The sequence below is a fragment of the Pedobacter sp. genome (assembly GCF_045627485.1).
GTDB lineage: Bacteria > Bacteroidota > Bacteroidia > Sphingobacteriales > Sphingobacteriaceae > Pedobacter.
On the sequence record NZ_JAZQNU010000176.1, the window covers coordinates 1 to 49,199 of the forward strand.

The window sequence follows — 49,199 nt, forward strand, 5'->3', positions numbered from 1 at the left end:
TGTGGCTGTGGTAACGACGCTGCACCCTATTTCAGGGTGTTTAATCCAGAACTTCAGGCAAAGAAGTTTGACCCGCAAAACAGGTATATTGATCATTGGGCACCCACTTATAAACAACAGAAGCATGTACAACCAATAGTTGAACATGCTTTTGCAAGAGAAAGGATATTAAAAGTATTTAAAGACGCATTGGACAGCGGCTAAATTAATTTGCTACGTCAAGGATCTCTACTTCAAAATCAAGTACAGTATTCGCCAAGGTGCCCGAGTTTGATCCTCTCTCGCCATAAGCTAAAGCAGATGGGATCAACATTCTTACTTTCCCGCCCTTCTTAAGCAAAGGAAGAACTTCCTGCCAGCCTTTGATGAGGGTGCTAAGTGATGAAACTAATTTACCATCAGTGGACGTATCAAAAGTCACCCCTTCAAGGGTTTTACCCGTGAAGTTATAAGTAAGTGAAGAACGAAGATTGATGGTCTGATCTCCAGCCCCTGGAGCAGAAATTGCATAGTATACGCCAGAAGGATGTTTTACCATACCCGTAATATTTTTGGATGCAATAAATTCCCTGATCAAACGGTCCTCAACTGTTGGCCGCGTTCTCTCCGGCCAAGTGGTCACAACAAGATCGATCACCTCGTTGGGTGGTACGTTTATGTTCGCAAAGCCATTTCTTCCGAAAGCAAGGTAAGATGGCAGGAATATCCTTGCAACGCCACCTGGTTTTAACGCTAACATGGAAGTTCTGATCGCCGGGATATTAACGGTCACCAATTGGCTTGCATACCCTACATAATTTGCTAGGATATTAGTTGCCGGGTCTGTATAATAAACCGTACCATTTGCTAACGACTTCACAGCGACGTGATAAAAAACAGAATCTGTAGTTTTAAAGAATTCACCCGTATCCCCCTGACTTACTACCTGGTAATAAAACCCTGTCGTATCTTTCGTAGCTGTAATGTTATTAGCTTTAATATATTTTTGGATAACGGTATCATCTATAGCTTCTATAGAATCGTATTCCTTTTTACAAGAGCCTAATACCACTATTAAACTCATTAAAGCAAGCGTATAGGCTGCTGTTATTTTTCTAAGCATTAGTACTTATTGTTTTGGTTTATATTTATATACTTTAACGATGTCAACGGTGAAATCCAATGGTGAATTCGGAGGAATAGGACCTACACGTATGTTAGTATACGCCATTGTTGAGGGAATGATCAACCTGATCTGTCCACCCTGTCTGCCCAAAGGAATGCCCTCTTGCCAACCTTTAATTACACTTCCAAGTTCAAATTTGATTGGTGTACCTTCAGAAGCATCAAATACAGTTCCATCCAATAAACGACCCTCATAATTTACTTCTACTGTATCAACTAAGTTGATATCTTCTTTACCTGTACCTGCTTTAATAATCTGGTAAAATAAGCCATTATGTTCTTTAACACCAACTAACTTTTTATCTTCAATGAATTTGCGGATAGTAGTTGTGTCTATACTGTATTGAGCTACGGGATCATATGGTACCACCTCTTTCTGACAAGCGGAAACAGCAATAGATAAGACTGCTATTGCCAATAAAATCTTCTTTTTGAACATAGTCCACAAAAATAGTCTTTTATTAGGGATAGCACAATTTTTAATTATTTTAAAACGTCTCAACAAAAAAGGCGCCCCTAAGTTGAGGACGCCTGTATTATAGGAAATTATGGTAATTAATAACAGTATTTGTTGGCCGCAATCATTTCTTGTGCAACCTTTTGACGCAGATCTTTTACATTATAGGCCTCCATTTTGGTAAACCTGCGTAAACCCACCATCATCATGCGCAGCTCATCACCTTCAGCAAAGGCCCAAAGCGCTTCTTTTCCTGCTTTATGAACACCCTCAACGGCTTCCATAAAATAAATGCGCATCATGTTCAGCTGACCGGCACAAGCCTCTTCACCTTTCATGCTTACCAATTTTTCGGTTCTCAGCATTACCGATTCCGCTACATACACATAACTGGCCATATCAGCAATGTTCATCAAAATTTCCTGCTCTTTTGATAGGCTCATCATCAGTTTTTGAACCGCCGCGCCGGCAACCATTAAGGTCGCTTTCTTCAGGTTGGTAATGATTTTCTTTTCCGCAGCAAATAAAGTATCATCTTCTTCACTGAAATCAGGAATAGACATTAATTCTCCGGCTACGGCCGTTGCTGGTGTCATCAGATCCAACTCACCTTTCATAGCCCGTTTAAGCATCATATCTACCGTCAACAGGCGGTTAATCTCGTTGGTACCCTCAAAAATACGGTTGATCCTGGCATCACGATAAGCACGATCCATTGGCGCATCAGCCGAAAATCCCATACCTCCATAAATCTGCACACCCTCATCAACCACATAATCTAAGGCTTCAGAGCCCCAAACTTTTAATATGGCACATTCAACAGCAAACTGTTCTGTCGATTTCAGCTTGGCTTTGTTCTCTTCCATACCTGCGGCTACAAGACTGTCGAAAGCATCGTCAATATTCTGACCCGCACGGTAGTTAGCCGATTCTACAGCATATACTTTACTTGCCATTTCGGCCAGCTTGTGACGTATGGCACCATATTTAGAAATCGGGCGGTCAAACTGCACCCTTTCGTTGGCATAATTAACCGCGTTGTTAATCACCGCTTTGGAAGCACCAATAGCAGCAGCTGCCAGTTTTATACGGCCTATATTCAAAATATTTACAGCTATCTTAAATCCATTCTCACGGTCAGATAACATGTTTTCAACAGGTACATGGCAGTCGTTAAAGAAAACCTGTCTTGTAGAAGATCCCTTGATACCCATTTTGTGTTCTTCCGGGTTCATGGTGATACCACCGAACTCACGCTCAACAATAAAGGCAGTCAGGTTTTTATCATCATCAATTTTCGCAAAAACAATAAAAATATCAGCAAAACCACCATTGGTGATCCACATTTTCTGTCCGTTAATCACATAGTGTTTACCATCAGCACTTAACTTAGCTTTCGTTTTGCCCGAATTAGCGTCTGATCCTGAATTTGGCTCGGTTAAACAATAAGCAGCCTTCCACTCACCAGTCCCTAGTTTAGGAATGTATTTCGCTTTCTGCGCTTCATTTCCATAATATAGGATTGGCAAAGTTCCAATACCAGTGTGTGCAGATAAAGCAACGGCGAAAGAATGTCCTGCACCAATTACATCAGCCACCAACATGGAGGTGTTAAAGTTTTTACCAAATCCACCATATTCTTCAGGAATAGAAACCCCTAAAATACCCAATTCGCCAGCCTTATCTAGTAAAGAAGGCATCAAACCTTCTTCCATTTTATCAATACGTTCCAGGTTAGGAAAAACCTCTGCCGTTAAAAAGTCACGGCAAGTCTGGGCAATCATCTGTTGCTCCTCATCAAATTCTTCAGGAATAAACACCTCCTGGTAAGTGGTATCTTTAATCAGGAACTCCCCACCTTTAATCGTTTTTTTGTCTGTCGTTTCCATATATTTTTAATTTTATGCGGTAACTTAAAAGCTGCGCAGATTTAAACCTCCTATAACATTTCAAAAATACCCGCGGCACCCTGACCGGTACCTACACACATGGTCACCATGCCGTATTTTTTATCTCTTCTTCTCAGTTCGTTGAAAAGCTGTACCGTCAATTTACCCCCTGTACAACCAAGCGGGTGACCAAGTGCAATACCTCCACCGTTTACGTTCAGGATTTCAGTATTAATACCCAATTCGCGAACTATGGCCAATGACTGAGAAGCAAAAGCTTCATTTAATTCAATCAGATCCATCTGGTCAAGTGTAAGGCCAGCCATTTCCAATGCTTTAGGAATGGCATAAATCGGCCCGATTCCCATAATTCGAGGGGGCACACCAGCCACACCATAACTAACCAGACGGGCAATTGGCTCAACACCCAGTTCTTTCATTCTTTTTTCTGAAACCACAAGTACAAAAGCAGCACCATCAGAAGTCTGAGAAGAGTTACCGGCAGTAACGCAACCGTTGGCAGCGAATACGGGCTTTAACTTGGCCAGCTTTTCAATGGAAGTATCTGCCCTCGGACCTTCGTCGGTATCCACCACATAACTGCGGCTTTGTTTCTTCATATTGGCATCAACATAATTTTCGGTAACCGTAATGGGCACTACCCCGTCCTTAAGGTGGCCATTTTTAATCGCTTCTACAGCTTTGCGGTGCGAATGATAGGCAAACTCATCCTGGTCTTCACGACTCACTTTATACTCTTTAGCCACAGCTTCTGCCGTTAAACCCATACCCCAGTACCAATCTGGGTTGTTTTTAGCTACTTCTGGATTGGGAACTAATTTCCAGCCGCCAAAAGGCATACCCGACATTACCTCTACCCCACCGGCAATAATACAATCGGCCATGCCATTTCTGATTTTAGCTACCGCCGTGGCAATCGTTTCTAAACCCGATGCACAGTAACGGTTTACCGTAACCCCAGGTACTTTGTCTGTATCAAGCCCCATCAGTGAAATCATGCGGCCAATATTTAATCCTTGTTCAGCTTCAGGTGTGGCATTTCCCACAATAACATCGTCAATCTGTTCATGGTCGAGGTTTGGAACTGAAGCCACCAGGTGTTTAATTACTTCAGCGGCTAAATCATCGGCTCTGGTAAAACGGAATACACCACGCGGAGCCTTGCCCACTGCTGTACGATATCCTGCTATTATATATGCTTCCTGCATGTCTATGTCTTTATAATAAATTCTATTTATAATTAGTTTCTTAGCGGTTTTCCCTTGGTCATAATACTCTGTATTCTTTCCAACGTTTTGCGTTCTCCACATAGCGATAAGAACATCTCCCTTTCGAGGTCAAGTAAATACTGCTCGGTAACTTCTGTAGGCGCCGAAAGATCGCCTCCACACAATACATACCCCAGTTTCTCAGAGATCTTTTTATCATGTTCAGAGATATAATGCCCGGAATACATGGAGTTTGCACCCGCGTAAACAATGCCTAAACCTTGTTTACCCAATACCTTGATGTCCTTACGTCGCACAGGCTGTGTATAACCTGCATCAGCCAGTTCAATGGCTTTCGCCTTCGCATCTGCAATTAAACGGCTTCTGTTCATCGTAATTGAATATTTACCATTTTGGAGATAACCCAGCTCTAAAGCTTCAACGGCAGAAGTAGAAACTTTTGCCATACCTATGGTTAAGAATCGGTCTTTCAACACATTTTGCACAATTTGGTCGTCTTTGAATTCATCTGAGGCACGCAGGGCGAATTCTTTAGTTCCACCACCACCTGGGATCAGGCCTACACCAAACTCAACCAGTCCCATATAGGTTTCTGCATTAAGCTGTACGTGATCAGCGTGTAAGCTGAATTCACAACCTCCTCCTAAAGTAAGGTTATGCGGCGCAACCACTACCGGAATAGACGAATAACGAATACGCATAGCCGTGTTCTGGAACATCCGGATGGCCATATTCAGCTCATCCCATTCCTGTTCTACAGCCATCATAAAGATCATCCCTACATTGGCTCCCGCAGAGAAGTTGGCGCCATCGTTACCGATCACCAAACCTTTATATTCTTTTTCAGCCAGGTCTATAGCTTTATTTATCGCTTGCAAGGTGTCGCCACCAATGGTATTCATTTTAGAATGAAACTCCAGGTTGATGATGCCATCACCCAGGTCAATAATTGAAGCTCCTGAATTTTTCCAGATGGTTTTATTAGCGCGAAGGTTATCAAGGATAATGAAATCACCTGTGCCCGGAACCGCTTTATAGGACTGGCTAGGAATATCATAATATTTCTTTACCCCGTCTTCTACTTTATAAAATGAGGTATGACCGGCATCCAGCATTTTTTGTACCCATGCTGCAGGCGTGTGGCCATATGCTGTCATCCCTTCTATTGCCGCTTCAACACCTACCGCATCCCACAACTCGAAAGGTCCAAGGTCCCATCCGAAACCAGCACGCATTGCATCATCAATACGGTACAATTCGTCTGATATTTCAGGAATACGGTCAGACACATATTCGAATAATCCAAAAGAAGACGCACGGAATAATTCGGCCGCTTTGTCTTTACCCTTGGCAAAAATTTTCATTCGTTCCTGCAGGTTCTCTACAGGTTTGGTTAACTCTAAAGTTGCCGATTTTACTTTCTGCTGTGGACGGTATTCCAGCGTCTTTAAATCCAGCGCCAAAATCTCTGTTTTACCTTCTGGAGTTTTGGTCTTTTTATAAAATCCCTGTTTAGTCTTATCGCCCAACCAATTATTCTCAGCCATCTTTTCTACGTAAGCTGGCAATTTAAATAAGGCGTGCGCCTTGTCGTCCGGACAGTTATCGTATAAGCCTTTGGCCACCTTAATCATGGTATCAAGACCTACCACATCTGTGGTGCGAAAAGTTGCAGATTTTGGTCTGCCTAAAGCAGGGCCGGTAAATTTATCTACTTCTTCTACTGTCAGATCCATCTTCTCCACCAGGTGCAACAGCGCCATAATGGAATATACACCTACACGGTTAGCAATAAACGCGGGCGTATCTTTACACAAAACAGTAGTTTTGCCAAGAAACTTATCACCATAATGCATCAGAAAATCTACAATTTCTGGTTTCGTTTCTTTTGTCGGAATGATCTCCAGCAAACGCAGGTAACGTGGCGGATTGAAAAAGTGCGACCCACAGAAGTTCTCCCTGAAATCAGCACTTCTGCCTTCTGCCATTAAATGAATCGGAATACCCGAGGTATTAGAAGTAACCAGTGTACCAGGTTTGCGATAAGCTTCCACCTGGTCAAATACTTTTTTCTTGATGTCTAAATTCTCTACAACAACTTCAATAATCCAGTCGTAGTTAGCGATCTTAGCCATGTCGTCTTCAAAGTTTCCAGTTGTAATTTTCTGTACAACTTTTTTGGAATAAACTGGAGATGGGTTTGACTTAATTGCTGTTTGCAATGCAGTATCTACAATGCTGTTTCTTGGTCCTTCTTTAGGAACAATATCCAACAACAATACCTCTACACCTATATTGGCAAAGTGACAGGCAATACGGGAGCCCATAATGCCTGAGCCTAAAACTGCTACTTTATTAATCTTTTTGTTTATCATCATCTGAAGTTATTGTATATGCTAAAGTGAGTTTATTAACTTTTTGCAGGGCAAACACCAGGCTGTTCCTTTCTGTGGAGCTTAAGTTGGCGTTTAAATATTCATTAAAGGCAATCACAACACCTTTTGCCAATTGTCGCTTCCCAACACCATACTCAGTAAGGAACACTTTCACCGATCGCTTATCCCCCGCAGCAATCTCGCGGTAAATAAGATTTTGTGCTTCCATGTTATTTAACATTCTGGAGAGACTGGTAGATTTTACGCCTAGCAATCCGGCAAGTTTAGAAACTGGCGTCCCTTCCTTATCAATATTAATTAACACGTACCCAATAGCTTGTGTAATGCCAACACCGGAAGCAATCTGGTTATAGGAATTGGCCATGTTTTGCCAAACCACCTTTAATAAGTAATCAATTGTTTCCTGCTGTTTCATTTATTATTATGCTTGCATAACAAAGCTAATTATTATTAACCTTTAAAACAAGTATAATGTTCGCAAAAAAAACACTCCGATTATGACTAAAAAAACAAGTCTTTTAGGGAATCAAATGCCTTGTTTCGGTAATATGACGCGACTTGTTCAACACCGCAAATTTTAACAAAAAAAAGCCGCACCTTTTACGGTGCGGCTTCTTAAAACCCGAAGGTTAATCATTAATATAAGGTAAATTCTACCCTTCTGTTTTTCTGACGACCATCAGCCGTTTTGTTAGAAGCAATTGGTTGGTTTGGACCGTAACCTACAGCTTCGATTCTCGAAGCATTAGCCCCTTGAGAAACTAAGTATGCTTTTACAGCTTCAGCCCTGTCTTTTGACAAACGTAAATTTAATGCCATTGAACCGGTATTATCTGTGTGACCAGCTAATTTCAGGCTAAAGTTTTTCTGTTTTAACAAATCAGCCACCTTATTAAGTGTAGCATATGATCTAGGTCTTATTGTTGATTTTCCTAGGTCAAATTCTAAGTTTCTGATGGCTTCATCAACCACTTTACGATCTGCTTCTGTTACAATAACTTTTGGAGCAGGTACGTTTAACGGACAACCAGAACCATCAACTACGGTTCCTTTAGGGGTATCAGGACATTTATCCAATTTATCAGCAACGCCGTCACCGTCTGTATCGGTTAATAAGTTATCCATATCAGCTCTTAAACGTGCGTTTTCAGCTTTCTGGGCATCAAGATCACCTTTAAGCGCATTGGCAGCAGATTTTGCAGCTACAGCTTCGTCATAAGTTAAAGCCATAGGGTTATGCCACGCCAATTGTTTTTCGCCACTTCCTAGAGAGAACTCTACACCAGCATAAGCGTAATTGTATTTATCATTGTTACTTCCTTTGTAGATACCGTCAAGGTTGTCAGCATCAACAAAATTTACTGTCCATCCTAAATCAAAGTTAATTTTATCTGTAACCCTGAATTTCGCACCAACACCTACCGGAATTACCATTTTAGTGGTTGATCCGTCTTCAAATTCGGATGTTCCGGCAGCAGTAGTAATATCGGTTTTATAACCAGCTATACCAGCACCAGCTGATGCGTACAATTGTACATTATCCTGCTTTCTGAATAAGTTAAGGTTTAACATATTCATTTGTGCGCTTAACGCAGCCGACCAGTTTAATTCAGTTTCGAAGGCCGTTACAGGATCTGTGTTTACATATCCACTTTCATACGGCTCTAAGTTATCACCGCTTAATTTACCCTTAACACCGTCTAACTTAATGGAGAAACCTGGTGTAATCTGTTTCTTAATGTATAATCCATATCCGAAATTACTTTTCCAGTTAGAGAAATCATTCTTCCCGCCTAGTGGTGAAATAGGCGACAAAGCACCAACGTTAACACCTATAGACCAGGTGTTTAACTTAGACGAAGTGGTAGAAACTGGTTCTTGAGCTTGAACGCTATTAGCCATAAATAAAGCGGCAACAGCAGCAGGCAGGCATCTTAATAAATTTTGCTTCATAATATAATTTTTTATACTTGTATCACAGTGTTCACCACATTGCAATATCTGTACCAGAAAAATTACATTACCAGCCAACGGCCTTGTCATCGCCCCTGGGATCGGCCCCAGATTGATAATAACCCCATTTATTTTTTAATATCGCATCTACCCTACCAATTGATCCACGCAGCTTAATAGGGTAACCTTTCGATTCAAGTTTCACACGGGTAACACTATCTAACGCACCTTCCTCAGCCTGAACCACATCGGGCAACCATTGGTGATGAAACTTCTTCGCATTCACCGCAGCCTGCATGCTCATATCGAAATCGATTACGTTTAAAATAGTCTGGAAAACCGAGGTCATAATGGTCGAACCACCGGGGGTACCCACCACCATAAATAAATCGCCATCTTTTTCTAAAATTGTAGGCGTCATAGAACTTAACATCCGTTTATTAGGCACAATTGCATTTGCTTCGCCACCCACTAAACCATACATATTTGGTGCTCCCGGTTTTACAGAAAAATCGTCCATCTCATTGTTCAGCAGAAAACCGGCACCTTTAACAACCACCTGGGCGCCATAAGAGCCGTTTAAGGTTGTCGTAAGCGACACTGAACCCCCTTCGCGATCTACAATAGAGAAGTGCGTAGTCTCTTCATGCTCCACCGGAGGCATGGCGCCGGCACCAATGTCTGCGCTTAAAGTCGCTTTTGCCCAGCTGAAATCGTTCATACGCTTTTCAAGGTAGCTCTTTTCCACGAGGGATTTTTGGGGCACTTTGTAGAAATCAGGATCCCCAAGGTGAGCAGCACGATCTGCATAGGTACGGCGCTCCGCTTCCACCATTACCTGCACTGTCGAATCGGTATTATGCCCCCATTGTTTAAATGGATACCCTTCCACGGAACCCAATAGCTGGAGCAGGGCAATCCCCCCGCTTGATGGCGGCGGCATGGTAATCACTTTATATCCTTTATACTGCCCGACAACGGGTTTACGCCAGATGGCCTGATAATTTTGTAAATCCTCTTTGGTCATGATACCACCAGTACGCTGCATTTCTGCAACGATAGCCTCAGCAACCGGCCCCTGGTAAAAACCATTGCGACCCTTATCGCGAATCAGCATCAAAGTTTTTGCTAATTCGGACTGCACCAGCTTGTCGCCTGCCTTCCATGCACTGTCTTTAACTAAAGCAGTACCCAAAGGGTTTAGCCTGGCAAAATCATCCTTTAATTCGTTTAATTCTCCGGCTTGTTGCGTCGTCACTATAAATCCGTTTTGTGCAAGCCGCACTGCAGGTTCAATTAAATCGGCCCACGCCAGTTTTCCGTATTTCTGGTGAGCTTCATATAAACCGGCAACTGACCCAGGTACTCCGGCAGCCAGTGTACCGTATAAGCTTTTGTCAACAATCGGCTGACCCAGTGAATCAAGGTACATATTTCGAGACGCAGCTGCAGGAGCCTTTTCTCTAAAATCCAGACTATTGACATCACCTTTGGCTGAACGGTAAACCAAAAACCCCCCACCGCCCAGGTTTCCGGCATTTGGGTACACCACGGCCAGCGCAAACTGTACCGCCACGGCCGCATCCACAGCATTACCACCTTTTTTTAAAATATCCACGCCCACTTGCGACGCTTCCTGGCGGGCGGAAACGACCATCCCATTCCGATATTCTTTACTACTTTGCTTACCCAATTGTCCACCGGCACAGCCACCTAACAAAATGGGAATAAATAAAACAAGGGTGAAGGTCAAAGACCTATACCTTAAAATTCTCTGCATCTTTATATAACTTTTCAATAATAGCACTGTTTCTTTCCAAAATCACTTTTCGTTTAAAGCTAAGTTTCGGTGTCAACTCACCCCCATCAACACTCCATTGTTTAGGCAACAAAGCAAAACGTTTCACCTGCTCCCACTTTCCAAAATCTTTACAACTGCTTTCCACAATTTGTTCGAATTTTTCCAACACCTGGGGATGTTTAATCATCTCGGCATCGGTGGTATAAGGAATTCCCTTTTTCTCTGCCCAAGCCCGTAAGGCTACAAAGTTAGGAACGATCAAAGCTGCGGGAAATTTACGGTTTTCTCCCAACACCATCACCTGCTCAATTAAAATAGTTTCCTTAAACTTATTTTCAAGCATTTGCGGCGCTACATATTTACCGCCTGCCGTTTTAAATATCTCCTTTTTCCTGTCGGTTATTTTAAGGAACTTACCTTCCAGAATCTCCCCGATGTCTCCGGTATGGAACCAGCCATCGCTATCGATGGTCTCTGAAGTCAGGTCTTCACGTTTATAATAACCTTTCATGATGGCATGCCCACGGGCTAAAACCTCTCCATCGGGCGCAATTTTAACCTCCACACCATTCAATGCTACACCCACGGTACCAAACTTAGCGTTGCCAAAATGATTTACGGTAATCACCGGCGAAGTTTCTGTTAAACCATAACCTTCGAATACAGGCATACCCGCGGCCCAGAATATTCTGGCCAGCCTTGGGTTAAGTGCTGCGCCACCAGATACAATAACCACAATGTTTCCACCAAGTGCTTCCTGCCATTTTTTAAATACCAGTTTTCTGGCCACCTTCAACTGAAGATTATAAAACCAGCTGCTGTCCATCTCGTATTTTTCTGCCAGGCCTACCGACCAGAAGAACATTGCTCTTTTAATACCGGTAAGGGCCTTACCCTTTTCCATGATCTTTTCATACACCTTTTCCAGTAAACGAGGAACCGTAGTGAAAACATGCGGTTTCACATACTGAATATCGGCCACAATGGTTTCCATGCTTTCTGCATAATAGATCGATATTCCTGAATACAAATAAAGGTAGACGATCATTCGCTCAAATATGTGCGATAGCGGCAGAAAACTCAACCCTTTGGTCATGCCTTTGGGAACGACTACAGCAGAGTTTTTAAAGTTTTGAATAAGGTTATTATGCGTAAGCATTACTCCTTTGGGTGTACCTGTGGTTCCCGAGGTATAAATAAGTGTTAAAATATCTTCACCATTTACTGCTTGCCTATAAGGGGCTAAGTCTATATCCGTACTGGCGGCTCCGGCAGCAGTTAACTCTTTCCAGTTGCTGGCTCCGGGAACTTCGTCAATGGTATATATTGCAACGGGCTTTTCAAGTTGGGCAACAGCAGATTTAACCTTTTCGTACAAACTGGCATCTTCTACAAAAACAAGGTTTACCTCGGCATCCTGCAGAATAAACTTTATATCGGTTACAGGGAGTGTTGGATATAAAGGCACTTGATAGGCGCCGATCTGCATAATGGCAAAGTCGGTCATGTTCCACTCCGGCCTGTTGTGTGACATCACCGCAACTCTTGACCCTTTGCCTATTCCCTTACCGATCATTCCACGACTCAGGTCGTCCACAATATTGATAAATCCCTGTGTACTATTGTGATTCCATTTCCCATGTTTTTTACCATTAATAAACTCGTCTTTTGGGAACTTTATAAGATTATACTGGAGGAGGTCGAATACACGTGTGATCTCAGACATAATATGCGGGTTTAGATTTGGTTTTTACCTTGAATATCAAATCTAACAAATTATCTTTTTTAAAAAAACCAATTTTTATTTTGGTCTGTTTTATCGGTATTTTTTGTGTTTTGCACCTAAAATAAGGTAATATTATGAAGCGAACCGGTGTTCCGGCATGGTATTTGCCATTAGCATTGATTTTAACACACTTTTTAATTAAAATCATGAAAAAAATCTTTACTATTTTAAGTTTAGTATTTATTACAACCCTATGCATGCATTCTACTTCAAATGCACAAGATTATAGAAATGCTATCGGTGGACGTTTCGGAACGGCTAACGGTGTAACTTTTAAAACAACTTTAGGTGGAAACAAGATGCTCGACATCATTGCAAACTTCAGGTCACACAACGACATGGATTATTTCCGTTTAACAGGTTTATACGAAATCTATAACCCAATTGCTGGTGCACCTGGTTTAAACTGGTACTATGGCATTGGTGGTACTATCGGTTCTGTTAGCCACAAACGTTGGGACAACAATGACTTATACTTATCGCTTGATGGTGTTTTAGGTTTGGATTACAAAATCCGTACTGCGCCAATCAACTTCTCGTTAGATTGGAAACCAGCTATTGAGCTTGCTCCGGATACCGAATTTGATGGTGCTGGTCTGGGTTTATCGGTTCGTTTCACATTCTAAATAAAGGATAATTGCTGGATGTTAATTGCCAGACAAGATTTAAAAAATGGTTGCCGGAAAAATCCGGCAATCATTTTTTTTGCCAAAAAACACTGAATAAATATTGCATGATTTTATTGAGCAAGATGTCGTGAATATACGACAGTTGTCTGCCCATCCCTCCATTCAAGTTCAATCCCTGCTAACAACGAAATGAATCGAAGTATTTCGGAAAATCTTACTTTCAACTTATAATTAATACGGACTCAGCCACAACCTTATCGAAGCAAAATGGTGCAATAGCACTATGGGTACGGGCTCAACTGCAAACCTGTCCAGCACAAAAAAAGGGTGTCCAGTAATTGAACACCCTTAAAATTTTAAGTATTTTATGCTACTATATTCCGAACCAGCCTTTACGCACAGCTACCTGTTGAGGTGTGGCGTTAGGGTTGATCTCTGCAACCAATTTAATATTAGGGTTGGCTTTTAGTTTTACTTCGAAGCTTTTAGGTAATCCGTCTCTGATCACGTCTACCTTTATCACATCGCCTACTTTTTTTCCGGTAATCGCTGGCATACGCTCAATTACAGCTTCCACAGGAACACCATCGATGCTAATAACTTCATCGTTTACATTTAATCCTGCTTCCCAGGCTGCTGAGTTGCGAGAAACAGAAGCGATATAAATTTTGCCTTCAATTTTCCTTGAAGCAACACCCAGGTAGGGAATACTCTTACCTTCATTTTCATTCTTTACGTTAATACCAGCGTAACCAAAATATTTCACGTAATCAGTAGAAGCAGTACCGTTTACATATTTCGCCCAGAAATCAGTGAAGCTCACTCCGCTGATTTTCTCAACCATCGCTTTGAATTCTGCATCCGTATAACCTCTTTTCAACTTTTTACATTGCTCATACATCGCTTTCATTACATCGTCAAGACTTTTCTTTCCCTTAGTAGCATTGGCAATTTCCAGGTCCATTAATAAACCAATCACTTCGCCTTTGGCATAATAAGAAACGGTTGAATTGTTGGAGTTTTCATTCGGACGGTAGAATTTAATCCAGGAATCAAAACTTGCGTCGGCAGCAGACTGAACTTTTGCACCTGGGGTGTTTTCCACGTTAGCTACAGCTGTGGCTAAGCCAGACACAAATTCTGCCTCGTTTTTAAAGCCTGCACGCAGCATCAATTTATTTTCGTAATAAGCCGTAAAACCCTCGGAAATCCACAAATTGGTGGTATAATTTTCTTTGTCGTAATCAAAAGGACCTAAAGCTACCGGACGCAATCTTTTTACATTCCATAAGTGGTAGTATTCGTGAGCCACAAGCTCCAAAAAGCCAAGGTAACCACGTTCTGAGGTATACTGATCGCGGGAAGCGCCTAACACGGTAGAGTTCAAATGCTCTAAACCGCCGCCACCTCTTAAAAAGTGGTGTACGATAAAGGTATAGTGTTTATTTGGGTTTTCACCATACATGGCTGTTCCTTGTTCTACAATTTTCGCCATGTCTACTTTTAAACGGGCAGGATCGTAGTTTCCCCCACCTACCATGGCCACTTCATGACGTACGCCGCTTGCTTCAAATTCAAAGACATCTTGGTTACCTACCTCTATAGGGCTATCAAACAACGTATCGAAGTCTGGAGAATAGTAAGTAAATTTCTTACCACTAACCGGTTCTAATCCGGTTGACACTTTCGTCCACGTTTTATAAGGAATAATTTTTACTATACTTGGAGATTTCAGCATACCGGCAGGGTACATAAAGATACCTGTTGGCGATAGAAAAGCATGGTCAGCATCAATGAAAGATGTACGAACCGAGATTTCAAAAGCATACACACGGTAGTTAATTTTCACTGCATTGGCATTTGCATGAAATACCCTCCAGGTGTTTTTATCAATTTTTTCAGCTTTTAGCGATTTACCTGCAGCCGAAGCTTTAAATCCTTCTACGTTTTTTTCGAATTCGCGTATCAGGTATGATCCTGGCGCCCATACTGGCATTTTTACATCTGTATATTCTTTCTGTAAACCCGAAAGGTCCATCTGCACTTCTGCATAATGAGCTTGCGGCTCGATAAAGCTTACTTCAAAGCCGATTTTTACTTGTGATTTTGCCGTCATACCCAAGGCAATCAACACCACTAATCCTACTAATGATTTTTTCATTTAACGATCTGTTTTCTTATTTCTTTAGGCTGGCAAATTTAATACTTATCTTATTGCTTTATACCAGCCAAATTAATTAAGCTGTAACATACTTAATACAACGCTAACCTAACAATATATTTAAGATATTTTTGTCATAACATTTGATTAACCAATTCTATGAAGCTTAAATACATCATTTATATCCTGCTTACCCTAGGTCTTGCTTTTTTCGTTTACTACCGAATAAATGCGAATAAAAAGATTGCCGGTGGCGGTCCATCTGCAAGCAAAGGCGGCCCGGCAAAGGGCCTTAACGTAAATGGCATAGTGGTAAAAACAACAAGTTTCAGTAATGATCTGGGGATAACCGGTGCAATTGAGGCGAATGAGTCAGTGTCTCTGCAAAGTGAAGTACCAGGATTAGTAACAGGTATTTTCTTTAAGGAAGGAACTAATGTAAAAAAAGGGACGTTATTGGTAAAGATTAACGACCGGGATATCCAGGCGCAATTACAACAGGCGCAAACCAAACAAAAACTGAGCGCAAGCAATGAAAACCGCGCTAAACAACTGTTGGAAAAAGGGGCAATCAGTCAGGAAGAATACGACACTTCACTTGCCGATTTACGCTCTCTACAAGCTGAAACGCAACTTATACGTGCTCAATTAGCCAAAACGGCAATATATGCACCGTTTAGTGGAAAGATTGGTCTTCGCAATATTTCTACAGGCGAATACATCACCCCGTCAAGGGTGATTGCCAATTTAATGAGCATTAACCCCATCAAAATCAGTTTTTCCGTACCAGAGAAATATGCTGGTCAGATAAAATTAAACTCATCCATTCATTTTAAAACAAGTGGTTCAAACAAAAACTTTGTTGGACGGGTATTTGCTATTGAACCAGGTATTAACAGCCAAACAAGAACCTTACAGATTAAGGCCATTGCCGATAATCCTAATATGGAACTGTTGCCGGGTGCTTTTGCTAAAATTGAACTCTCTTTAAATACACTGGAAGATGCTATTTTAATTCCTAATGAAGCCGTGATCCCCGTTTTGGAAGGGAAAACTGTTTTTATTAGCAGAAACGGTACAGCACAACAGGTACCTGTAGAAGCAGGCACACGTACTGCAAACAACATTGTTATCACGTCAGGACTAAAAGTTGGAGACACCGTATTGACCACCGGCGCGATGGCGCTGAAACCGGATGCACCGGTAAACGTATCGCTTGTTAAAAACTAAGCACCGCAATCATGAGTATTTCAACCACCAGTATAAAACGGCCAGTATTGGCTATTGTGATGAACCTGATGATCCTGTTATTCGGATTTATCGGTTACAGCTTTTTGGGTGTACGAGAGTACCCGAATATCGATCCTACCGTGGTCAATGTACGTACCTCCTATCCCGGCGCAAACTCTGATATCATTGAGTCGCAGATTACCGAACCCCTGGAAAAATCCATTAACGGAATAGACGGGATCAGGAACATTTCCTCTTCGAGTAACCAGGGAAGCAGTAACATTACCATTGAGTTTAACCTCAATAAAAATATTGACGACGCGGCAAATGACGTTCGTGATAAGGTATCACAGGCTGCAAGGCAGTTGCCAAAAGATATAGATGGTAATCCGGTTGTGAGTAAGGCTGATGCAAACTCTGATGCCGTAATTACCATGACCGTGCAAAGCGATAAGCGTAATGTAATGGAGCTTAGTGATTTTGCCGAAAACGTTATCGCTGATCGTCTACAAACCATTACCGGTGTGAGTGCGGTACAGATACAGGGTCAAAGAAAGTATGCTATGCGGATCAGGATAGAACCTGATAAACTGGCTGCTTATGGTTTAACCTCGCAAGATATTGTAACTGCATTGAACCAGGAGAATGTAGAATTACCTTCCGGAAAAATTACAGGTGCAAACACTGAATTAGTTGTAAAAACCCTGGGAAAATTAACGACTGAACAGCAATTCAACGATTTGATTCTTAAAAATGACTCTACCGGTGTGGTACAGTTGAAAGATATTGGTCATGCGGCATTAGGCTCTGAAAACGAAGAAACCGTTTTAAGAGAGTCAGGTAAACCCATGGTAGCCGTAGGCTTGGTACCTCAGCCGGGGGCTAATTACCTCGAAATATCTGAAGAGTTTTACAAACGTTTTGATCAGTTGAAAAAAGATGTTCCAAGTGACATTAAACTTAACATCTCTTTAGACAACACTTTATTCATTAAGGCTTCGGTAACAGAGGTAGCAGAAACAATTATCCTCTCGCTCATCCTGGTAATCCTGATTATTTATTTATTTTTCAGGGATTGGGCTATTGCTATCAGGCCACTGATTGATATTCCGGTGTCCTTAATCTTCACATTTTTCATCATGTACGTTTGTGGTTTTTCCATCAATGTGCTTTCGCTGCTCGCTATTGTACTGGCTACCGGACTGGTGGTGGATGACGGGATTGTGGTGACGGAAAACATCTTTAAAAAGGTGGAAGAAGGTTATTCACCTTTCGAAGCCGCCATTAAAGGTTCAAACGAGATCTTTTTCGCGGTAATCTCCATTTCGATTACCCTTGCTGCAGTGTTTTTACCGGTGGTCTTTCTCGAAGGATTCGTTGGGCGGCTCTTCCGGGAATTTGGAATTGTAATCGGTGCAGCGGTGCTCATCTCGGCTTTTGTGTCTTTGACATTAACACCGATGTTAAACGCTTATTTGATGAAGAAAACAGGACATAAAAAATCCCGTTTTTATGAGGTTACCGAACCTTACTTTGTTAAGTTAAATGAGGCTTATGCAGAGAACCTTAACAAGTTTTTAAATAAACGGTGGTTAGCAATTCCGATACTCTTAGTCTGTGTGGGTTTAATTGCACTGTTCTGGAATGTGCTTCCTAAAGAGACGGCACCTTATGATGACCGTGCGGCCATTAACATGAATGTTTCTACGCCAGAAGGAGCATCTTTTGCTTATACCGACCGGTTTATGAACAAAATTTCCGAAATGGTTACAGATTCAGTGCCGGAGAAAAAAGTATTGATTACCATTACCTCACCAGGTTTTGGTGGCGGTTCTACCAACGGTGGTTTCGTACGTATGGGCTTAAACCCCTCCGGTGATCGTGAGCTTTCACAGGCAGATATTGCAGCGAAACTTACGCAAATTACCAGAACCTACACTGAGGGTAAAGTAGTAGTAACGCAACAACCAACCATTTCTGTTGGTCGCCGTGGTGGTTTGCCGGTAAATTACATCATACAGGCACAAAACTTTGAGAAACTCCGCGAAAAGGTACCATTGTTTATGGAGCAGGTAAGTAATGACCCTACTTTTACGACGTCAGATGTTAACCTAAAATTCAATAAACCAGAGATCAATTTAACGATCGATCGTGATAAAGCTAAGAACCTTGGAGTTTCTGTACAGGATATTGGTACGGCCCTGCAACTGGGTTTAAGTGGACAGCGTTTCTCATATTTCTTCATGAATGGAAAACAATACCAGGTAATAGGCCAGTTTGAAGTAGCCAACCGTAAAGCTCCTTTAGACTTAAGCTCCATATATGTAAGGAACGCAAAAAACGAACTTGTACAATTGGATAACCTGGTAACCGCTAAGGAAGAGAGTAGCCCGCCACAATTATACCGTAACAACAGGTTTATTTCTGCTACCGTATCAGCAGGTCTTGCTCCGGGAAAAAGTATTGGTGAGGGTATAGAAGCCATGGACCGCATTGCCGACAAAGTACTGGATGAAACCTTTTCTACCGACCTTGGTGGTGAGTCGCGAGATTTTAAAGAAAGTTCGTCAAACACCTTATTTGCGTTTGGATTGGCCATTCTATTGGTTTACCTGATTCTTGCCGCTCAATTTGAGAGTTTCAAAGATCCGGTGATCATTATATTAACTGTACCTATGGCAGTTGCTGGAGCCTTCCTTTCCCTATGGTTATTTGGTCAAAGCTGGAATATTTTCAGTCAGATAGGAACAATCATGCTGATTGGTTTGGTAACCAAAAACGGAATTCTGATTGTGGAGTTTGCCAATCAGCTTAAAGAGCAAGGGAAAAACGTACATGATGCCATTCGCGAAGCATCAGTGTCGAGGTTACGCCCAATTCTAATGACCAGTTTGGCCATCGCTATTGGTGCCCTTCCGATTGCCCTTGCCTTAGGTGCAGCTGCAAAAAGCAGGATGGGAATGGGTATTGTGATTGTAGGTGGTACCACCTTCTCGCTGGTGCTAACCTTATTCGTTATTCCAGCTATATATTCTGCCTGGTCTAAAGAACACAAAGTAAATGAAGAACTCCAAGAATCCTTAAAAAAGGCAGAAATTGAACAAGAGATACATGAAATCGTATAACATCCTCCTTTTTATATTCATCACACTCGGTTATCAAACCGCAGCAGCACAGGAAAGGTTATCATTAAGAGAAGCCGTTACTATAGCCCTAGAAAATAATTACGACATTAAACTGGTTAATAACGACCTTGAAATTGCAAAAAACAACGTAAACCTAGGTAACGCAGGTTTACTACCTGGATTACAGGGTAATTTTAGCAATGGCGGCAGTCGCCAAAATACAGTACAAACCACCTCAACCGGCGAGGAGCGCAAAAACAATGGCGTGCGCAATACCAATATGAGTTATGGTGTTGCACTTGACTGGACCATATTTGACGGTTTTCGCATGTTTGCTACCTACGACCGCCTGAAGGAATTAGAAAAGTTAGGTGAAGTAAATGCCAAGGCTACTATACTGAGTACCATTGCACAGACGATCAATGCCTATTATGATTTGGTAAGGCAACAGCAATTGGTGGTTGCTACCGACAGTGCTTTAGACATTTCGAGGTTCAGGGTCAGGATTGCCGACAATAAACTCCAGATTGGTAAAGGCTCAAAACTGGATGTATTAGCAGCAACGGTAGATTATAACACCGATACATCAGCCTATTTACAGCAAAAGAACCTGGTTCAAAATGCGATAGTTAACCTTAACCAGGTGATGGCCCGCGACCTGAATATACAGGTTTATGCGCAGGAAGAAATTGACATTGACAGCCAGTTGAGTTATGGCAATCTGCAGGAGGCTATGATGAAATTAAATCCTAGTCTGCAAAGTGCTTTTATCAGCAAGAAAGTGGCTGAGCTTAGTTTAAAGGAAGTGAAAGGGCAACGTTACCCGGTAATTGGCGTTAACGGAGGTTATGAGTTTTCTAACAGTGCCAACCCTACCGGCTTTAACCAAAAGTTTACAGGCCGTGGTTTTACCTATGGGGTAACCGCCAGCATTAATATTTTTAGCGGCTTTTTGCAACGCCAGAATGAGCGTAATGCTAAAGTGCAGATCGCATCATCAGAGTTAAGTTTAGAGCGAACACAACAAACCATCAGCGCCGAACTGTTGCGTGCCTTTCAGGATTACCAGACCAACCTCGAGTTGTTAAAGGTAGAGGAAGGAAATGTAGAGATTGCTAAACAGAACCTTGATATCACCTTAGATAAATACCGTTTGGGAAGCATTGCACCGATAGAATTACGCGAGGCTCAAAGAAATTCTATCCAGGCCATCACAAGATATTTGGATGCACAATTTCTGGCAAAATTAACAGAGATAAGCCTAAAAGAGATCAGTGGTACATTAAATGTCCAATAAGTTGATTAAATTTAGCACATGATTTTAGTTGCAGATAGCGGTTCCTCTAAAACGGACTGGATGGGATACAGACCGGGCGAACCCATTCGTTTTCATACCCAGGGTATAAACCCTTACTTTCTAAATGCTCAGGATATTTACAAGGTTTTTTCGAAGAAAAAAGACCTGGGCTTTCACCCTGATGAGGTAACCGAAATTTATTTTTTCGGCGCCGGATGCTCCTCACCGGACAAGCATGAAGTCATTTCAAATGGTTTGTCGTTGTTTTTTACCAACGCTTTTATTTGCGTGGAACACGACCTTTTAGGTTCGGCGTATGCCACCTGCGGTGATAAAGAAGGACTAACCTGTATCCTGGGTACAGGATCTAACATTTCCTATTATGATGGTACCAACGTGCACAAAAGTAAACATGGCCTTGGTTATGTTCTTGGCGACGAAGGTGCCGGTACCCATATGGGCAAAAAATTAGTAACCAGTTATCTTTACGGCAAAATGCCTCCTGAACTGGGCGTTTTGTTTGCTAAAGAATATAACATCAGTAAGGAAACGGTGATTACCAATGTTTACCAAAACCCTTACCCTAATACCTATCTGGCCTCCCTAAGTAAGTTTATGACTAAACATACTGATCATCCTTTTATTGCACAGCTTATTTATGATGTGTTTGAAGAGTTTGTAAAGACCAATATTAAGTCGTACCCTAATTATAAATCCGTTGAATGTCATTTCGTGGGCTCTATTGCTTATTACTATCGGGAAACGCTGATTAAAGTATGTGAAGCACATGGCGTTAAACCAGGGAAGATTATGCAAAAACCGATTGAAGGCATTTATAATTACATCCTTAAAAAAGAAGGATTGCTGGTTTAAGACGCACAATCATCTCAACTGGCACCAGGGTTCTGATGCTCTTTCCGCATTTTATTTAGTCCATACCCCAGTCCTGCAACAAGCAGGATTATCACACCCCCATCTATAGGCACCGGGGTATCGGGATCACCGCCGGGAAGTCCTGGACCCTGGGCAAAAACAGTAGTCGTCACTACGGCCACTAAAAAAGTCATGATTGCTGTTTTCATAAAATTCTGGATATGTAGTCTTTAATAAGCTTAAAGTTTGATAATTTTTAAAGTGGTTGCTGCTTTTGGATTTGCCGGATCACGCCAGTCAACCAGGTATAAACCGGGTATCAATTGCTGCACTGGAATTTCAAGCTGCTCAAGAGGCTGCACTTGGTTAAAAGTTTTCCGCCAAAGCCTGCGGCCCAACATATCGCTAAGCTGCAGTTCGCCCACCTCAGTAAATGCTGCCACTTGCAGGTAAAGCTGGTTGGTACAGGGGTTCGGGTAAGCCACTAAACTTGCATCCTTCACGATCACCGGATCGACCAGCGGTATCCGCACCTCTAATAACAGAGAAAATCGGCTTGTATGATTTAATTGCGCTGTATCTATGAAAAAACTGTAGCTGTGCTGCTGCTCATTCAGTGCTATTTTCTGTTCCAGTAAACGGTCATAAAGAATAACACTTAACCCTGCTCCTGCCCAGTCTGTCCATTGAAGGTCCAAGCTATAGGTTCCCGCAGCATAGCCCCTGGTGAACAAGGGTATCACCTGCGGAGTGGTTGGATAAGCTTTTTCTTCGATTGCTACTTTTCCGCCACCTTCCATCACCCCCGCCACGCTCAAATACCCATCGCTTATCTTTGGTGCATCCTGATCATCGTATTTATCGCTACCCCCGGATTTAAATTGTAATAGAAAGGTATCAGAGAAAGCACCTCTGCTGAATCTTATGTTTAAACGGTCACTCTTACCTTGAGCCAATCCGCACCCTATCGAAACCCCCATGAACAGGAAAATATATACCAGCTTAATCATAAGGACGATGTTACTTTAGCACTTTCAGAGAAACCCAGGGTACCACTTTTTGCGCCATTGATGACGCGGATAAAAAAACCGGCGCCGGAGGGAATCAGCGTGTTAGGATCGTCACTAACGATATAGGTGTTATTTAACGGATCAAACAGCCAGACGAACGGACCTATATTGGTTTTTTGCAGGCTGCCCCACCTGATTGGTGAGGCATATGGATTACCCAATAAGTTAAAACCGTCACCTTCACCGCCTGAATCCAGGTTGGCAACTGCCACCTCGAGGTTTCCAGTAAACAACTGACCCTTATAGGTAATGATATACGGCTCGGCATTTGAAAAAGGCGGTGTCTGCACCTGGTGTGTAAATGCTTGGGGAAGCAAACGATTGCCTCTCGAATAGATGAAGAAACCCCGGCCTACTGGAATTTCTGTCTGCATACTCGTAATGGGCAGGTATTTCTGAGCGAGCGTTCCTGTTAATGTCTGGTCGTGGGTGTATATTGTTGCCCCGTTGTTTGGCGATGCATCGAAGCCGTTGGTCGGCCCCCCTTTCCCCGTTACAAATACCGCCTGCTGCAAATCGTTCATGTGGTATTGGTAATTGCCGTGCGTGCCGTTATGCCAGATGGGAGCACTCCACAAGCGCCAACCCCTGCCTGTTGCCGGCTCAGGAAAAGCGCCATCAACATACTTTTGTACCTGCAGTTCGCCGGTGATACTGGCCTGGGTAGCAATGGGTGCCACTGCAGCGCTTTGTGTAGCCGTGGCAAGGAGTACGATATTGCCATTGGCCTGCACATGACCACTGAGTAAGTTAAGAAACCGACCAATGTTAATTTGCGACTGCAAATTAACAGGAGCCTGTGAGGAATTTAAATTGACTTCAAAGGTACCCACCCTGACTTGTCCGTCACCATTAAAGGTTAAGGAAGTTTTATTTCCACGAACCAGCAGTTTTCCGTCGGTAAGTATGCTGCCATTATTTAAAACGTCGCCCTCCAGCTGCATAGTGGAAGTGCTTCTTGCGGTGAGAATACTGGCGGATTGCAGTTCTACTTTTTGTGAAGCGTAGAGATTATAAAGCAGGTTCAGTTGGGCACCACTTTCCAGCAGCAGTTTGTTTACCGTTAAATTACCAATGATTTCAGCCTTTGCCCCTGCTTTGATGCGGATGTTTCGCCCGTCACCGGGAATCGCTTTAAGCGTCCAGTTGTCGGGGTCTAACCAGATGTTATTTACAGCTCCGGTAAAGGTATAAGTGGTATTTAACATCATATTTACCGCTTCCGCCCCGACAGAAAACATCCCTGCTGGATTTCTAAGCATGTTAAATTCGGTCAAGAACCAGGAGCGGGAAATTTGTTTATCGCTGATTCTCAGTTCATCCATTAAACCATTAAAATATTGGTCCTGTTGTTTTGAACTTCCAATCACCACCTGGCCACCACTTCCCATAAGGAGCAACGCTGAAAAATTGCCAGCGATTACGCCATTCACCAGAAACTCAACTACCCTGTCGCTTCTATAGTTTACACTAATAAGATACCACACATTAGCCTGGAGAACAATATTACTTACAACCGTGCGAGATCCGGCAACACCGAAGGAGGTGAAAACAGGTTTACCTTCAGTGTTAATTTTAAGTTGAAAACCACCCCGCCCAGCAGTATCGTTGGCAATAATCATTTGTTCCTGGTTATTTGTATTTAGTTTTATCCAGGTAGAAAAGGTGAAGGTTGTAGGTACTTGTGGTTTAATCAGCATACGCCTGTTTCCATTAAAACTGGCTGCAGTGCCAACTACTCCTTCTACTCCTTCATTGAAATGGTTGACATATGGATACATCGAGTTCCACATGGCTTGTGTTGCCGGCGCCAGTGGATTGTGATAGTTCGTTGAACCGTAATACACATAAACCGCAGTGGAAGTATTTCCAGCTTTTGTAACCAGAGAAGGGATTTGAACCCAGCAGACCAACTTTCCGAGTGCAGCGTCATAACTTTCAAGCTGGAATTTTAAGACTGTTTGAGGTGATGTAGACAAGGCAAAGGAAATGTCAAGCCCTTGAGGATGTGAAATTTTCGGTTCAAAAGCATCATTTTCATAACGCAGATCTTGATGTTCTAATTGCAGCAACACAAAATGATTAATCCATTGGTTGAAAGCGGTAGGATCATTTTCTACCTTAACCTTTTCAATAGTGATTAACTTCCGGTAGCGGTAACCGCCTAACCAGTTTTGAGCATCCGCATAATAGCCGTGTAACAGGAACGGTAGTAACAGCAGCAGCAGTTTGACTGTTTTTATTTTCATGACTACCAAGTGTAAATAATATTTAATCAAATAAATAATTATTTAACCTGACTTATAGTGATTCAAATTGCTACATTAAAGTCATAACGTATTACGTTATGACAGGATGCAACAAATCATACGTATTTTTGAAACAACGTGATTCTTATGAAGAAACTACTTAACAATACACCATATTCTGTCCTTGACCTGGCAACAGTGATCGAAGGTAAAACACCTGCATATACATTTAAAACAAGCCTGGATTTGGCACAACATGCTGAAAAATGGGGTTATACCCGTTATTGGCTTGCTGAGCATCATAATATGCCAAGTGTGGCCAGTTCTGCAACTGCTGTAGTGATTGGCCATATTGCAGGAGGCACAAAAACCATTAGGGTTGGATCGGGAGGCATTATGTTGCCTAACCATTCCCCTTTAATTATAGCTGAACAGTTTGGTACCCTGGCATCCTTATTTCCTGACCGTATAGACCTTGGCCTTGGCCGGGCACCAGGTACCGATCAGCTTACTGCCATGGCCATTCGTGGCGAGCAGCGTATGATTGCGGCACAGAACTTTCCACAGGACGTTTTAAAATTACAGGCATATTTGTCGGCAGATAACAGCAGAAGTAGTGTGCGTGCTATCCCAGGTGAAGGATTAGATATCCCTATCTGGATATTAGGCTCCAGCACTGATAGTGCCCGTTTGGCAGCCGCTTTAGGCTTACCTTACGCTTTTGCCAGTCACTTCGCACCTGCACAATTTTTAACAGCCATTAAACTATACAGAGATAATTTCAAGCCTTCAGATTACCTGGATAAACCTTATGTGATATCCTGTATAAATGTTGTAGCTGCAGATACTGATGCGGAAGCTCAGAAACTGGTGACATCACTATACCGAATGTTTAAAGGCGTAATTAGTGGTAAAAGAGAACTTCTGCAACCTCCTGCTGCGCGTTTGGAAGATGTGCTGAACGACTACGAAGAAGAACAGGTGAATCAGATGCTGGCCTGCACTTTTGTTGGAAGCAAAGAAACATTAAAAACTGAACTGCAGGATTTCCTTGACCAAACACAGGTAGATGAAATAATGGTAACGGCTCATATTTATGATCATCCGGCAAAGTTACGTTCATATGAAATTGTAGCAGAACTATTCAAAGGAATTTAATCCTCCCAAAAATGTTAAAAGAAGAACAAGTAAAAATGATAGCCGACACCCTGTTACCAGGCTTTTTACCCAAAGACTCTGCGGAAGCCGAACTTTCGTTCCATTTCACTGTGCCGCCTAACCAGAGTTTTAAAGTTTGGTATGGTAGAAACAATAAAAATACATGGGATTTTAAGAAGTTCGAACAGGTACAGGTTTAATAAACTGGCGATTTATCTGCAATGTTTATAATCACTGCATCCAGTTCTTTTGCTGAGCTGCTGAGGTAATCAAGCATAATTTCATAATCATCGTCTGGAGAGTTCAGGCGAATCAGGTCTACCAGACCTAAGATTCGTGCTAAGGGTGCGCGCACCATATGCGACTGTATCCAGGCGATTTCTTTAAACTTTTTATTCTGGTCTTCAATGGCCTGAATATATTCCTTTCTCTTGGTAATATCTTCCATGGCGCCAATAATGCGCACAGGTGTACCTTGTTCGTCGTGAACTATAAAACCCCTGTCGCAAACATAGCGGTAAGTGCCATCGCCACAACGAAAGCGGTATTCATCCTGCCACCTGTTGGTTCCATCTAGCTGGTACTTCAATTTCTTTTCGACCACCCTTTGCCGGTCATCGGGATGAACCTGCTCATTCCACCATTCAAATGTGGTTGTATCACCGGTGATGTTTTTATGCCCAAACACGCCTTTTATACCCCTGTTCCACACAATTTCCTGAGAACCAATACGGTAGTCCCAAATTGTGTCGCTTGTAGCCTTGGAAACGGTATTGAAGCGCTGGGCGCTTTCCTCCAGCCTGCGCTCGTTCTTCAGGCTATCGGTATAATCGTAAATAACTACCAGTTTGGCGTCGCGATCCATGTACCTGAGTGGCTTGGGAATAACATGGGTGTAAACCACATCACCACATTGTTTTCGATGCTGCTTAATTACTTTTTCTAATTTAGTTGACACATTCGGCCCCTCAATATCATGGAGGGACATTCGCAGGAAAGTTTCCTGATCGTAACCATAAAAATGGACGGCAGCGGTGTTAACGGCTAGAAATGCAAACGTATTGACATCAAAGATCCACATCGGAAGTGGAGACAACTGAAAGAGATCAAAATGTGCTGTTGGCATCGGCTTTTAAAGGTTAGAATTGTTGTAATGATACTAAAAAAACCCTGATAATACGCATGTGTAATCATTGTGAGGCCATACTGTGTTCTCATAGCGCGTCTTTATCAGTTGATAAGCACAAAAAAAGGGACCAGTCTAACATGAACGGCCCCTTGAATGATTTTAAGATTAACTTATTTCTTTTCTCCGGCAAGCTTTAATGCATTGTAAGCATTAACAATTCCACCAGTAACGCTTAGGTCAGCGAAAGGAACAGATTTAGTTTCTTCTCCTTCTTTAACGTTCACATTATGATCAACCTTTACTACAGATTTCATAATGATATCTTTTACTTCCTTAGCAGATAGTTTTGGATAGTAAGAACGGATTAAGGTAGCAAGACCAGCAACAACAGGAGCAGCCATACTTGTACCGTTGAATTTAGCATATTTTGAACCCGGGATTGTAGAGTTTATGTTTACACCAGGGGCAAATACATCAACGGTGGTTTTACCATAATTTGAGAAACTTGCTTTTAAGGTTTCATCGTCATTAAAACCTGAAGCACCCACTACCAGGTAGGCGTCAGCAATGCCGCCACCTTCATACCTGCGGTCAGGGAAGCTTTTTTCTACATCGAGGTTTTTATTGTCATTTCCAGCAGCCTGAACGATCAATACGTCTTTAGACATGGCATATTTCACGGCCTCATCAACTACTTTTTTATCCCATGAATAACCTTTACCAAAGCTCATGTTTATTACTTTCGCGCCGTTATCAACTGCATAACGAATGGCATTCGCCACATCCTTATCGCGTTCATCACCGTCAGGCACCGCCCTTACCGGTAATATGATGGCCTGGTCGGCAACACCTTTGATTCCAAGATCGTTATCTCTAATGGCGGCTACGATACCTGACACGTGGGTACCATGACTTGCGTCTGCACCGATCACATCATTATTACCATAAATGCGCTCTCTGCTGTCGGCATAATTATCAACCTGCAGTTCTGCTCTCGGATCGTAATCCATGTTCAGGTTATAATTTACCTGACCAGTATAATACTCAAGACCTTTTAAAATCTGATCGTTATAAAATTCTTTGAAAGTTTGTGTTTTTAATTGCGTCAACATGATGTCTTTCACACGACCTTCCATTTCATTTGCTGGTTTAAAAGCTTCGAAATCTGCTAGTGTAGGATCTTCTTTACCTATTTTGGTAACCACCGCATCAATCACACTTTTAAATCCTTCAATACTTACCAGTGCGCTTTTAGCCTCCGCCAGCTTAGATTCATATTCAGCACGCATTTTTTGATAATTCTCAAATGCCGGAAGGTCGGCAGCAGGAACAGAAGTAGCATCTGCCTGGCCGAATTTAGCTTCATCTCTCTTTAAGATTCGCGTTAATTCAAGGGTTTCATGGTGAATCGACCCTTTATCGGAACCAAGGTAGTTCCAGCCGTATACATCATCAATGTATCCGTTCTTGTCGTCGTCTTTTTTATTTCCAGCTACCTCTTTAGCGTTTTTCCACATCACCGTTTTTAAGTCTTCGTGGTTAAAATCCACCCCACTATCGATGATACCAACCACAACAGGTTTTGCTTTTTTACCTTTTAATAACTCGGCATAAGCTTTTTCTGTGCTTATCCCAAACACAGTATCTGTTTTCAGGTCAAGATTTTGCCAGTTGTCTTTCTGAGCAAGGGCAAAAAAAGGCAAGGCCGATAACAGGGCAATGCCATACGTTTTTTTGGTTAATAAATTTATGTTCATTATTTTACTTTGTGTGTTTTTGATGAGTATTGGAGAGTACATTCCCGTCCCTACTGTTAAATTTCAAATGGTGGTGTGGTTTCCCTTGCGATAACATCAGCTATGGATGTATTGGAAAGCACCCGCAAAGTGGCGTCCCTTACATCAATAAATGTTTTACGAATACCACAGGTAACCTCATCATGGCATTCATCACATTTGCGATAAAACTTGATGCTGGCACAAGGTACCATCGCAATGGGGCCATCGGTAATACGCAGAATATCGGCCAGATAAATGTCTTTAGCTTCTTTATTCAAACTATAACCACCACCGGCACCTTTTTTACTATATAAATAGCCGGCATTTCTCAGGTCCAAAAGAATCTGTTCCAAAAATTTCCTGGGAATCATCTCTTGTTCTGCCAACTTTACAATTTGCATTGGCGGATTTTCGACATTTTTTCCCAGCGCTACCAGTGCCTTAATGGCATACTTTGTTTTCTTCGATAACATATTGTAACAAAGCTAACAAAGATTTACAGATTAAAAGAACGCTTTTATGTAAGGAAATCGTTTAAATCTTCGACAGGAACGGGCTGCTCAAGCCCTACACCGTTTTTAACTGTTGCCAGTACAGCCGAAAATTTCTTTTCCAAACGTTCAGCAGCATCCTTATATTGCTGTGTCTTTTCTGGTAATAACTCATCATCAACGTTTTCTTGTGCAGTAATCTTTGACTGTAAATAGTCTTTATAATTATCTGAGGCCTCATCGGCGAGATTTTGAAGTAAGTCCTTATAAGTCATGGGTGATTGTAATTAAATACCCTGTCTAAACGAATATGCAGCCTAAATTGTTCGGGGCCTTTTTACACATGACATTTTCGTGGTATTCAGCGCTTTTTCATTAACTTGAAAAGCCGAATATTAACATGCTAATCATGAAACGTAGTTTAACCTATTTATTATTATTCCTGCTGCTCAACTCACTGGCGAATGCACAGGTTAAACAGATCGCGATAAACCGCATAGGCGAAATGGCCGAAATTCCGCAGCCCTTGCGCATTATAGACTGGAAAGAAATGGCCTTGAATTTTGACAGCACAGTGTATAACCTGAACAGTAAGGGACCTTACTGGCCCTTAGTCTGGATAGACAGTACTGGCAAAAACTTTAAACAACCTGTAATTGGTGTTTACACTGCAATCGGCGATGTGCGCCAGGGGCCATCCAATCATAAAGGAATGTTCCACGAGGCGCTGGCTAATATGGGTGCTGTATTAGGCGCTAGTCTGGTGGGTATTGACAAACAAAAGAACAGCACTTTTAACTATGTGGGCATGCTGCGAAATTACTTTAACAGCGACAACGGCTGGAACATTATGATGAACAATACAGCACCTGAAGTGGCCCTGTTAGGTGGTGGTTATGGCCGCGACTGGTGGTATGATGTTTATCCTAACGTACTATTTTATGCAATTTTCGACCTTTACCCAGATGAACCGGAGTTTGAGCGCATGGCCAGGACCATAGCAAATCAGTTTTACCGTGCCGACTCTGTACTAAACAGGAATTATACTTACTCCTATTTCGACTACAGTCAAATGACGCCTATGACCAATAACATCTGTCCACAACCAGATGCTGCTGCCGGACATGCTTATGTGTTATATTCGGCTTACCTCCATTTCAAAGATCCACGTTACTTAAAAGGCGCCATCAATGCGATGAAGGCCCTGGAAAGCCAACCTATTAACCCCACCTATGAATTGCTGATGCCCTTTGGGGCTTATGTGGCCGCACGGATGAATGCCGAGCAGGGAACCAGTTTTGATGTACATAAAATGCTCGACTGGACATTTGACGGAACGGCCGTATGCAGAGAAGGCTGGGGCGTATTAACGGGCAACTGGAACGGAATAGAGATCTCCGGCACGGTAGGCAGCACCTTAGACCATGGCGGTTACGCGTTTTTAATGAACACTTTCGATGCGGCATGGCCATTGGTGCCTTTGCTCAAATACCAGCCACAATATGCCAATGCTATCGGCAAATGGATGCTGAACGCTGTTAATGCAGCACGTTTCTTTTACCCGCAGTATATCCCCAGGCAGCACCAGACGCTGCCCGATGAAGCTGCTGTTACCAAAGGTGTTATTGGTTATGAAGGCATCGCAAAATCATCCACTTACGACAGCTTGTATTCTGAATTACAGGCGCCTGTTGCCCAAGGCGACGGCCCCAAATGGGTGCCTGGAAAAAACCCGGAGGTCTCACAGTTCAGTGTATATGGCAGCGGGCATGTGGGCATTTTTGGTGGTATGGTGAAAGAGACTGCGATTGAGGGCTTACTGGAGATAAACCTGAACACAACAGACTTCTTTGCCGATCAGAGTTACCCCAGTTATTTGTATTATAACCCTTATGGGGAAACAAAAACAATACGCATAAAGACCCCGGCCAATCAAAAAACAGATGTTTATGACGTAATAACAAAGAAATTCATCGCAAGAGGGATAAAAAAGAACTTTAAGATGGCTATGGCCCCCAGACAATCAGCGATATTAATCAACATCCCCTCCGGTGGTAAAATCACACACAAAGACCAGCGTTTATTGGTCAATGACAAAGTGATAGACTATAGCTATAGGATGCCATAGTCTATTACTATTACCATGACTCTACCGAGAATTGGGAACACTTCCAACTACCAACGCTATGAGCATTTATCAATCACTGCCTTTGCCAGGAACGTTAACTATAAACAACATTAGGCTACCAGAATTGCCAGTAGATGTAACACCATGCTAATGCATAAAGTGCAAACCAGAGCTTCACACCCTGCCACCAAGGGCGCTTGATTTCATCTGAAGTGTCAGTTTCCAGCCAGTTTCTTTTCCAAACATAGGTTTCGATTTGCACCGGCTCCGGTGGTTTTGTGTATAGAGAAACGACTACAATCAGCAACATGGTAAGGCCCTGGGCAATTGCCCCAACGTACAACCAATGAAGATTAACATCAAAGACTATTAAATAGCTTGCTAATGCGACCTGAATGATCACGCCACCAATTAAGCCAGTAATTGCACCAGCGTAACTTGCACGTCGCCAAAAAATGCCAATTAGAATTACAGATATGAAGGGCGTCGCCATATAGGTCACACCGGTCTGGAAATACTTGAATAAACCAATGCTCCCGACTAAAGGTGCGACGAGTGAAGCAATCAGCAAGGTCACCCCGCCGGAAAGCTGCCCCGTAATGATCAGTTCTTTATCGACAGCATTTTTTCGAAAGAACTTCTTATAAACATCAAGGGAGAAAATCGTGGCGACAGAATTGGAAAGCGCGCTCACGGTAGACATCACGGCAGCGAAAAAACCAGCAAGTACAATGCCGCGTAACCCAGAGGGCGCAAAAACCTGCAATGCTAACGGAAACGCGCTATCCTGACGATCCGGAAGTAGTGAAGGTCCCTCTTTCATGATGTCCAGCCAATGATAAACCACCAACCCGATCAAGCAGGTAACCAGCGGTCGGATGATGTTTATAAATCCAGAAAAAATAAGCCCCATATATCCATCCCATTTTGAGCGCGCAGAAAGGATGCGCTGGATCATCACCTGATTGGAAGATTGATAAAACAAGAACACACCAAATGATGCGAGTACCAATCCGGCAAAAGGCGCTTCGGTATCTGATGGCGGCTGATACAGGTGAAAGCGTTCCGGAGCGGCCTTTACCATTGCATCCCAGCCACCCGGAATATGATTTAAGGCAACAAAGTAAAACACCACACCGCCGCCAATCAACATCACACACTGCACAGCATCGGTCCACATCACAGAACTCAAACCACCTAAAAGGGTGTAGCTCGCGGTTACTAAAACAATACCTGCCATCACATAACCTTGTGGCCATCCCGTGAGTTCACTCAAGGTCAAACTTCCACCATAAATTACGGGCGGCAGGAAAACGAAGATGTACCCAATCAAGATCACCACACTGTAGATCCCACCACAGGCTGGACCAAATCTCCGGTTAAGCAGGTCAGGTACGGTAAGGATCTTGTTTCGAAGATATAAGGGAATAAAGAACACCATCATAATCAGGTACGTTGGCAAGGCCCACCACTCCCAATTTGCAATGGCCATCCCGCCCTTATACGCCGCGCCAATAGTCCCAACAATCTGTTCACTGGAAACGCTGGTAGCCACAAAGGCGGCACCGATCAGGTACCATGCCATTTTGCCTGAAGCAAGAAAATAGCCTTCAGTTGTCCGCTTGATCTTTCGGGCGGCGATCAAACCTATGATCACGACCAGCAAAGTTTCTCCAACAATAATGGCAATATCTAAACCGGTAAGGTGAAAGTTATTCATAGGCGGTGATATCATGGTAAGAGACGCTTGGTTAATCCCCTCTGAAAAGCATCGAGCTTTCTGAAGCCTTCGGCATAGCGGCAACCAGCAGCCATTCCACGGAAACGTGCCTGTACTTCAATCATCTCAAACAAATCTGTATTTGCCAGCTGCTGCATGGCGGTTACCTGGCTCTTATGGCAGGCCAGCATCTGCTTTTTCAGCGCAAATGATTCAGAGATATCTACATATTCGAGTGGGGCGAAATCAATTCCCCCCAGATTATCCATGTGGTAGATCTGCGCCTTTCCGAATCTGCAGGCTTGTTGGCTTTGCCCTGGTATATGTGGGAGGCCTTTCTGAAAATACGCGTCGAACACCAGCTGGCTCACGTAACGATGGTCGGGATGGTAGTCGTTCGGAGAATGGGTTAGAATGATGTCCGGATCCGCCTGTCGCAGCACATCAATCATCAGCCGTCTTTGCGTCTGGTCTGGAAATACATGCTCATCCATCACCCCAACCCAGATCAGGTTAGCTCCGATAAGATCTAGTGCGGCCCTGGTTTCTTCCTCCCTGATCGCTGCAAGTTGTTCTGGTGGAAGAACCTGATCACCCATGTTACCACTTGTAAAGACAGCCACGGTAACGTTATGTCCATCCATTGCGTAGCGAATTACCGTTCCTGCGCAAAGAATCTCCAGATCATCTGGATGGGCCGTAATGCATAATACATTCATATGAAAGAGTTATAATACGCCGTACTTATTGAATACATTTCGCAGCGTTTCTCCATTAAGTAGTTCCGCCCTGGATTGATCTTCTTTGAAAACCTTTTCATAAGCGAGGTTTAGCACCTCATCTTCCACTTCAAGCGGAACCACAACTACCCCGTCATAATCCGAAAACACAAGTTCTCCTGGGTTTACTACAACATCGCCACAGCGTACAGGAACATCATAAGCCATTACTTTACCACGGCCCAGACTGTCGAGCGGACGAATTCCGCCATGAAATATAGGGAATTGCATCACCATGATTTTTCTACAGTCACGGATCATACTGTCGCAAATACAGCCCACGGCACCATTTCTTTTTGCAATTGTACTCATAAGTTCTCCCCATGGTGCATTGGTGCCGGCAAAATCAGTGGAGTGTACCACCACATCACCTGACTTCAAAGAATCTACCACTTCAATTTCCATTGTATAGGGTTCCTCATCTATATAGTCGGTTTCCATCCACCGCAAGGTCCTGGCGCGGCCTACAATCATGCAATGTTCCGGATCTAATGGCCTGAGTCTTTGATGCATGGCCTGATTTCTATAACCCAACTGATCGAGTACATCACAGACAATTGGTACATAGAGATTTTGTTTGATCCATTCAAATTTTTCCGGATCGGATAGGTGTTTTGTTTTTGATTCCATAGCAGAATTATTTTACTTGATAATTATTCGGGTTGATAAAGCATTCCATACAAAAGGCTGCATGATTTCCAGGATCACGCAGCTTACAGGGCGCGCGTGATGGGTACAGAACCATTCAAACGAATGAGGATTTTCAACATTCAGGGCCATCATGTCATAATGATTTGGTATTGCATACCTGGGTTGAACGGCAGCGGCAAATTCAACGGCCTGCTCCGGCCCAGGATTACCCCACTTGCCGTTAATGGGCACCAGCATCAGCTCTGGATTATTCGGTGCAGCAGCCAGCACCAAGGGATGAAACTGGGTGTCACTTGTATGATAAACACTTCTTCCATTAGAGAACCTGAGCAGATATCCGGTGGTGTCGAGGACATCCGAACCGGTAGGCAGCGCGAAGATGCCTGAGATTTCAGTATCCGCCGCTTGCCAGCATTCCCCGGGGTTTACAACAACCAGGCATTCCGGATCAATCCCTAAAGCAAGCAGCTTTCTCGCAGCAAGCCTCGGGGCAACAAAGCGGGTTTGCCGTTTGAACCTGAAGGTTTCTACAGTTTCCGGGTCAAGGTGATCCAGGTGATCATGTGTGACAATATAGATATCCGCCTGGAGTGCAGCTGCAGCTAAAGGTGGCGGGTATAACCGTTTAAATTCGGGCGCTGATGCTGCCGCAGCATCAGAAAGATAAGGATCGAGTGCCACGGTAATACCTGCAGCCCGGATGATGTAACCGGCCTGTCCGAGCCACCAGATAGCGGCCTCATCCTGATCCAGGCAGTGTTTTAATATCTCTTCCACAGCCTCAGACATTGATGCAAAAACGTTTCAGCGCCTTTTCGTCGATTTCAATTCCGATCCCAGGGCCTTGCGGCACAGCAATGTAACCTTCATCATCCATGACCACTGGGTTTTGAATGATCTCCCGGAGCATTGGATTTTCACTTACATTGTACTCCAGGAAGAGTGATCTTGGCAGCACCGCATTAAGATGTAAACTTGAGGCAGTTAACAAATCTGTAAGCCATGCATGCGGACAAACATCCACGCCGGCATGTTCCGCCTCCCAGATGATTTTTCTCGCTTGAGTAAATCCGCCACATCTGGAAAGATCAGGTTGTATCACATCAATACCGCCACGCTGAATAAGTTCCCTGAAGCCCCAGCCCGTGGCTTCCTGTTCTCCCGCAGCAAGGCGAGTTCGCACACCCGCAGCCTTCGTCTTTGCATACCCTTCATAGGCTTCGGGCGACAGAAAATCTTCAAGCCAGTAGATGTTATAAGGTTCCAGTGCACGGCACAATTCTATGGAATCATAGGCGCTTCGTTCAACCATCCAGCCTGCATCAATCATGAGTTCTACATCTGGGCCAAGCGCTTCACGGGCTGCAGCGACAAGTTTAATATCCTGCTTTGGGTTCTGCCCGAACACCCCCCAGCCAAATTTCACTGCTGTAAAACCTCTCTTGAGGTAAAATTCGCAGGCTGTTTTCATGGCATCAGTAGTCGGACGGAAAAGTGTGGAGGCATAAGCACGGATCTTATCCCGCCTTGCTCCGCCCAGTACTTTGTGAATGGGTCTGTTAATAGCCTTACCAATAATGTCATGGCAGGCAATATCAAAGCCTGAAAGGACCTGCATTGCAACACCGCGGCGACCATAATAGATGGTACCCCGATAGATCTTATCCCATAACCGCTCCACATCAAAGGGATCCTCACCAATAACTAAGGAACGGATTCCTTCAAAAACGCCTGAGCCACTTTCAGGCGCATTGATAACTGATAAGCCAACATGGGGGGAAGTTTCTACGTCAGACCATCCGATAATGCCATCATCTGTACTTACCTTCAGCAAAAGGCAGTGTTTTACGCCTCTGGCTTCATCGCTGCCTTCCGGTGGTTTAATTTCATAGGGTGATTCTAAAATAAATGCTTCAAGGTTGGTGATCTTCATAAAATAAGGTTTAGGTGAATTGGGGAAATAAAATGGCTACTTTCAAGGCCTCATCATGCTTATTAGCAGCAAGGCTGAAGGCGTCCTTCCAATTTTCAAATGGAATGTGATGGGTAACAATTTCCTGAAGCGCTTCAGGCGTCGCGCTGAGATAGGCTAGTGCATCGTCAATTTTATGTTCATCATTACATGCACCGACCATTTCCAGTTCAGCTACATGCAGTTTAAAAAGATCAATCTTCAAGGGGCCGGTAATGGTACTAAATACAACCATCCGGCCACGCGGCCGTAGTGCATTCAAACAGGTGTTTACAGCATCTTCTGCACTGACAGCAAGAATGGCAATGTCAGAGACGTTTGCCGGAGGATTAGTGGTTACCACTACCCCGGGAATTTTTGAAAGACGAAATGGTTCCCTTCCCGACACCGTGACAGCTGCACCTGCGCGGGTGGAAAGTCGCGCAATGTTGTTCCCAAAGGGACCATCTCCGACAATCAGCACCTTTTTACCACTTACGTCACCCGCGCGGGCCAAGGCTTGTAAACATACGGCGACCGGCTCCAGCAATGCAGCCAGTGGAAACGGCAGCTGATCCGGAATCGCTCGCACACGGTCTGCTCTCAACACGAAGTACTCGGCAAAACAACCGTCTTTATCAATACCCAGATGGCTCATTATTGAACACAGGTGGTTCAATCCACGCCTGCACTCCGTACAAGTACCACAAGGGATTACTGGATGCGCTGCAACACGTGTGCCGTGTGGAAGGTTATGCACATCAGCACCAGATTCCACCACAATTCCCGCACCTTCATGCCCCATAATCCTCGGATAGTTAATTCCGAAAGGATTACTTTTCAGATCATGTAAGTCGGAGGTGCATATTGTTGCAGCCTGGGTCCGGATCAACACCTCGTCTCTCCCGGGTACTGGCACCGGCACCTGGACTTGTACCAGATGATTAATGCCCCGCAGTTGCAGGGCCTTCATATATGCTCCACTTGTCATTTCAAATGTTTTGGATGCGTTAATTCAAGAAGGTTCAAGGTATCCCGGTTGATGATCCGATCAATAATCTCCGGGGAAACGATAGGCAATCCACTCTGTGCAATGACATCATTGATCTGGCGCACGCCATTAATGGACCCCGCAGTGGTGGTGAATGGGAAGTCTGAACCAAACAGTACCTTTTCATGTGCACGGTATTCTTCCAGCAGTCGCATCGAATTATAAAATTGCCATGGGCGGTAATATAGAGCCGAGAGGTCTGCATACACATTGGCATTTCTGCGGATCACTGCGATGGTTTCACCCTCCCAAGGGTGGCCCAAGTGTGCAAGTACGATCTTGAGGTCTCTGAAATCATTTGCCACCGTATCAAAGTGGATGGGGCGGGAATATTCTAGCAATGTGCCACTAACAAAAGAGGTTCCTGCATGAAATAATATCGGGAGGCCATGCTGCATACAGTAGCGGTAGATCTCATAACATCTTGGATCACATGGATGTACATTCTGATACAAAGGCGCCATCTTTACACCACAAGCGCCATACTGTTGGTGGCACCTTTGGAGTTCTTCCATGGCGTTGGTTTGTGCCGGATCAATCGCTGCAAAGAACAGCAAGCGATCGGCAGCTTTGGCAACATGTGCTGCTACAAATTCATTAGGAATTTCCCAGCCCGAAGCATTCGCCTGAAGCCCAAAAACAATAGCTACATCTGCTGCCTGGGTATCTCGGAGATGATTTTCCTCCACATCCCCCCAGGTTGAAGGATCAACGCCACATCTTTTTAAATCATCTTGTAAACTCAGGCCAAAATGCAGGTCGGAGCGGAAAACGTGTGTATGTATATCGACTATCATGTGTTTCGTTTTATGCTCATCTTAAATTCTATTCCAGCGACCAGTAATGCACAGCCCAGGGCTCAAGCTTGATCGTTAAGGTATGGCTGCCTTTTTTCAGGTTGACAAAAGGGGCTGGACGCAGGCGCTGGTTCTCCTCCATCCCGGATCCTGTGGCATCAAGCGTAATGTGGCGGATCCGCATATCTTTCGGGAAGTTTTCCAGGTTTATGCTGATTGTTTTTGGCTGATCCGAAAAATTCCAGAGCATCATGTTGTGCATATCCAATTGCGGATCATGGGTTGCAAAGCCATGTACTTTGTCGTCCGAAGAATTCATTTCCATTTTATTCCCGGCCATTCTCGACAAGAGCTTAAAGGTGAAATATGCAGGCCGCAGTTGATTCTGATAGTCAATAAGGCCGCTGAATTGCGCTTGTCGATTCCACCATCGCGTCATAAAGGCGGCCCCTTTTTTGGAGAATACTTTCTCAAAGGTGTCATAGGATACATACCAATCCCTGATCTGGTAATAAGCCGACCAGTCCAGACCAGCATCTTTCATTTGCCAAATGCTTTCGGCGACGTAACAAGGTTGAAACCGGGGATCAAGTGGCGGATTAAACAAATCCATGTTCCATTCATTGATAATGGTTTCAGGTCTAAGAGAGGGATATTCAGCAATGAGCGCTTTAACATAGCGGATCTGCTCGCGAATGGCTGTTGGGCTATTGTGGTATGTATGGAACGATACAAAATCCAGCGGTAGTTTCTCGGCTGAACTTCTGCGCAGCAATTCAGGTAAAATCGGCGACTTGTACCAGGACAATGCAGGTCCGCCCACCTTCGCTTCAGGATCCGCTTTGCGTATTGCTGCGACCGTGTGTTTATAATAGGTGGCGTAGGCTTCGGGTTTAAAACGATAAGGTGTTCCGCCATCTTCGCCAATATCAACCTCGTTGCCCACTTCCCAATGTACAATACCAGAATTCCGGTCTTTGTAATGTTTTACAACATTATATACAAACCGCTCCCACTTTTTGTAGTCGTTTGGCTCTACGATGTCCTGATCAATCACCGGGTAGAAGAATTTAGGTTTCAGACAGAAGCTCATAAATGGTTTAGCTCCGGTCTTCCTGATATCATCAACCATCTTGTCGAGCGTCTCAAAATTGTACTTTTTGCCATCGGCGGAAAGCACATCGTAATATTCACTGACAAACAAGCGGATAATGCCCGGTTTCAATATCTTAATTTCTGATATTCTGCCGGCTAGCATGGGTTCTTCAGACAGGCCGCCCTGACCGAGTGCCATTTGTTCCATCTTCATGGGGCCGAGGTTTGTGTCGAATTTCACGTTTACCGTGGTCGATTGCGCAATAGAAAGCAGCGGGAACAGCGCGAAAAAGTGTAAAAGGAAGTTGTTGAGTCTCATCATGTTATTAATATATTACTTTCTAGTAGGTTGCAGAAATTTCATAGCTGGTCTCAGCAGGGGCATTTATTACAAGTTGTTCTTTCTGTTGATCAAAATCCCATGTTTTACCATTGACCGTCACCGACCGTAAGGGTTTCTCCTCCGGATGGCGCAGCCGTACGATTAGTGTCTTTGGCATAGTGCTGCCAGATAGGTTAAGCAGTGTTTGAATTTCATTTTTTGCGACTTTCGGCTGGATGGTGAAAGAAAGCGGGCCGAAATACGTAGGAGCATTTTTCACGGTGATACCCTTGTCACCCTGCAACCATTTCCGAGGTATTGCCTGACCAATCATCAGCGTATCCATTCCAATTTCATTCAACAGCATCCTTCTATAGAGTTCGAACCATGCACCGTCTGTACAAGGGGGACCAAAATATTGGCCCCAAGCCCAGCGATGTTCAAGAGAAGTGAGCTGATCATGTGAAAAGCCACAAGCCATTAAGCTGTAAAATGAGCGGATAGCACTCTTTGGCTCGTCCCGATGTAAGTAGGTATTGCCCTGTTGCACATATACAGGCTCATTTGCTGCACCCAGATTACCCAGGAACAGATTATCTTCATGGTCGTGCAACATGGCTGTAGTCAGCCAGCTGTGGGGTTCCAGCACCCCCAGTCGGGAAAGATGCAATGGACCACAATCTACATCCGTGGGATACCACTGTTCCATCATCCTCCTTGGGGTCATGGCGTCGGTCGGTACATAGTTGATCCAGGTGCCATCTTCCAATTGTACCACTGGCGATTGTACACTGCTTTTAGAAAATGTGTTCACGACATCCTGCTTTAGCTGTGCGGCGATGGTGATTGTTTCCGATGCCCTTGGATGTTGATGTTTCTGAAGCGATTTTCCGAAAAGCTCCAGGCCGGCTACAAAGTAAGCCTGTGTAAATGCCCATTCTCTTTCCGCGTGCGTAAGGTCGTTTAACGGACCGAGCACCAAACCTGTGCCCGTTGCATTTGTCTTCGCTTTCCTGATTTGATTCATGCAGTAATCAAGAGTCTTTATGGCATCCGGAAGCAAACGTTCGAACGAAGCCTGGTTTCCACTAAGCAGGTAATTTTGTGCAATGGTATAAAGCTGTGCTGGGGAATAAACCGTCCAGTTGGCAAAGCCTCCAATCCGGCCATCTGCCTGTTGCTGTGTCTTAAACATGCTTGCAAGTTCATTCGCAGCGACCGCATCATAACCCCGCATACCATAAATCATATAGTCCACATACACCGCCTGGTTTACCGGCCAGTCTGCTTTCTCCTGACCATAAGCCGTATTTGCGTAAGGCAGATCCATGATCAGTTCAGTATCTGCTTCAACTTTATGTCTGGGAAGGATTAAAGAATGCCATAGACTTGCCCTGAAGAGGGCGTTGACTTCCGGCTCAGGCACCTCAAAGAAAGCCCCACCGTCCAGCCAGTTTTGCCAGTAAGCTATGGTCTCTTCTTTTGCCGCGGCATATTTAAGCTCCACCAGTTCCCGCAACCTGTTTGCTTTAAGCACCGGTGCAGGCAGCTTCAAAATGATTTCACCGGCTGTACCCTTTTTAATATTGGCGCTTAAAGTAAGTGCAACCTGTTCACCTTTACCGGCTTTGGAGACTTTAACAAGTTTCGGATGCAGGGGCATGGCACTTTCAAAAAGCAGCCAAATGTTGTTCGTTTGTTTATCCACCACTGCCCAGCTTTTTCTGATCTTCATCAGCGCCAGCTTCGTGTTCATAGATTCGCTGTTCAGCGTTACCATGAATTCCTGCGGTCCTTCGCTGAACTTCAATTTCGACAACAAAACGGATTCTACACGCCCATCCCCATTAGCAGGCGGCGGTGTAAGTAGAACTGCAAACTGCTCAATTTGACACTGCTGGTTTCCTTTCTTCAAATCGGTGATAATCAGTGGAAGGCCATCTTCGATCCTTTGTCGTTCCCATGAACTTTGTGGCCATTGAATATCAAGCCTGAACTTTTGTGGCGAAGCGAAGTCAGGCCGGACATTAGCCCAACGATCGATGGCGAATTTGTATATTGAACCATGTGCAGCGGCGGTAACTGTCAGGTGACCTTCGGTTCCCATATACTTGGTTTGCCAGGAGGCATTCCATTTATTGGGGTTACCGAAGTCCACCCAACTGCCTTTGAAAGCCTCAAGTGAGGCTTCAGGGGACTCTGCGACGCGGTCAAGCACCCGTTTGCCTTGTAGTCCTGCATGGTGTTCTTTAAATGCTACCGGACGATCTGCAAGCGTAATATAGGCGTCATGCTCAGGCAGCCACATCGCGCCATGTTTGATCAGTTGCTGCAGGGCAATAGAGAATCCCGCTGTGCTATCTTCCTTTAAATAAACCGTCAGGATAGCCGCATCAGGCACGTTCCACTGGTCATCTTTTAGGCGTCTGACCTGGCCCGGGGCGCCGTGATCCAACAGATAGCCCCAGATGCCGTCAGTGGAAACGGTATAAGAATCCTTATGCTGTGCCAATTTGCGTAAGGCATCAGTAGGTTGTGGCCAACTCACATTGGCGGTTATCTCTCCAGGCTTTCCGCCAGCAAGTACGTTGATTTCTATCCCCGCAGAGCCGGTCATCGCTGTCACCACCGTTTTACTGCGTTCAGGATCTACAAGGCCAAAGGTGATCTTCAAGCTGGTACGTGCTGTATTATGGTGTTCGTCTACCTTCTTGAAAGTACCCAGGCAAGGGACTGTGATCAGGAACACCAGAAAAAATGTTATGGAGTGGATACTTTTCATAAGCTTCAATGCTAATAGCGAATGCGATAGTGCCGCGGATTAGTAGTTCGGATTTTGGGTCAGCTGACTGTTTTTGTCGATAGCAGATTGCGGGATCGGCAGCACATAATTTTTATTTGCCTGAAACTTCCTGTTGCCACCTGCAGCCGGTACAATCTGATAATTAGGCGAACTACCGACTAGATCAATCTTAATAGCCCGAAGCGGACGGTTAAGGTTAACCTCTGCCAAACGCAGGCGTAACAGATCTGGCAATCGTTTTTCTTCAAAGGCAAGCTCCACCCTTCTTTCACGGTGGATGGCCGTTCGAAGCTGATCCTGATTTAGGCCCTCCTGCAGTGCTGGTATTCCGGCTCTTGCACGAATCTGGTTTATAGCCTGATATACGGAGGCATCCGGACCAGTAGCTTCATTGCGTGCTTCTGCATAACCCAATAGCACTTCTGCATATCTGAAGATGATCCAGTTGGCACTATTCTGATTAGTTTGTGCACTAGCATATTTCGGATTGATGCCTTTACGGTAATAATACCCCGTTCTAGTCGATATGCTACTGTTGTTAAGATCCGTTGCATTCATGCTATTCACCCCTTGTTTCATGATCATCACATCACCCAGCCATTCGGATCCATCATACACGATGGACTGATAAAATCTGCGCTCGCGGTTTTCATATGGTCGCTGTGGATTATAGCCTGAAGTTGGATTAGTAATTGGAAGACCGTTTGCCATGGCATATTCATCTACCAGGTCCTGTGTTGGATTTATGTGTCCCCATCCAGTGAGCGCGCCTCTTACAAAGCGAGGGCCGGTATGACCATCCCGGAAATTCGCTAATCCAGTTCCACCCAGATGCTGGCGGCTAAAGATCACCTCCACATTATTGTTGTTCTCTTCAAAAAAGAGTGTATTGTAGTCTGGAAAGAGGCTGTAAGCATTCAGGTCCATCACCCTTTTAAAGGTTTCTGCTGCCATTTCCCATTTCTTCTTTTCGTTTGTCGGATTCAGTAATGCACTGGCCGCGAAAAGATCTACTGCAGCCTTTAAGGTTAAGGCAGCCCCTTTACTCGCACGGCCTGATTCCGCAACCACCGGAAGGTCTGATTCTATCGCTGCACACTCTGAGCTGATGAAAGTATAGGTTTCTTCGGTCGTGGCACGCGGCCTGAAAACTTCATCACCTTGCTCATTATAATTTAAGATGTCAGTGATAATGGGCACACCACCATAATAGGTCCACAGCAGGGAGTAGAAGTAAGCACGCAGAAATCTGGCTTCCGCAAGTCGTGTTTTTTTCCAGGTCTCGGATAAAGATGAGGCACCGACTTTTTGAATAAAAACGTTACATTTCCTAATGTTCGAGTAATAACCCCATAAGCTCGGTGCATTACTTGATGTGTAGATCGATGGACCATAAATATTGGTGCTCACACGGCCAGCCTGACCGTTGATGGAGTTGTCAGAGAAGTTTTCCCAGGGATCGCCCGTGTCCAGCGTAGGAACAGCCGCATAAATGTTATTTAAAAACAGGTCTGCATTGCTATCACTGGACCATAAGGCTTCGTCAGAAACCTGATCTACCGGTGCTACATCCAGATATTTCTTACATGAAAACAAAGTGGTTGTGAGGATGAAAAGGATCATCACACCTTTAGCGAAGTTAAATTGCTTTTTCATTGGAGTTTATTTATCAGGATTAGAAAGTAATATTAGTACCGATCGAGTAGGTGCGCTGGTTTGGATAGCCCCAGCTGCCATCTGGAATCCAAGAGTTATTTTGACCAATTTCCGGATCATAATTCATCAACTTTGTCCAGGTCAGCAGGTTCTGGCCGGAAAGAAAAATCCTGGCACTCTGCATCTTCAGCCTACTCATAACCCTTGACGGTACATTGAAAGAAAATACCGCACTTTTCAGTCGCAGGTAGCTGGCATCACCGACATAGAAAGACGAGCGCTGCGAGTTATTGACCGTTGGCGAAGAGGTCAACCTTGGGTTCGCGGCATTGGGATTATCCGGTGTCCAGTAATCAAAGTTCTGAACATATGGCAACATGGTATCCCAGAATGGCTGTATGGACGATCCGTGATAATACCAGTTGGTCTTTGCGGCACCCTGGAATAATACATCCAATGCAAGCGCTTTATATCTTATGCCAGGCGAGAAGCCATAGATGATGCGCGGTGCCGCAGAGGGATCTCCGATCACGGTTAGATCATCATCGTTGATAATCCCGTCCTTATTCATATCCTCATAACGAATATCACCTGGTTGTACTGCGCCCCATGGCTGTACAGCAATGCCAGACTTCAAGGCACCATCACTTTCGAAGTCATCTTGCTGGAAGTAACCGAGCGATTTAAAACCGAACATGGTACCAAGCGGTCGGTCGGTAATTCTCCTGTTAGGATTGTTAAAAGTTGTAGCACCTTCAAAGATTTGCACCAGCTTGTTTTTTGCATAGGTGAAATTACCCGACAGGGAGATCTGAAGGTCATCCGAGAAGCGATAACTGGAACTTGCGGTAAAATCAAATCCCTGGTTCTGCATAATGCCTGCGTTGACCTGGCTTAGGCCAATGCCGTATTCTGCAGGCACAATAACATCCGGGTTAACCAGCATGTTGGAACGTTTTTCAAAGAAGTAATCCAGCTCAAAGTTCAGCAGTCCCTTCCAAAGATTCACTTCTAAACCGACATCTGTTTTCTTCGCACGTTCCCAGGTGATGTTGGGGTTAGACTCCGCCCTTTCGCTAATCCCTTGTACAGCATTGTTGCCAAGTACATAGTTTGTTCCAAGCACATTATAAGTACTCATGAATTGAAAAGGACTTCCGGCCAATGCGCCCACTTCCCCGTAAGAGGCTCTGAGCTTTAAATTGTCGAGGACAGAGACTTTATCTTTCAAGAACCCCTCCTCAGATAGGCGCCAGCCAACAGAGAATGCCGGGAAAAAGCCGAATCTATTCTCTTGAGAAAAGAAATAACTGCCATCATAACGACCACTGGCCTCCAGCAGGTATTTACGATTGTAGTCATACGCCAAACGATACACTACCCCGAGCTGCCTGCTCGCACTGGAAGATCCTCTTGTACTCATGTCAGCCTGACTAGAACTACCAAGATTGATTTCATCTATAAACAGGTTATAGTTTCTGCGGGTTGCACCAAGATTTAAGGCATTATTCCCTTTGGATTCTACAAGGCCCATAACACTCACATTATGTTTGCCGAATGACCTGTCGTAATTCAATCCAAACTGTGCGGTAAGCTGGTAGTCGTTAAAGTAATTCTGGCTCAATGACGGTTTAGTCTGTCCCCAGATCCCATCCACAATAACATTTGGTGTAACGGATCTGTCCAGACTGGCTTTGTGTACGGGGAGCGTCCAGATTTTGTCCTGCGTAAATGTTGGATCATAGGCGATGGTACCTTTGGCTTTTAGTCCGGGTATAAATGGCAATTGTTGTTCTACTGAAATCTGGGAGTAAATACTTGTGGTATTTATTTTCTGGTAGCCGCCTTCAAACAAACTACCGGTGAGGAAAGTTCCGGGTAATCCGTTACTAAAACGTAATGGCCCATATAGTGGATGCAGATAACCGATCAATTCAAATATCCTTCCTGTAGAAACAGCCGGATAAAGATTTTTCTGGTGTCTGCCATTCAGGTTAAAGGATACGGTGGTGGTAGAAGTCACTTGTGCATCTAGGTTTATAGTCAGGTTAAACCTTCTGTTGTTGGTTGTTGGCCACATGCCTTCCTGAAACTGATATCCCAGGCCGGTATAATATTTTATTTTTTCCGCGCCGCCGGAAATTTCGAGATTGTGCGTGGTTAGCACCGCGTTTGAATTGGTGATATCTCCCCAGATATTTTTAAAAGTCGGATAAGCATCAGGATCAGAACCATCCTCAAATTTCTGTAAGTCTATAGCTGAATAAGGTTCTGGCAAGCCTTCATTTACTGCTGCAGCATTGCGCAAGGTTGCATATTGGAAAGAGTTAACGAAATCAGGCAGTTCCACTGGATTTTGAAAACCAACATAACCATTATAGGTCAGCGTCGGTGCGCCGGTATTACCTCGTTTTGTGGTCACCAGGATAACGCCATTGGCTCCTGCTACGCCATACGGCGCTACTGCGGCAGCATCCTTCAATACGGAGAATGACTCAATGGTATTGGGGTCGAGCTGCTGAAAACTTCTCGGAATTCCGTCTACGATAATTAGTGGTTGTGTGGCGCCCGTCGAGGAGATCCCCCGGATGAAGATGTTGGAACCATCCCGTCCAGGTTCCCCGGAGCCTTGCTTTACAATCACACCGGAGACGCGGCCCCCCAAACCATTACTCAGATTTGAAATGGGAACAGCTGCAATTTCTTCACCTTTCATGGTGGAGATAGCTGAGGTTACCGAGGTTTTCCGTTTGGTGCCATAACCCACAACTACCAGTTCATCCATATTATTGCCCGCTTCTTCCAGTACGATGTTCAACTGACGCTGATCCGTTACGGGAACTTTGCGGGTTGTAAAGCCAATGGAAGAGAAGGTTAAGGTTTGTCCTTTTAAAGCTGCAATGGTAAATGAACCATTGGCATCTGTGATGGTGCCCTGTTTGGTTTCATCAACAATAACCGACACGGCAGGTAATGGACCTTTGCCATCCGTAACTTTGCCGGTTATTGGAAGTTTCTCCTGTGCGTGCACACTTACAGCTACAAAGTGGAACACGCATACCAGCAGGAAGGTGATGCTGCCGGTTAAGTTTTTTAATGATCGTGGATTCATATCGGTGCAGGATTATGGTGTTGTGTCTTAACATGCTATCAACACAAACTTATCAGAAGCATGAGGCTGATATGTAAACCATCTTGTTCATTCCATAACCTATTTTGTAATTATTAACTTTTAAAGCTGAGATAGCCCAGTATTATAGGGTATGTTAATTTTCACGCATTGGATATTGTTTAAAGCCCGATTATTTACTTTATATTTAATAGTATGAAGCCGCATTATAAACCAATCCCATGTGAATCAACCCTAATCAAGGTTGAATTTCAAAAAACGACAAAGGATTTTTATTATCCATGGCATTACCATTCGGAGCTTGAGCTCGCCTTCATCTTAAGTGGAAATGGTGTGCGGTATGTGGGCAATTCTATGGAAAACTTCAACGATGAGGAGCTAGTATTGATTGGGCCGAACCTGCCACATACCTGGCATAATTCCAGCAACTCCGATGTGCCGGTAACCGCCATTGTAGTGTTCATCAAACAGGAATTTATGCAGCTCACCAGCATGCAAAGCATCGAGTTCGCAGCCATCAAAAGGTTGTTTGCTGATATGGGCAGCGGGATAAAGGTGGATTGTGAAACTGTAGCCAGACTTAAGCCAAAGTTCTTCGCCTTACTAAATACAAGTGCTTTCGATACGCTAATTGTACTGTTTCAGATTCTTCAGGATATTGCGCTGGGTCAAAACTACCGCCTTTTATGTGTGCATGACTTCTCCGGCAAGTTCAATGCGGTTGACAAGAAACGCATAAATACTGTTTACGATTACATCGAAAAGAACTACCAAAATCAAATTTCCTTGGCAGATATTGCTGCGAAGTTGAACATGAGCGGAACCTATTTCTCCAGGTTTTTCAGTAAAGCATTAAAAAAGCCATTCTTTGAATACTTGAATGAGTATAAGATTAACCGCGCCTGTAAGCTACTGATTGAAACAGACAAGCAGGTCAGTGAAATCTGCTATGCATCCGGATTTGAAAGCCTGCCCTTTTTCTACCGACAGTTTAAAAAGTTCAAGAACTGCCAGCCAAAGATGTACCGGCTTAACTACCAAAACGTTGCATTAAAACTTATAGAAGACTCTTCACTAGCCAGCTGAGTTAAAAGTCATTATACCTAATTCCATATGTCAACCTTAATTTACCGCTCAAATATAAGTTTTATCCTGAGCATGCACGCTTAAAACAAAAGCGCCTGGATTATCCAGGCGCTTTGCATTTATAATATCAAGAAAACCTTATGG

Annotated in this window: 38 protein-coding genes; 10 read left to right on the top strand and 28 right to left on the bottom strand. The window is 43.8% G+C overall.

Annotation, left to right across the window (positions count from 1 at the left end; genetic code table 11):
• The coding region (locus tag ACR2F3_RS13515; protein WP_432710503.1) for an FAD-binding domain-containing protein at positions 1 to 204 on the top strand (204 nt) is incomplete at its 5' end.
• 1 nt (position 205) lies between these two features.
• Here the strand turns inward: ACR2F3_RS13515 and ACR2F3_RS13520 are convergent.
• From ACR2F3_RS13520 to ACR2F3_RS13560, 9 genes are all read right to left on the bottom strand, one after another.
• A complete protein-coding gene (locus ACR2F3_RS13520; RefSeq protein ID WP_432710504.1) occupies positions 206 to 1,102 on the bottom strand; it encodes an FKBP-type peptidyl-prolyl cis-trans isomerase in 897 nt (298 codons plus the stop codon).
• 6 nt (positions 1,103 to 1,108) lie between these two features.
• Positions 1,109 to 1,582, bottom strand: coding sequence for an FKBP-type peptidyl-prolyl cis-trans isomerase (locus tag ACR2F3_RS13525; RefSeq protein ID WP_432710505.1), 474 nt, complete (start codon positions 1,580 to 1,582; stop codon positions 1,109 to 1,111).
• A 137-nt stretch (positions 1,583 to 1,719) separates the two neighbouring features.
• Entirely contained in the window at positions 1,720 to 3,510 is a 1,791-nt protein-coding gene (locus ACR2F3_RS13530) for an acyl-CoA dehydrogenase family protein (RefSeq protein ID WP_432710507.1), read from the bottom strand.
• Between the two features lie 50 nt (positions 3,511 to 3,560).
• Positions 3,561 to 4,739 (bottom strand): acetyl-CoA C-acyltransferase, encoded by a 1,179-nt coding sequence (locus ACR2F3_RS13535; RefSeq protein ID WP_432710508.1) that lies wholly within the window; start codon positions 4,737 to 4,739, stop codon positions 3,561 to 3,563.
• A gap of 32 nt (positions 4,740 to 4,771) precedes the next feature.
• Complete coding sequence (locus ACR2F3_RS13540) at positions 4,772 to 7,135, bottom strand: 3-hydroxyacyl-CoA dehydrogenase NAD-binding domain-containing protein (protein ID WP_432710543.1); 2,364 nt, start codon at positions 7,133 to 7,135, stop codon at positions 4,772 to 4,774.
• A complete protein-coding gene (locus ACR2F3_RS13545; protein WP_432710509.1) occupies positions 7,116 to 7,571 on the bottom strand; it encodes a MarR family winged helix-turn-helix transcriptional regulator in 456 nt (151 codons plus the stop codon). The genes ACR2F3_RS13540 and ACR2F3_RS13545 overlap by 20 nt, the downstream gene beginning before the upstream one ends.
• Positions 7,572 to 7,792: 221 nt before the next feature.
• Positions 7,793 to 9,109 carry a DUF6089 family protein gene (locus ACR2F3_RS13550; protein WP_432710510.1) on the bottom strand — a complete coding sequence of 439 codons (1,317 nt, stop codon included), beginning with the start codon at positions 9,107 to 9,109 and terminating at the stop codon, positions 7,793 to 7,795.
• Positions 9,110 to 9,176: 67 nt separating this feature from the next.
• Entirely contained in the window at positions 9,177 to 10,889 is a 1,713-nt protein-coding gene (gene ggt / locus ACR2F3_RS13555) for a gamma-glutamyltransferase (protein ID WP_432710511.1), read from the bottom strand.
• Positions 10,867 to 12,636, bottom strand: coding sequence for an AMP-dependent synthetase/ligase (locus tag ACR2F3_RS13560; protein WP_432710512.1), 1,770 nt, complete (start codon positions 12,634 to 12,636; stop codon positions 10,867 to 10,869). Before ACR2F3_RS13560 ends, ggt begins: the two co-directional genes overlap by 23 nt.
• 206 nt (positions 12,637 to 12,842) lie before the next feature.
• On the opposite strand from ACR2F3_RS13560, the gene ACR2F3_RS13565 reads away from it, so the two are divergent.
• Positions 12,843 to 13,322 (top strand): hypothetical protein, encoded by a 480-nt coding sequence (locus tag ACR2F3_RS13565; protein ID WP_432710513.1) that lies wholly within the window; start codon positions 12,843 to 12,845, stop codon positions 13,320 to 13,322.
• A 376-nt stretch (positions 13,323 to 13,698) separates the two neighbouring features.
• On the opposite strand, the gene ACR2F3_RS13570 is transcribed toward ACR2F3_RS13565, so the two are convergent.
• On the bottom strand, positions 13,699 to 15,486 hold the full coding sequence (locus tag ACR2F3_RS13570; RefSeq protein ID WP_432710514.1) for a M61 family metallopeptidase: 1,788 nt from the start codon (positions 15,484 to 15,486) through the stop codon (positions 13,699 to 13,701).
• 159 nt (positions 15,487 to 15,645) lie between these two features.
• Between ACR2F3_RS13570 and ACR2F3_RS13575 the strand changes: the two genes are divergently transcribed.
• The 4 genes from ACR2F3_RS13575 to ACR2F3_RS13590 are packed head-to-tail and all read left to right on the top strand — an operon-like array spanning position 15,646 to position 22,011.
• Positions 15,646 to 16,716, top strand: coding sequence for an efflux RND transporter periplasmic adaptor subunit (locus tag ACR2F3_RS13575; protein WP_432710515.1), 1,071 nt, complete (start codon positions 15,646 to 15,648; stop codon positions 16,714 to 16,716).
• An 11-nt stretch (positions 16,717 to 16,727) separates the two neighbouring features.
• Positions 16,728 to 19,841, top strand: a complete 3,114-nt coding sequence (locus ACR2F3_RS13580; RefSeq protein ID WP_432710517.1) for an efflux RND transporter permease subunit — start codon at positions 16,728 to 16,730, stop codon at positions 19,839 to 19,841.
• Entirely contained in the window at positions 19,828 to 21,138 is a 1,311-nt protein-coding gene (locus ACR2F3_RS13585) for a TolC family protein (protein ID WP_432710518.1), read from the top strand. The genes ACR2F3_RS13580 and ACR2F3_RS13585 overlap by 14 nt, the downstream gene beginning before the upstream one ends.
• An 18-nt stretch (positions 21,139 to 21,156) precedes the next feature.
• Entirely contained in the window at positions 21,157 to 22,011 is an 855-nt protein-coding gene (locus ACR2F3_RS13590; RefSeq protein ID WP_432710519.1) for an N-acetylglucosamine kinase, read from the top strand.
• Between the two features lie 14 nt (positions 22,012 to 22,025).
• Here ACR2F3_RS13590 and ACR2F3_RS13595 read toward each other — a convergent pair whose 3' ends face one another.
• Genes ACR2F3_RS13595 through ACR2F3_RS13605 form a run of 3 tightly spaced genes read right to left on the bottom strand, consistent with a single transcriptional unit; the run spans position 22,026 to position 25,330 of the window.
• Entirely contained in the window at positions 22,026 to 22,220 is a 195-nt protein-coding gene (locus ACR2F3_RS13595) for a PID-CTERM protein-sorting domain-containing protein (protein WP_432710520.1), read from the bottom strand.
• Positions 22,221 to 22,250: 30 nt separating this feature from the next.
• On the bottom strand, positions 22,251 to 23,021 hold the full coding sequence (locus ACR2F3_RS13600; RefSeq protein ID WP_432710521.1) for a T9SS type A sorting domain-containing protein: 771 nt from the start codon (positions 23,019 to 23,021) through the stop codon (positions 22,251 to 22,253).
• On the bottom strand, positions 23,018 to 25,330 hold the full coding sequence (locus tag ACR2F3_RS13605; RefSeq protein WP_432710522.1) for a LamG-like jellyroll fold domain-containing protein: 2,313 nt from the start codon (positions 25,328 to 25,330) through the stop codon (positions 23,018 to 23,020). Before ACR2F3_RS13605 ends, ACR2F3_RS13600 begins: the two co-directional genes overlap by 4 nt.
• A gap of 147 nt (positions 25,331 to 25,477) precedes the next feature.
• Between ACR2F3_RS13605 and ACR2F3_RS13610 the strand changes: the two genes are divergently transcribed.
• Both ACR2F3_RS13610 and ACR2F3_RS13615 read left to right on the top strand, forming a co-directional pair.
• Positions 25,478 to 26,488 (top strand): LLM class flavin-dependent oxidoreductase, encoded by a 1,011-nt coding sequence (locus ACR2F3_RS13610; protein WP_432710523.1) that lies wholly within the window; start codon positions 25,478 to 25,480, stop codon positions 26,486 to 26,488.
• Between the two features lie 11 nt (positions 26,489 to 26,499).
• Positions 26,500 to 26,688 (top strand): hypothetical protein, encoded by a 189-nt coding sequence (locus ACR2F3_RS13615; protein ID WP_432710524.1) that lies wholly within the window; start codon positions 26,500 to 26,502, stop codon positions 26,686 to 26,688.
• Here the strand turns inward: ACR2F3_RS13615 and ACR2F3_RS13620 are convergent.
• The 4 genes from ACR2F3_RS13620 to ACR2F3_RS13635 all read right to left on the bottom strand — a co-directional run bounded on the left by ACR2F3_RS13620 (position 26,685) and on the right by ACR2F3_RS13635 (position 30,161).
• Positions 26,685 to 27,614 (bottom strand): PAS domain-containing protein, encoded by a 930-nt coding sequence (locus tag ACR2F3_RS13620; protein ID WP_432710525.1) that lies wholly within the window; start codon positions 27,612 to 27,614, stop codon positions 26,685 to 26,687. The genes ACR2F3_RS13615 and ACR2F3_RS13620 overlap by 4 nt on opposite strands.
• Positions 27,615 to 27,787: 173 nt before the next feature.
• Positions 27,788 to 29,374 (bottom strand): S8 family peptidase, encoded by a 1,587-nt coding sequence (locus ACR2F3_RS13625; protein ID WP_432710527.1) that lies wholly within the window; start codon positions 29,372 to 29,374, stop codon positions 27,788 to 27,790.
• Between the two features lie 56 nt (positions 29,375 to 29,430).
• Positions 29,431 to 29,868, bottom strand: coding sequence for an RrF2 family transcriptional regulator (locus tag ACR2F3_RS13630; RefSeq protein WP_432710528.1), 438 nt, complete (start codon positions 29,866 to 29,868; stop codon positions 29,431 to 29,433).
• A 44-nt stretch (positions 29,869 to 29,912) separates the two neighbouring features.
• On the bottom strand, positions 29,913 to 30,161 hold the full coding sequence (locus tag ACR2F3_RS13635) for a hypothetical protein (protein WP_432710529.1): 249 nt from the start codon (positions 30,159 to 30,161) through the stop codon (positions 29,913 to 29,915).
• 134 nt (positions 30,162 to 30,295) lie between these two features.
• Here ACR2F3_RS13635 and ACR2F3_RS13640 point away from each other — a divergent pair, with 134 nt between their 5' ends.
• Positions 30,296 to 32,014 carry a hypothetical protein gene (locus ACR2F3_RS13640; RefSeq protein WP_432710530.1) on the top strand — a complete coding sequence of 573 codons (1,719 nt, stop codon included), beginning with the start codon at positions 30,296 to 30,298 and terminating at the stop codon, positions 32,012 to 32,014.
• A 115-nt stretch (positions 32,015 to 32,129) separates the two neighbouring features.
• Here ACR2F3_RS13640 and ACR2F3_RS13645 read toward each other — a convergent pair whose 3' ends face one another.
• The 11 genes from ACR2F3_RS13645 to ACR2F3_RS13695 form a co-directional block, all read right to left on the bottom strand.
• Entirely contained in the window at positions 32,130 to 33,734 is a 1,605-nt protein-coding gene (locus tag ACR2F3_RS13645; protein ID WP_432710531.1) for an SLC5 family protein, read from the bottom strand.
• Between the two features lie 11 nt (positions 33,735 to 33,745).
• Positions 33,746 to 34,453: a PIG-L deacetylase family protein gene (locus ACR2F3_RS13650; RefSeq protein ID WP_432710532.1), complete on the bottom strand. Its 708-nt coding sequence runs from the start codon at positions 34,451 to 34,453 to the stop codon at positions 33,746 to 33,748.
• 9 nt (positions 34,454 to 34,462) lie between these two features.
• A complete protein-coding gene (locus tag ACR2F3_RS13655; protein WP_432710533.1) occupies positions 34,463 to 35,143 on the bottom strand; it encodes an RraA family protein in 681 nt (226 codons plus the stop codon).
• Between the two features lie 12 nt (positions 35,144 to 35,155).
• Entirely contained in the window at positions 35,156 to 35,953 is a 798-nt protein-coding gene (locus tag ACR2F3_RS13660) for an MBL fold metallo-hydrolase (protein ID WP_432710534.1), read from the bottom strand.
• Positions 35,946 to 37,097 carry a mandelate racemase/muconate lactonizing enzyme family protein gene (locus tag ACR2F3_RS13665; RefSeq protein WP_432710535.1) on the bottom strand — a complete coding sequence of 384 codons (1,152 nt, stop codon included), beginning with the start codon at positions 37,095 to 37,097 and terminating at the stop codon, positions 35,946 to 35,948. Before ACR2F3_RS13665 ends, ACR2F3_RS13660 begins: the two co-directional genes overlap by 8 nt.
• A gap of 10 nt (positions 37,098 to 37,107) precedes the next feature.
• Positions 37,108 to 38,034, bottom strand: coding sequence for a zinc-dependent alcohol dehydrogenase (locus ACR2F3_RS13670; RefSeq protein ID WP_432710536.1), 927 nt, complete (start codon positions 38,032 to 38,034; stop codon positions 37,108 to 37,110).
• A 68-nt stretch (positions 38,035 to 38,102) separates the two neighbouring features.
• The gene (locus ACR2F3_RS13675; RefSeq protein WP_432710537.1) at positions 38,103 to 38,963 is read right to left on the bottom strand and encodes an amidohydrolase family protein; all 861 of its coding nucleotides are present in this window, start codon (positions 38,961 to 38,963) and stop codon (positions 38,103 to 38,105) included.
• A 28-nt stretch (positions 38,964 to 38,991) separates the two neighbouring features.
• Positions 38,992 to 40,221: a GH39 family glycosyl hydrolase gene (locus ACR2F3_RS13680; RefSeq protein WP_432710538.1), complete on the bottom strand. Its 1,230-nt coding sequence runs from the start codon at positions 40,219 to 40,221 to the stop codon at positions 38,992 to 38,994.
• Between the two features lie 178 nt (positions 40,222 to 40,399).
• Positions 40,400 to 43,162 carry a hypothetical protein gene (locus ACR2F3_RS13685; protein ID WP_432710539.1) on the bottom strand — a complete coding sequence of 921 codons (2,763 nt, stop codon included), beginning with the start codon at positions 43,160 to 43,162 and terminating at the stop codon, positions 40,400 to 40,402.
• 39 nt (positions 43,163 to 43,201) lie between these two features.
• Positions 43,202 to 44,839 carry a RagB/SusD family nutrient uptake outer membrane protein gene (locus ACR2F3_RS13690; protein WP_432710540.1) on the bottom strand — a complete coding sequence of 546 codons (1,638 nt, stop codon included), beginning with the start codon at positions 44,837 to 44,839 and terminating at the stop codon, positions 43,202 to 43,204.
• Between the two features lie 19 nt (positions 44,840 to 44,858).
• A complete protein-coding gene (locus ACR2F3_RS13695) occupies positions 44,859 to 47,951 on the bottom strand; it encodes a SusC/RagA family TonB-linked outer membrane protein (protein WP_432710541.1) in 3,093 nt (1,030 codons plus the stop codon).
• 213 nt (positions 47,952 to 48,164) lie between these two features.
• Here ACR2F3_RS13695 and ACR2F3_RS13700 point away from each other — a divergent pair, with 213 nt between their 5' ends.
• A complete protein-coding gene (locus tag ACR2F3_RS13700) occupies positions 48,165 to 49,055 on the top strand; it encodes an AraC family transcriptional regulator (protein WP_432710542.1) in 891 nt (296 codons plus the stop codon).
• Positions 49,056 to 49,199: the final 144 nt, after the last annotated feature.

Excerpts from the sequence above, each read along its gene's own strand:
- ACR2F3_RS13520 (WP_432710504.1), bottom strand. The coding sequence starts at position 1,102 with ATGCTTAGAAAAATAACAGCAGCCTATACGCTTGCTTTAATGAGTTTA.
- ACR2F3_RS13530 (WP_432710507.1), bottom strand. The coding sequence starts at position 3,510 with ATGGAAACGACAGACAAAAAAACGATTAAAGGTGGGGAGTTCCTGATT.
- ACR2F3_RS13535 (WP_432710508.1), bottom strand. The coding sequence starts at position 4,739 with ATGCAGGAAGCATATATAATAGCAGGATATCGTACAGCAGTGGGCAAG.
- ACR2F3_RS13540 (WP_432710543.1), bottom strand. The coding sequence starts at position 7,135 with ATGATAAACAAAAAGATTAATAAAGTAGCAGTTTTAGGCTCAGGCATT.
- ACR2F3_RS13545 (WP_432710509.1), bottom strand. The coding sequence starts at position 7,571 with ATGAAACAGCAGGAAACAATTGATTACTTATTAAAGGTGGTTTGGCAA.
- ACR2F3_RS13550 (WP_432710510.1), bottom strand. The coding sequence starts at position 9,109 with ATGAAGCAAAATTTATTAAGATGCCTGCCTGCTGCTGTTGCCGCTTTA.
- ggt (WP_432710511.1), bottom strand. The coding sequence starts at position 10,889 with ATGCAGAGAATTTTAAGGTATAGGTCTTTGACCTTCACCCTTGTTTTA.
- ACR2F3_RS13560 (WP_432710512.1), bottom strand. The coding sequence starts at position 12,636 with ATGTCTGAGATCACACGTGTATTCGACCTCCTCCAGTATAATCTTATA.
- ACR2F3_RS13565 (WP_432710513.1), top strand. The coding sequence starts at position 12,843 with ATGAAAAAAATCTTTACTATTTTAAGTTTAGTATTTATTACAACCCTA.
- ACR2F3_RS13570 (WP_432710514.1), bottom strand. The coding sequence starts at position 15,486 with ATGAAAAAATCATTAGTAGGATTAGTGGTGTTGATTGCCTTGGGTATG.
- ACR2F3_RS13575 (WP_432710515.1), top strand. The coding sequence starts at position 15,646 with ATGAAGCTTAAATACATCATTTATATCCTGCTTACCCTAGGTCTTGCT.
- ACR2F3_RS13580 (WP_432710517.1), top strand. The coding sequence starts at position 16,728 with ATGAGTATTTCAACCACCAGTATAAAACGGCCAGTATTGGCTATTGTG.
- ACR2F3_RS13585 (WP_432710518.1), top strand. The coding sequence starts at position 19,828 with ATGAAATCGTATAACATCCTCCTTTTTATATTCATCACACTCGGTTAT.
- ACR2F3_RS13590 (WP_432710519.1), top strand. The coding sequence starts at position 21,157 with ATGATTTTAGTTGCAGATAGCGGTTCCTCTAAAACGGACTGGATGGGA.
- ACR2F3_RS13595 (WP_432710520.1), bottom strand. The coding sequence starts at position 22,220 with ATGAAAACAGCAATCATGACTTTTTTAGTGGCCGTAGTGACGACTACT.
- ACR2F3_RS13600 (WP_432710521.1), bottom strand. The coding sequence starts at position 23,021 with ATGATTAAGCTGGTATATATTTTCCTGTTCATGGGGGTTTCGATAGGG.
- ACR2F3_RS13605 (WP_432710522.1), bottom strand. The coding sequence starts at position 25,330 with ATGAAAATAAAAACAGTCAAACTGCTGCTGCTGTTACTACCGTTCCTG.
- ACR2F3_RS13610 (WP_432710523.1), top strand. The coding sequence starts at position 25,478 with ATGAAGAAACTACTTAACAATACACCATATTCTGTCCTTGACCTGGCA.
- ACR2F3_RS13615 (WP_432710524.1), top strand. The coding sequence starts at position 26,500 with ATGTTAAAAGAAGAACAAGTAAAAATGATAGCCGACACCCTGTTACCA.
- ACR2F3_RS13620 (WP_432710525.1), bottom strand. The coding sequence starts at position 27,614 with ATGCCAACAGCACATTTTGATCTCTTTCAGTTGTCTCCACTTCCGATG.
- ACR2F3_RS13625 (WP_432710527.1), bottom strand. The coding sequence starts at position 29,374 with ATGAACATAAATTTATTAACCAAAAAAACGTATGGCATTGCCCTGTTA.
- ACR2F3_RS13630 (WP_432710528.1), bottom strand. The coding sequence starts at position 29,868 with ATGTTATCGAAGAAAACAAAGTATGCCATTAAGGCACTGGTAGCGCTG.
- ACR2F3_RS13635 (WP_432710529.1), bottom strand. The coding sequence starts at position 30,161 with ATGACTTATAAGGACTTACTTCAAAATCTCGCCGATGAGGCCTCAGAT.
- ACR2F3_RS13640 (WP_432710530.1), top strand. The coding sequence starts at position 30,296 with ATGAAACGTAGTTTAACCTATTTATTATTATTCCTGCTGCTCAACTCA.
- ACR2F3_RS13645 (WP_432710531.1), bottom strand. The coding sequence starts at position 33,734 with ATGAATAACTTTCACCTTACCGGTTTAGATATTGCCATTATTGTTGGA.
- ACR2F3_RS13650 (WP_432710532.1), bottom strand. The coding sequence starts at position 34,453 with ATGAATGTATTATGCATTACGGCCCATCCAGATGATCTGGAGATTCTT.
- ACR2F3_RS13655 (WP_432710533.1), bottom strand. The coding sequence starts at position 35,143 with ATGGAATCAAAAACAAAACACCTATCCGATCCGGAAAAATTTGAATGG.
- ACR2F3_RS13660 (WP_432710534.1), bottom strand. The coding sequence starts at position 35,953 with ATGTCTGAGGCTGTGGAAGAGATATTAAAACACTGCCTGGATCAGGAT.
- ACR2F3_RS13665 (WP_432710535.1), bottom strand. The coding sequence starts at position 37,097 with ATGAAGATCACCAACCTTGAAGCATTTATTTTAGAATCACCCTATGAA.
- ACR2F3_RS13675 (WP_432710537.1), bottom strand. The coding sequence starts at position 38,963 with ATGATAGTCGATATACATACACACGTTTTCCGCTCCGACCTGCATTTT.
- ACR2F3_RS13680 (WP_432710538.1), bottom strand. The coding sequence starts at position 40,221 with ATGCTAGCCGGCAGAATATCAGAAATTAAGATATTGAAACCGGGCATT.
- ACR2F3_RS13685 (WP_432710539.1), bottom strand. The coding sequence starts at position 43,162 with ATGAAAAGTATCCACTCCATAACATTTTTTCTGGTGTTCCTGATCACA.
- ACR2F3_RS13690 (WP_432710540.1), bottom strand. The coding sequence starts at position 44,839 with ATGAAAAAGCAATTTAACTTCGCTAAAGGTGTGATGATCCTTTTCATC.
- ACR2F3_RS13695 (WP_432710541.1), bottom strand. The coding sequence starts at position 47,951 with ATGAATCCACGATCATTAAAAAACTTAACCGGCAGCATCACCTTCCTG.
- ACR2F3_RS13700 (WP_432710542.1), top strand. The coding sequence starts at position 48,165 with ATGAAGCCGCATTATAAACCAATCCCATGTGAATCAACCCTAATCAAG.